We start from the raw sequence: 57,671 nt of genomic DNA on the forward strand, positions 1-57,671 counted from the left end.
GGCCTTAGAATACAGCAGTAGTCTTAAAAGCAGTAAACTTTCCCATAAGGGGTCAGCCATCTACAGGGGATTCCATTAATATTGCTCACAATCTATCATTTTTTCCAAGCTACTGATTTCGCTGTGATGACGAAAATGGGTTTCCAAATCATGTTCCAAGTCTCACCGAAATCAAATTTAATTGAAGAAATGGAGTGGAAATACACCAATGATAAGAATCATCATTCACGGTTGCAATGGAAAAATGGGTCAGGCGGTTGCCTCGGCTGCGGCCGCCGACCCTGACATACAGGTTGTAGCCGGTATAGATAAATTCCCTGACAGCAAACAAAACCCATTCCCCACCTATGGTTCTTTGAGCCAATGCAAAGAAGCGGCCGATGTAATTGTGGATTTTTCAACCCCGGCTGCTCTTCCTGACCTTCTGGCCTTTGCCAGGGAACGAAAAATAGCAGCAGTGATTGCAACCACTGGCTTTTCCCAGGACGATATAAAGCTCATAGAGCAGGTTTCCCAGAGCATTCCGGTTTTTCGTTCGGCCAACATGTCTCTAGGGGTAAACGTTATGCTGGAGCTGGTACAAAAAGCTGCATCAGTGCTGGGCGATGAATTTGACATCGAGATCATCGAAAAACACCACAACCAAAAAGTCGATTCGCCCAGCGGCACGGCGTATGCTCTGGCTGATGCCATAAACGAGACCCTGCTCAATTCAAAGGATTATATTTATGGAAGGCACTCCAAAAACCAAAGGCGTTCCAAGTCAGAAATAGGAATACATGCCGTCAGAGGGGGTACAATACCTGGCCAGCACACAGTGCTGTTTGCAGGCAGCGACGAAGTCCTGGAGATTACCCATATCGCCTATTCAAGGCAAATATTTGCAGTGGGTGCGTTGCGTGCCTGCAAATACATAGTGAATAAAGCTCCCGGCCTGTATGGCATGAAGGATATGCTAAACGAACAGGCTGCCGTCACAAACATCAACTCCGACAATCGGCAGGCTTTAATTACTATAAATAATATACCCGACGACACGACGGTCATTGCTAAAATATTCCAGAGCATCGCTCAGCAAAACATAAATATAGACATAATCAGCCAGACCACACCCCTCAATGGCCAGCTCAGCTTATCTTTTACGCTGCCCCACAAAGACCTGGAAAAGGCCATAGAGGTGGTCAACGACCTACAGGCCTCACTTCCCACCATAAGCCTTAACACGTATGAGGGCATAGTGAAGCTATCGGTTGAAGGGCCGGGGATGGCACAACAACCAGGTATAGCCGCAAAGGTGTTCAGTATCATGGCACAGCAAAACATCAGGATTATGGCCATAACCACCTCCGAAACCAAAATCTCTTACATCATTCATCAATTGGATGAAAAAAAGGCTCTGGAAGCGCTGATGGAGGCATTTGAACTGTAACAACCTAGAGGTATTCAAGTCGTAAGGTACACAGCTTCTTAAGTTAATACCCTGTAAAATTTATTATACCAACGACATCAAAATAATGGACCCTTTAAAGTAAATAAAAAGCGCTCCTCAGATAGAGTGCATAAGGAGCGCTTTTTGCATGCTTTTTGTGGCAGTTTAACTATTTTTACCAAACAGATATATCCCTCTAATAATATACAGACTTAACAAAGTTCTAATACTCTATCCCCTTCCTTGCAGGGACGCCTTTATTCAGATAATGCTTGACGTTGCGCATCTCAGTTATCAAGTCAGCCCTGTCGGCAATCTCACGAGGCACATTGCGCCCGGTCAAGATAAGCTCCATCCCTTTGGGTTTATCGTCTATAAGCCGGCAAATCTGCTCTACGCTCACCAGACCGCCGTGTATGGCAGCCATAATCTCATCCAGTATCAGCACATCGCATGAGCCCTTTTTCATCAATTGCTCAAGCTGTTGCATCTCCTGCTGGGTCTTCTCCTTAAGCTGCTCTTTCTCCTCATCGGTAAGCTGCCAGAAAAACTTCCTGGTCTCGGCAAACCGCATTATTGTAAATTGAGGGTCAAGCCTCTTTACCGCTTCCAGCTCTCCCGATTCAATACCTTTCAAAAACTGCACCATAACCACCTTAAGCCCTCTGCCCACGGCTCTCAGTCCCTGCCCTAAAGCAGCAGTGGTCTTGCCCTTTCCATCACCGGTATAAACCTGGACATAGCCGACTTCCATAACTCATCCTCCATTTTATTGTCCGCTATCTTCTCATCCTAATTTAAAATCAAGCGTAATAAATGGATCTATAATAACGTTCGCTTTTTAATGTATATTTCCCACACTCCATTCAGAACCTCATCTATTTCCACTGAACAGTTAAGTTTTGAAAAATATTCTCGTATGCTTCCCAACGTACAACTATGATCAACCACGACTTTTAGTATATCATTTTCTCCCATTTCTTTATATTTTTCAATAGCCTTTAAAAGAGGCAATGGGCATATCTCTCCAAAAGTTATAAGTTCAAACATCATATTTATCACCTCAACAGAAAAAATTTTTCCCTGAATTTTTAATAAAGTCGATAAAATCAAACTTGATTTTCTTACGAATTTTTTTATTATAGATAAGTGAATAGGTGTAATTAAACTCGATATTGTCTACTTTTACAATAGTGAGAGTTTTAGTATACAATTCTTTTTTAATTGAAATATATGGTAAAACAGATAGCCCATGACCTGCTGCAATCGAAGATTTTATCGATTCTATCGAAGGTGATTCCATTTCAATTTTCATTCTGTTTATGTCAACACCATATTCAAGAAGTGTTTCTTCAATTATTTTCCGGGAGGCACAATTTCTATGAATGATAAAGAAGTTATAATCGAACAATTCGCATTTTGGTAAATTCTTTAAGCCCCAACTACCACTAGCAACAAAGTACATTTTAAATTCTCCCAGAGGAATACAATTTATGTTTTCATCAGAATAACAGCCTTCAATAAATCCTATATCAATGCCTCCTTCCCTTATATGGCAGATGACCTCGCTACTAAAATTATGCTCTACGTGAAGCACGATATTTTTATTTTTTTTCTTAAATTCATGAAGAGTACAAGGTAGGGCATACTGCCCTATAGCAGGACAGGAAGATATTGTAAGCCTATTTACATAACCATTATCAAAACACTGTAGGTCTTTGACCATATTATCATATAAGCTCAGAATTCGTTCTGCATATTGATATACTAATTCTCCTGCCGGCGTTGGAATTACACCTCTATTATTCCTCTTTAAAAGCGTAGTTTTTAAATCTTTTTCAAGCGCTTTTATTTGCTGACTTATAGCAGGTTGAGATAAATACAACTCTTTTGCACAAGATGAAATGCTTTTATAATAAACTGTTTTAAAAAAGGCTCTTAAATTATCTATATTCATAGGTTTCCCCCCTTTACCTGCACTTTTGTCAATATGACCCATTTTCAGAAGTTTCATCCTTACCCCTGGAGTATTCTTGATAAAAACTTATCTAATTATTGTTAAAGACATGACTTAATACAACTTTTGATTTGATTATACTACAAGTTTGCTATAAAGAAAACTAATATTATATAAGATTCTTAAATAACAAAATGACAAAAAACTGTAGTATAATACAATTAAAATGTTAAAATAATAACAAGATAGGAGGGATATGAATGGAGGCGGTGAAAAAAAGTAAAAAGAAAAAGGCAAATCAGTTTCCTTACGGAATCGCACTTTTAGTACTAATTGTCATTATAGGCATAATCTTATCAAAACAATCACCACAGTTAGCAGTTCGTTGGGCCTTTGGAATTGCCTTTGGTTTTGTTCTTCAAAAAGCTAGATTTTGTTTTACCGCATCTTTTAGGGATCCAGTCTTAACGGGGAGCACTTCACTCACACGAGCAGTGATTGTAGCACTTATGATTGCCACAATAGGATTTGCAGCAATTCAATATAGCGCTTATTTAAATGGGGATACAATTCCCGGCAATATCTCACCTGTTGGAATACACACAGCTATAGGTGCCGCAATGTTTGGAATAGGAATGGTAATAGCCGGCGGATGTGCGTCTGGAACTTTGATGAGAGTTGGAGAAGGATATATGATGCAGTGGTTATCATTAATATTCTTTATAATAGGTTCATTATGGGGCGCAAAGGACTTTGAATGGTGGACTGAAACATTCATATCTAAATCTCCTCAAGTATTTTTGCCTGATGTGTTTGGCTGGGGGATTGCATTCTTTGGACAATTAGTCCTGTTGGGTCTGATTTTCATATTTGTAGAATGGTATGAATACAAACGCTTTAATACAAAGAATTTAAGTGTATAAGGAGGAGATTTGTATGGCAGAATACAGACTTGATTGTTTGGGAGAAGCTTGTCCAGTACCACTTTTGAAAACTCAAAAAGAGATGGAAAAATTGAAAGTTGGCGATGTTTTGATTGTAGAGATAGACCACAGCTGTGCTATGAAAAACGTACCAGAATGGGCAAGAAACATGGGATACAATGTAGAAATTGAAGAAGTTGATGACGGCCAATGGGAAGTTTATATCGAAAAGACTAAATAAAAGGGTGGTGATATAAATGAAACTCCAAGAACATCCCTTTTTTAAGAAAATAATAAAAGATGCGTGGAGTTATTGGACAGGAGCTATTTTGCTAGCCGTTTTAAATGTAGCTTTGTTTGCATTTTCTGGGCATCCATGGGGTATTACTACTCCTTTTTCCTACTGGGGTGCGTGGGTTTTTAAAGCGTTAGGAGGGCAACCAGAGAATTGGGTTTATTTTCAAAACCCATCTCATGCAAAAGCACTCGAGCAAAATATTTTTACAAATGCAGGGTCAATTCAAAATATAGGAATTATTTTGGGAGCTCTTTTAGCCACCCTTTTAGCTTCTCAATTTAAAATTAAAAAGATAAAATCTTATAAGCAAGTTATTGCAGCCGTACTAGGCGGTCTTTTAATGGGCTACGGTGCAAGAATAGCTTTTGGATGCAACATTGGTGCGTATTTCAGCGGTATTGCTTCAATGTCTCTCCACGGTTGGGTGTGGGCAGCTTTTGCACTGATTGGAGCGTGGATAGGAAGCAAACTTTTAGTTAAATATTTTATGTAAAAATTTAGGTGGCTACCAGCCACCTAAATTTTAGGAGGGGATACTAATGGAAAAAAGGAAAGAATACTACGATGTAGTAATTATCGGTGGTGGACCTGCTGGAATGACGGCAGCTATATATTGCGGACGTGCGAGGCTTAAAACCCTTTTGATTGAAAAGTCTCTAATTGGCGGCCTTGCCACATATACCAGTGAAATTGAGAATTATCCGGGATTTCCCGAACCAATTGGTGGTACTGAGTTAATGAAATTATTTGAACAACAAGCTAAAAGGTTTGGGGTTCAAATAAAGCTTACCGACGTAAAAGGCTTAAGAATAGAAGAAGACCATAAAGTAGTGTCTACTTTCAGAATTGATTATTACGCTAAAGCTGTTATCATTGCAACAGGAGGCAAGCCGAGGCTTACCGGTGCTAAAGGCGAAGAAAACTTTTTATACGATAAAGGGATCTCATTTTGTGCCACCTGTGACGCTGCTTATTACACTGACAAAAAAGTCATGATAATCGGAAGCGGAGATGCTGCTATTGAAGAGGGAATCTTCTTGACCAAGTTCGCGAAGGAAGTACACGTTTCCGTTATCCACGATGAAGGTATAATGGATGCAAACAAGGTGGCCCAAGAAAAAGCGCTAAAAAATGAAAAAATGACATTTCACTGGAATACAATGGTTGAGGCTTTTGAAGGGAATGAAAGATTGGAAAGGGTTGTCCTCAAAAATTTAAAGACTGGAGAATTAATCCCTGTAGATGTTGATGGTTGTTTTCTGTTTATAGGTTATATTCCTAATACAGAGATATTTAAAGGCCTAATAGATATGACGCCTAAAGGATACATCATAACCAATGAAAACATGGAAACTAATATTGACGGTGTATATGCAGTGGGGGATGTAAGAGATAAGTTTTTGAGACAAGTTGCTACAGCAGTAGGCGACGGTGCAATAGCGGGTGTCATGGCAGAAAAATATATTGAGGAAACGGATTACTTTACGAATGAAATTTTGAAGGCTAAAAACACAGTGTTAGCATATGTTTACAATGCTGTAGAGGCAAAAGATAGAGAATATCTTATGAAAGTTGAAAAATTGCACAAAAAATATGCTGATAAATTTAAAATGTGCAGAATAGATACTTATAAATCTGACAGACTTGCTAAAAGACTTATGTGTGAAAAAGTTCCCTGCATTGCCGTCGTAAAAGAAGGCAAGGTTATAAAGCATATTTATGACTTAGAGGACTTTGAAAGGGAACTGCTTAGCTGTGTATAACTAAGAACGCCCGTTTAGGGCGTTCTTAGTGCTGTAAATTCCAAACTAGGATACAATCTTTAAAAACCATCTAAACTGCTCCTCTACTTCCTCCCTATATCCCTGCGGTAATGCATATTTTCAAAATGTATCTTTTCTACATTCTGATAAACCTTCTGTATGGCAGTATCCAGGTCTTTCGCGATGGCCGTTACGCCGAGCACCCTGCCCCCACTGGTATAGTATTTACCATCTATCCTCTTGGTGCCCGCATGAAATACCATAATATCGGGTTCCTTCAATACCTCCTCAATCCCCGAAATCTCATACCCTGTCTTGTATGACTTTGGATACCCTCCCGAGGCCAGCACCACGCAGACGGCCGCATTGTCCTCCCATTCGATGTTTATTTTATCAAGCCGTTCATCGATCACCGCTTCAAATATATCCACTATATCGGTCTTAAGGCGAGGTAACACCACCTGCGTCTCAGGATCCCCAAACCTGGCATTGTATTCAAGAACCCTTGGCCCATGCTCGGTAAGCATCAAACCAAAATACAGAACCCCTTTGAAGGGCCTTCCCTCTTCAGCCATAGCCTTGATAGTGGGCTTGATTATACGATTCTCTACCTCTCTTGCTATCTCTGGCGTATACACGCGGCTGGGCGAGAAAGCCCCCATACCTCCCGTGTTTGGCCCCCGGTCGCCATCGTATGCCCTCTTGTGGTCCTGCGCGCTGACCATGGGTATGACGGTCCTGCCATCCGTAAAAGCTAGTACCGAAACCTCTGAGCCGATTAGGTGCTCTTCTATGACCACCCGCAGGCCAGCCTGACCAAACACTTTATCCACCATCATAGCTTTTAAGGCTTCCTTGGCTTCGTAAACATCATTGACAATTACAACGCCCTTGCCAAGCGCCAACCCCTCAGCTTTTATAACAGTGGGATACTCTATTTGCTCCACGTATTTGACCGCTTGGCCATAATCATCGAAAACTTTATATTTTGCAGTGGGGATACCGTATTTCTGCATCAGGTTTTTAGCAAACACCTTGCTGCTCTCTATCATGGCAGCATCCTTGGTGGGGCCAAATGCCCTGAGGCCTTCAGCCTGAAGAGCATCTACCATCCCCATTGCCAGGGGGTCATCGGGCGCAACAACAGTCAAGTCTATATGATTTTGCTTTGCAAAGCGCACTACTCCCTCTACATCGGTGGCAGGTATATTGACGCACTCCGCAAGTTCCGATATACCGCCATTGCCTGGTGCGCAGTAAATTTTTGAAACCTTTGAGCTCTGGCTTATTTTCCACACCAGGGCATGCTCACGTCCCCCGCCGCCTACAACCAATATCCTCATCCATTTCACCCCATCTACTGTCAAAATCATGTTTGACTACTTATTGGCCAATTGTAGAATACTATACGAGATATTCCAATCCTCATTAGACATCCCACAATCAATGTTTGAAATGCCTCATGCCGGTAAATATCATGGCAATTCCATACCTATTGCAGGCGTCTATGGACTCCTGATCTCTGATTGAACCGCCCGGCTGAATTATAGCTGAAATGCCGGCCTTTGCGGCAGCCTCCACGCAGTCGGGGAACGGGAAAAACGCATCGGATGCCAGAACCGCACCCTTTACCTTGTCGCCGCTCCTTTCAATAGCCTGTTCCACCGCCCAGATGCGGTTGACCTGACCCGGCCCTATACCCAGCGACTGCTTGTTCTTGGCTATGACGATGCCATTGGACCTGGTGTGCTTTACCACCTTCCAGGCAAATATCAGGTCTTCCATCTCGGCATCTGTGGGCTTTTTCTCTGTTACCACCTTAATCTGGGACATATCGGGCAAAAGCTCTGTATCCATATCCTGTACCAGCAAACCGCCCAGCACCTTTCTAGTATCCCAAATTCCTTTGGGAGGGTTCACCGAAATATCCTCTAGCTGCAGTATGCGAATGTTCTTTTTCCTCTTTAATATTTCCAAAGCCTCATCGGTATATGAAGGTGCCGCCACGATCTCTATGAATATCTTGTTTATCTCGGCTGCGGTTTGGGCGTCTATCTCACGATTGGCCACCACAATTCCTCCGAATATGGATATGGGATCAGCCTCATATGCCTTCATGTAAGCTTCATATATAGTCGGAGCACTGCCCACCCCGCAGGGGTTAGCGTGTTTTACGGCCACCACAGTAGGTTCATCAAATTCCCTTAGTAAGTCTAAAGCCCCGTTGGTATCGTTGATGTTGTTGAAGGAAAGTTCCTTGCCATGGAGCTGCTTAGCGCCCGTTAGGCTGCCCGGTACCGGCAGTACCTCCCTGTAAAACACCGCCTTCTGATGGGGGTTTTCCCCGTAACGCAAATCCTGTACTTTCTCGTAAGTAAGAGTGAGCAACTCAGGGAAACCTAAATCTTTGACCTGCTTTCTCAAATAGTCGGCAATAAGCGCATCGTAATGCGCCGTATGCTCAAACACCTTGACCGCCAGCTTAAATTTAGTCTCCTGTGATACTTCACCATATTTTTTTAATTCGTCCAGCACCATGTCGTAATCAGCAGGGTCCACAATCACTGTGACGTACTGATAATTCTTGGCAGCCGCCCTGAGCAGGGTAGGCCCGCCAATATCTATGTTTTCTATGGCTTCTTCAAGCTTCACATTGTCTTTGAATATAGTCTGTTTAAAAGGATACAGGTTGATGACCACGAAATCGATGGGCTGAATGCCCATAAACTCAAGCTGCTTCATGTGCTGCTCGTTGCTTCTTATAGCAAGCACTCCGGCGTGAATGGCGGGGTGCAGCGTTTTCACCCTTCCATCCAGGCACTCAGGAAAGCCAGTGACATCGCTTACGTTTATTACAGGAATACCAGCCTCGGCCAGCGTCTTAGCCGTTCCTCCGGTGGATACTATCTCCACCCCCATACTGCTTAACGCTCTGGCAAACCCTACAATGCCGGTTTTGTCCGATACGCTGATTATAGCACGCCTTCTCATGTTGCTCATTCACTCCCTCCCAAAATCCTGACCTTGCGTCCCTCCACTACAAGCCTTCCTTCCACAAACAGCCTGACTGCTTCGGGCAGAAGCTGGTGTTCCACCTCCAGTACCCTTGCGGCCAGCGAGTGCACATCATCGTCATCCCTCACTTCAACGGGACGCTGAAGTATTATAGGCCCGGTATCTGTGCCCTCATCCACAAAATGCACCGTTGCACCGGTTACCTTTACCCCGTAATCTAAAACGGCGTGGTGCACCCTCTCTCCATAAAATCCCTTCCCACAAAAGGCGGGAATCAGGGATGGATGTATATTGATGATACGATTAGGGTAAGCCCGTACAACTTCCGGGGATAAAATGCTCAAATACCCAGCCAGCACCACCAAATCCACCCTGTAAAATTTAAGCCGCTCCAAAATTGCCCTGTTAAAAGACCCCTCACTTTCAAAGTCCTCTTTCAATATGCATTCGGCTGGAATGTCATGGGCTTTAGCCCTTTCAAGACCATAAGCCGATTTACGATTGGATATGACCACTACAATTCTCGCATCGGATATGCGGCCAGCCTCAACGGCATCGATTAGCGCCTGAAGGTTTGTACCATTTCCCGAAATCAACACCCCTATACGCGTCACAGGATAAACACCACCCCCCCAGTCCCCTTCACGACCTTTCCAATCACATATGAAGGGTAACCGTCGCTTTTTAGCTGGCCGATGATGCCATCCGCGTCTTCAGGTGTACATACCAGCACCATGCCTATTCCCATATTAAAGGTATTAAACATCTCCTTGTCTTCTATATCGCCCCACCGCTTGATAAGCTCGAAGATGGGCAGTACAGGCCAGCTCCCTACATGAATTTCGGCTACAAGGCCTTCAGGTAAAACTCTGGGTATGTTCTCAATAAACCCTCCTCCCGTTATATTCGCAATCCCCTTTACCCGATATCGCTTGAGCACGTTGAGAATGCCCTTTACGTATATCCGTGTGGGCTTTAAAAGCTCCTCTCCCACCGTACACCCCAACACATCATACCACTCGTCAAGGCGGTTTTTGTCATGGAGTACCAGCCTTCTAACCAGAGAATAACCGTTGCTGTGAACGCCCGAGGAAGCCAAACCAATAATCACATCGCCTTCCCTGATGGTGGAGCCGTCTATTATCTTTGACCAATCCACTATTCCCACAGCAAAACCAGCTATATCATATTCTTCCTCCCTATAAAACCCCGGCATCTCGGCAGTCTCACCACCTATGAGGGCACACCCCGCTTCAATACATCCATCTGCAACACCCTTTACTATATGGGCCACTTTCTCAGGCTTAAGCCTGCCCGTCGCTATATAGTCAAGAAAGAATAAAGGCCTGGCTCCTTGACACACCACATCGTTTACGCACATGGCCACGCAGTCCTGACCGATGGTATCGTGTTTATCCATTATAAAAGCAAGCTGCAACTTGGTACCTACACCATCGGTCCCAGCCACCAGTACAGGCTGCTTCATACCTTCCAAATCCAGGGAATACATGCCGCCGAATCCACCTATATCGCCTATGACGTTTTTATCATACGTCCTTTTCACAAATTCCTTCATAAGGCTGACAGCCCTATATCCGGCCTCAACATCAACACCCGCATCCTTGTAAGTGTAACCCATATACCTTTACCCCTTTCTCTACAGCTGGCTGTTCATGTTTATTTTCGTTCACCATAACAGCATATATCTAATGAACCACCGAACAATTGAAGTCGCAGACTTCCTGCTTCATTGACCAGGCTTGGTATTGGGAAGATATTTATTTCTTCCCAATAGAAGAAACCCAGTCTTCACAGACGTTAATCCGGCTCGTCCCAACTCCACTTAACTATTCCATACGCTCATCAAAAATAGATTCATAATTGATAACCTTGACTATTCACCACATCGTCACATTCTAGAACATTACACACAAGGCAGCGTTTTGATCTATGCACGAAGTAGTCTTTTGACCTATCACCGTCCACAGCCTGACCATCGCCGTCATTACTCATATTTTACTTCTACAGCCATTGGGTATTCTCCAGTGAAGCATCCCAGGCAGAAGTCGCACCCGCTGCCCTCTACCGTCTTGAGCAATCCCTCAATGCTCAGATACCCCAGCGAATCGGCACCTATTATACGGCATATCTCTTCAACGCTGTATTTAGCACCAATAAGGTGCTCTTTTGTGGGCGTATCGATGCCGAAATAACAGGGGAAGCGAACCGGTGGCGAACTGATACGCATATGAACCTCTCTGGCACCGGCAAGCCTGAGCATCTCCACTATCTTCTTGCTGGTGGTACCCCTCACTATGGAATCGTCTATCATGACTATCCGCTTGCCCTTGACTATTTTTCTCAAAGCATTGAGCTTGATCCTTACCCCCTGCTCGCGTACAGCCTGGCTGGGCTTTATAAAGGTTCTGCCTACATACCTGTTTTTGATAAGCCCTTCCCCAAACGGGATGCCTGAGGCCTCGGCATACCCAAGGGCGGCAGTGGTTCCCGAATCGGGCACCCCTATTACCAGGTCAGCGTCAACTGGATGCTCGGCCGCCAGTATCTTACCCGCTTCTTTTCTGGCCGTATACACGCTCACTCCGTCTATGGTGCTGTCAGTCCTGGCAAAATAGATGAATTCAAACACACACAACGCGGATTTTAGCGGCACAGGCGTCTGTATACTCCTCAGCCCATCCTGGGAGATAATGAGTATCTCCCCCGGCTTAACATCCCGTATAAACTCGGCATCCACTGCATCAAAAGCACATGATTCGGACGCCACCACATAGGAATGACCAATCCTGCCCAGAGCCAAAGGCCTCATTCCGTAAGGATCCCTGACTGCAATTAGCTTATCTTCTGTCATCAAGAGCAGGGCATACGCCCCTCTCAGCTTTGACATGGTATTCTGTATAGCAGTCTCCAGCCCTTCGTCAATATGCCTGGCAATGAGGTTTGCTATGACTTCGCTGTCCACCGAAGTTTGAAAAACCGCCCCCGCATCTTCCAGCTCGTTACGAAGCACCTCTGCGTTTACCAGATTCCCATTATGAGCCAAAGCCAGAAATCCCTTTTTGTATTTGATAACCAGAGGCTGGGCGTTGTACAAACTTGTATCACCATAAGTCGGATAGCGCACATGCCCTATGGCAATCCTGCCATCTTTCAGCATTCCTAGCGTTTCCTCGTCGAATACCTCGGGAACCAACCCCATGCCCTTGTGATAGCGTATGGTGTAACCATCGGCCACCGCAATACCGGCGCTTTCCTGCCCCCTGTGCTGCAGGGCGTAAAGCCCGTAATAGGTTATCTCGTGAACAGCCAGCCCATCCTGATCAAATATGCCAAAAACCCCGCACTCCTCGTTTAACTTGTCTACCAATAATAGGTCCCTGGGATGCATTTCTCATCATCCTTCTAAATCTGTAAGTATATAAATAGGCATATAAATCTGTAGGTATAAGTATTACCTCTAATCACCACCATTGCAATGTGATTGAACGCGATCCAGTTAAAAAATTACGCTCACAGTCTATGCCCATTTTGTTTCATTCAGCATCTTTGCCCATAAGTCGATTGAGTATTTCCTGATATGCCTCTTCAACATTGCCCAAATCCCGTCTGAACCTGTCCTTATCGAGCTTCTCACCAGTACGGGTATCCCAAAAGCGGCAGGTATCAGGCGATATCTCATCAGCCAGTATAACTTCACCGCTGAAGCGACCAAACTCCAGCTTAAAATCGATGAGCTCCACATTGACATCTTTTAAATAATCAGAAAGGATTTGATTTACCCGAAGCGACATATCGGCAATCCTGGCCACCTCCTCTTTGGTAGCCAGTTCCATGGCATAGATGTGATACTCGTTCACCATTGGATCTCCCAGCTCATCATTTTTATAGCAGTATTCAAGAACGGTGGCTTTAAGCTTTGTACCCTCAGGAAGGCCCAAGCGCTTTGACAGGCTACCAGCAGCTCTGTTGCGTACAATGACCTCCACAGGGATTATCTGAACCTTTTTCACAAGAGTTTCTCTATCGTTCAGCTCCTGTACATAATGGGTGGGAATTCCGTGCTTTTCAAGAAGCTGAAACAGGTGATTGGACACCTTGTTGTTGACAACGCCTTTGCCGACAATAGTACCCCTCTTCAAGCCATTAAAAGCTGTGGCATCATCCTTGTACTCTATAATGACATAGTTGGGGTCATCTGTGGCATACACCCTTTTGGCCTTGCCTTCATAAAGCTGGTGTAATTTTTCCATGTTTTATATAACCTCCTCCTGGAGCTTTTTATCCTGTTCAAGCACCTGCTGGACCATACGCTGTTTATGCTCCTTTAGCTTATCTGCCAAAAACTTATAGCGCAAAGCCAGCATTTGCACAGCCAACAGAGCAGCGTTTTCGCTCCCGTTGATGGCCACGGTTGCCACGGGCACTCCCGATGGCATCTGCACTATGGACAGCAATGAATCCAATCCATCCATGGTAGAAGATTTAACGGGCAAACCGATAACCGGTAGAGTGGTATAAGCCGCTAAAACCCCCGGCAGGTGCGCTGCTTTGCCGGCGGCGGCAATCAATACTTCTATGCCATTTTTCTCTGCATCCTGAGCATACCGGGCAGCTTCGACGGGCGTGCGGTGAGCCGAAAGCACCCGCATCTCCACTTCCACTCCAAAGCCTTCCAAAACCTTTTTGGCACCCTTTACCACTTCCAGATCGGATATGCTTCCCATTACAATACCAACTTTAGGCATCCCTCATTCCTCCCTCTCGCGTAGCTTTTCAGGCTATTTAAACTCCATTGGCCCTAGCTAACGGATCTCCTTGTCCATTTGCTCCAATGTTTGCTATCAACGTGCGCTTGCTGTTACTGAATACAAACCACCGTCAAAGCTGTACCAAAGGAAGCAGGCAGTTTAAATCTTGAAACTTAAAAGGGTATACATTTATCGCGATGTTTAACGGTATTATTCGGTATTTCTAGTATTATATTAACAGTGATCGACTTTAATGTCAACAAGTGATCGAACGTTTTTAAGAAATAAAAATTAAACGTCCGATTTTGAAACTTTTGGCTTTATATCCAGTTTCGAAAACTCCTGCATGGCTTCATCGTATATTTCTCTCAACGAAACGCCATAGGTCCTGGAGGCAAGCCTGCAATCCTCATACTCGGGAGCCGCCTTGAATACTCCATCCCCGTAGGCCACCTTGATACGGATGTCGCCATACCGGGTACTCACCTTTATCCATTGCCTTTGCAGCGTCTTTCTAAAGGTGCTGTAGCTTCTTACCCCCAGGGTGGTGGTCTCCCTCAACAGTATATCCTCCAGCTTCTCCTGATCCTGCGGATGGCACAACACGCTCACTTTAACACCAGGGCGATTTTTCTTCATGTAGATCGGCGTATACCACACATCAAGGGCATTGTGCTGCAGTAGCAGCTCCATCAAAAAGCCCAGAAATTCGCCGCTCATATCATCGATGTTTGTCTCGATAACCTTCACCTCCTCCCCAGGGGATTCTATTTTTTTAACGCCTCACCCCAGCACACCCTCAGGCAGTTGGGCACCTTATAATCCCTTTTTCCCAACCCATACCCAATTTTCTCTATAACCATGGATGGAAAGTCAACAAACTCACGGCATAAAGCCGAAAGTATGGCGGCACCGGTAGGAGTGACCAGTTCGCCCTGAGCATTTTTGGAATAAACAGGTATGCCTTTAAGCAGTTCCAACGTGGCAGGAGCAGGAACAGGGAATATCCCGTGCTGGCACTTTACAAATCCCCCGCCTACATTTACAGGCGAAGCCATAATGACGTCTGGTTTTAGCATGTCTATACAAATGGCAGTTCCAACGATGTCAACAATGGAATCCACCGCTCCCACTTCGTGAAAGTGAACTTGGTCACAGGGAATACCATGGATCTTGCCTTCAGCCATGGCCAGCTTCTCAAATATCTTCAAGGCGGTATCCTTAACGCTCTGGGACAACGCACTGTTTTCAATCAGCTCTTTTATTTCGCGGAAGTTTCTCTGAACACAACCTCCATTGTAGGAATGGGAATGAACATGGGTGTGACTATGTACGTGGGAATGCTCTTGATGATGGTGGTGATGCTCAGAATACTGGTGAACCTCATCGATTTTCGTCTGTGAAAACTCTTCTGCAGCCTCTTCTTTGTGATGTACGTCATGAATATGCTGATGGTGGTGGTCTACACCATGATCTTCCTGATGGGAATGAAGAATTCTAACCGTTACATCCAATCCCGTAATCCCTTTTTTGATGCCCCTTTTAATTTCGATGTCATACTCCTTAAGTCCCAGTTTATCAAGCTCGTTTAAAAAAGCCTGCTGATCCAATCCCAAATCCAGCAACGCCCCCAATGTCATATCGCCGCTGATACCAGAAAAACAATTAAAATACAGTATTTTCATCGGAATTCCTCCTTTTTGTTAAATTTTTACTCACCTGCTGTCATTCCAATTTACAAATACAAATATCAAATAGCCAGGACATATAATGCAATTAGACAATACAAAAACACCGAGGAACCCCCTCGGTATAACAAAATTTGCTATGATTGCTGTGCCAAGCGATTTATCAAACTTGCCATGTATCCTGCTCCAAAGCCATTATCTATATTAACCACCGCCACCCCGCTAGCACAGCTATTAAGCATGGTCAGCAATGCCGATAGCCCGCCAAAGTTGGCACCGTATCCCACGCTGGTGGGGACAGCGATGACGGGTTTGTCCACCAGGCCTCCCACTACGCTGGCCAGTGCTCCCTCCATGCCAGCCACCGCTATGACCACATTGGCCTCATTGAACGTTTTGGCATTTGCCAGCAGCCTGTGAAGCCCTGCCACGCCAACGTCGTACACCCTTTCCACTTTATTGCCCAGAACTTCTGCCGTAATAGCCGCCTCCTCGGCCACAGGCAAATCCGACGTGCCTGCACTTACAACGGCTATCTTGCCCTTTGAAACAGGCACTTCGCTTCTTTTCACCACAACGATTCTGGCTATCTCATGATACTCGGCATCGTGAGCCACCTCTTTGATGGCCTGGTATACCTCCTGGTTTGCCCGCGTGGCAAGAATGTTTCTGTTGCCTCTGGCCATCATTAGTTCCACAATGGCTTTGACGTGTTCGGGCCTTTTGCCCTGGCAGTATATCACTTCGGGATAGCCGTTTCGGAGCTGGCGGTGGTGATCCACCTTGGCAAAGCCAAGGTCTTCAAACGGCAGATATTTCAAGGCATCAATGGCCTGTTCCACCGTACATCGCCCTGCTTTGACATCCTCCAGTATGGCCTTAAGGCGCTCAACATCCATAATCCCCTTCCCCTTTCAAAGTGTGGCATCACAAATCAGGTACTCAGCCATCCGTACAACAAAGCGATACAATCCTCATACGCCGGTGCTGTAGTTTGGCGCTTCCTTGGTGATATAGATATCATGGGGGTGGCTTTCCCTGAGCCCAGCACTGGTAATCCTGATAAACTTTGCGTTCTTTCTCAGCTCTTCAATGGTACGAGCGCCGCAGTACCCCATTCCGGCTCTCAGACCGCCCATCAGTTGATACACCGTATCGGCCAGCGGCCCTTTGAAGGGTACCCGTCCTTCAACGCCCTCGGGGACGAGCTTTTTAGCGTCTTCCTGGAAATATCGGTCGCTGCTGCCCGCAGCCATAGCGCCAAGGGAACCCATACCACGATAGACCTTAAAGCGCCTACCCTGATAGAGCTCTGTCTCGCCGGGACTTTCCTCGGTACCGGCCAAAAGGTTGCCCACCATTACCACGCTGGCCCCTGCAGCTATTGCTTTAACGATATCCCCGGAATATTTAATTCCTCCATCGGCAATGATGGGGATGCCGTACTTATCAGCTTCCTCCGCACATTCCATTATGGCCGTGATCTGCGGAACCCCCACCCCCGCAACAACGCGGGTGGTGCAAATGGAGCCAGGCCCTATGCCTACTTTGACGCAATCGGCACCCGCCTCTATCAGCTCTCGGGTTGCCTCAGCCGTTGCCACATTGCCGGCAATGACCTGCAGATCAGGGAACTTCTTCTTTATCTGCTTTACCATGTTGATGACTCCCACAGAGTGGCCATGGGCGGTATCCACCGTTATGACGTCCACCTTGGCAGCTACCAAAGCCTCTACTCGCTCCATGGTGTCACGCGCAATGCCGACGGCAGCACCCACCAGAAGGCGCCCGTTTTTGTCCTTGGCGGAATTGGGATACTTAATGGCCTTTTCTATGTCCTTGATAGTTATTAAGCCCTTGAGCATTCCATTTTCGTCCACTATGGGCAGCTTCTCAATCTTGTATTTCCTCAGTATCTCCTTGGCCTGCTCAAGTGTTGTCCCCTCAGGAGCCGTAATCAGGTTTTCAGATGTCATTACCTCACGTATCTTTTTGGAAAAATCGGTCTCGAAGCGGATATCCCTATTGGTGATAATCCCTACCAGTTTGCCGTTTTCAGTGATGGGAACGCCCGAAATGTGATATTTTTCCATGAGAGCCACGGCATCGGAGACCAAATGGTCCGGCGAAAGATAAAAGGGGTCCACTATAACGCCGTGCTCGGAACGCTTGACCTTGTCGACCTGCTCGGCCTGTTCCTCTATGGACATATTCTTATGAATAATTCCTATGCCGCCCTCCCTGGCTATAGCAATGGCCATCCTGGCCTCTGTAACGGTATCCATGGCCGCACTTGCAAGGGGAATATTAAGCGTGATGGTCTTGGTAAGCCTGGTTCTTAAGTCCACATCTTTAGGAAGAACCTCCGACCTTTGAGGAACCAGCAGTACATCGTCAAACGTCAACCCTTCACCAATAATTTTGTTACTAATGGCCAACACTCCCTTCCCTTAAACTTGAGGTTTAAATACAGCCGATCATGTAATTGAAAGATAGTCTATCAAAAATGCCCCCCTCTGTCAACCCGCATTTTCCCTCAAACCTCATGGCTAAATCAAATGGCAGCCAAAAACTCATTTTATCCTTTCAATGATAACCTTGTGGTCCACCAGATGGAGCTCTTTAAGCCTGGCTTTTATGATCTTCTTCTCCCCAAATATGTCTTCCAAAATAAGCCCTTCTTCCTGTGCAAAGATCTTATCCACATTTTCAAAGTACGGCTCTATTTTATCGCCATCTTTCAAATATACCATTGCTTCACACATCTTGCTCACTCTCCATTCGCTTTTTTATCCAATCAATAACTTTTTCCATGGCATGTGGAATGGGCTCGCTGACGACCCCAACAATGTTGACGTTGCTCTTGTGTATAGGCAACAAGATCTTTGGTGCAGGGCTTGATGCTATGGCGGCCGCCATAGCCGGGGTGAGTTCCCCCAACATCGAATTGGCCAGTACGATGGCCAGCGAGCCAACTATCAAATCCACCTTGTCCACGTTGTATATGATGGCATTTTCACCAGTGGCCCCTTCGTTGGCTCCCGCCTTGAGCATCTGGACAGTGGCCATGGCATTGGTACCCAGCGCCAATATTTCAATGCTCTCCCCAAACTCCTTTCTCAACCTTTCAGTTATATACTTTCCCATTCCTCCACCCTGTCCATCCACAACAGCGACCCTCATACAACCTCTCCCGCTTTTACACTCTAATTATTGTAAAGTTTCCCGTACATGTAAACCATCAAACTATTTTGACCATCATCTAAGGTAGAACCCAGATCACGTCATGCATTCGCGGGCGTAGTAGAACAGATACTGCTGCACAAAACCCGCCAGATGGCCAAACTTTCGCCAAACAAACTCTTTCACCTCCCTGTTGGTGCCAGTACTCTTAGGATAAAAACGCTGTATCACCTTTTTGATCCACACATCCACCGGGAAAGCCTCGGTCTTGCCCATAGAAAACAGTAGAACGCAGTCAGCCACTTTAGGCCCAACCCCCGGGCAGACCATAAGAGCTTTGTAAGCCTCTTGATAGGGCAGGCAAGTTATCTGCTCCAGCCGTATCTCACCGCTGCATACCATCTTAGCCGTTCTCTTTATGTAGTCTGCTCTGTAACCACACCCACAGGCCATGAGCTCTTCAACCGATGCGCCGGCCAAATCAACTGGAGCAGGAAAGGTATAGAATTCCCTTCCCCGCCAGCTTACCCTTCTTCCAAACCTGACTGCCAGATTTTCAATGATACGCTTGATCCTTGGTATGTTGTTATTGGCCGATATGATGAACGAGATCAGGGTCTCCCATGGATCCTGATTTAAAATGCGTATCCCCCATCCGTACTCTATTGCCTTCTCAAGCACAGGGTCACAGGATAAAGCGGCTTTCACCTGCCCGTAATCCCTGCCCATGTCAAAATAGCGTCTCCAAAACGAGCGGTAATCCTCAATGGAGGCATTCTCCAGTAAAACATCCCCCTCATGATACGATACCCTTATTACCCTGTCACCTGCGATTCCCACATAACCGGTGCCATCCCAGTTCCATCTGAAAGCCTGTCCGCATTCAAAGATGTGTACAGGATAAAAATCGTCAACATCTTTCAGAAGTACACCTTCGCCTGTCTGTATAATCTCCAACACACTATCACCTTTTAATCGCCTATTTTTTCTCCCAAAAATACAATTTACACTTTATCGCCGCTTTTATCAAGACGGCGATAAAGTGTAAATTGTTACTCTTCCCTGGACAACCTCTCGTGTATGGCCTTGGCAGCCTTTTTACCCGCTCCCATGGCAAGTATAACTGTGGCAGCTCCCGTCACGGCATCGCCACCGGCATATACCCTGTCCTTGCTGGTGGCACATGTCTCCTCATCTACTATAATACCGCCCCACTTTTGAACCGCCAAGCCGGGAGTAGTGGAAGCTATGAGCGGATTGGGGCTCGTTCCTATAGCCATTATCACCGTATCCACATCCATCACGAACTCCGAACCTTCAATGGGTACGGGCCTTCTCCTGCCTGATTCGTCCGGTTGACCCAGCTTCATCCTTATGCACTTCAATCCCTTTACCCAGCCATCCTCGCCCAGCACCTCGATGGGGTTAGTGAGCACATCGAATATTATTCCTTCCTCTTTCGCGTGATGTATCTCTTCCAGCCTAGCAGGCATCTCGGCTTCCGAGCGCCTGTACACGATGTGCACCTCATCGGCACCCAGCCTCAAAGCGCTCCTGGCGGCGTCCATGGCCACGTTTCCTCCACCTACCACCGCCACTTTCTTGCCCCGCTTTATAGGAGTATGGCTGTTGGGAAAATCATAGGCCTTCATCAGATTTATCCGGGTCAAGAATTCGTTGGCAGAGTACACGCCGTTTAAGTTTTCACCCGGGATGCCCATGAACTTGGGCAGGCCGGCACCGCTGCCTATAAACACCGCTTTGTACCCTTCTTCCAGCAGCTCATCTATTGTAATGGATTTACCCACTATGACGTTGGTTAAAATTTTTACTCCCAGCTTTTTAAGCCCTTCTATTTCCCTCTTGACCAGAGACTTGGGAAGCCTGAACTCGGGTATACCGTATATCAACACGCCGCCGGGCTCATGAAAAGCCTCGAATATGGTGACATCATATCCCAGCTTTGCCAAATCGGCAGCAGCCGTCAGGCCAGCAGGCCCTGCCCCCACTATGGCCACTTTTTTGCCGTTGGGCTTTATCTCCACCTCGTCCTCTATGCCCTTTTCCATGCAGTAGTCGGCCACAAACCTCTCAAGCCTGCCTATGGCCACAGGCTGGCCGCGCCTGCCAAGCACGCACCTCTGCTCGCACTGGGTCTCCTGGGGACAAACCCTTCCGCATATGGCAGGCAGGTTATTGGTCTGGCGTATGATTCTAAAGGCCTCCTCGACATTGCTCTCCACCACAGCCGCAATGAACTGGGGAATCCTGACATTTACAGGGCAGCCCTCGACGCACATGGGCTTTTTACACTGCAGACATCTTTTGGCTTCCTGCACAGCTTCTTCCAGAGTATAACCCAGCGCCACTTCATCGAAATTCCTGCGCCTTACCTCGGGGTCCTGTTCCCGCATGGGTACTCTATTCAAATTCACTGCCATGACTTACAGCCCCTCCTTCTCCATCAATTTCTCCATCAACTTGCAGATGTGCTCCTCCTCTTCCCGGTACATACGCTGCCTCCTCATAGCCTCGTCGAAATCCACCAGGTGTCCATCAAAATCCGGACCATCCACGCAGGCATAGCGGACCTCACCGCCCACGGTGACGCGACATCCTCCGCACATACCGGTACCGTCCACCATTATGGGATTCATGCTGACAACGGTCGGTACGCCATACTTCCTTGTAATTTCGGACACCACTTTCATCATGATTAGGGGACCGATTGCAATCACTTTGTCATATTCATTCTTCTGATCAAGCAGTTCCTTCAAAACATCGGATACAAACCCCTTACGCCCGTATGAACCATCATCGGTGGTTATATATAAATTATTGCATATATCCCTTATCTCTTTTTCCAGAATAAGGTATTCTTTGCTCCTGGCACCTACAATCACGTCAACAGAAGTGCCTTTCTCCCATAGATACTTTATCTGCGGGTACAAAGGCGCTACGCCCACCCCGCCGCCTATGCACAGCACGCGCTTTAAGCCGTCTAGCTCAGACGCCCTACCCAGCGGCCCTACAAAGTCCAGGATGCTATCGCCCTCATTCAGCTTGGCCAAAAGGCGGGTGGTCAAACCGACTTCCTGAAAGATGATGGTAACCCATCCCTCCTGCCTGTCGTAATTGGCTATGGTCAATGGGATCCTCTCCCCTCCCTCTTTCACGCGCAGAATTATGAACTGGCCAGGCATCGCCCTTCGGGCTACAAACGGCGCCATGACCTTCATAAGCCATATCCCCGGAGCCAGCTTTTCTTTTTGTAAAATCCTGTACATCCTTCCTTCCCCCTTTTATTGGTTTATTGCTCCTTTAAACGACCAGATTTCGTGCCGTGACGTTTACAGCAATCACGTTTATACCAGTCAATCTATCCACGTCCTTTGCCACTGCTGATTGTACCTCTTCCAGCACCACATGTATTTTATAGCCATACTTCACCGCCAAATCGATGTATATTATCAGCCCGTCATCCCTGCTGGTAAGGCTGGTATTCAAAACTCTTGCTACCCCTTCCACCTTCTGAGCATTATACGCCGCAATGGACTCAATAGCGGTATCGGCAATATAGAACCTGCCCATATAGCTGTAGGTGGGACGCACCACCGTCTTCTCCACCGCTTCCAGCCTCTTGCCCTTGCCGGCGATCCTGAATATCTTCAGGGGGTCAATGAAATAGCCCGAGAAATCCTTGCGTATCTCGAACGTCGGCACCGGGATGACGTGCTTGCCCTGTTCATACCGATATTTTTGCGCCAACCTGATCTCCTGGCTGGTTGAAATGTCCTCGATCCTTATGACCTCGTGAACGGGCGGCAATTCCAAGCGTTTAATTATCCTGTCTATCATCCTCATGGACGTACCAAGAATTAAGATAGAATCAGGCATAACAACTCTAATGGCCTCTTTTACCTGCTTTGCATGCTCTTCATCCATAAAAAGAGCTCTCCTGACAGCCGCTATCCTTGTGGACTCCTTTTTGGCCGAAACGCCGGCAACTATCTTGTTGCGCTTTATAAACAGGCCATCATCGATTATATACTCAATTCCCTTTTCGCTGGCCAGGGTAAGGGCCTTATAGCTCTTACCCGTGCCACTTGGGCCTATCAAGGCGTAAACCTTCAAGGCTTGCCTCCCCTTAATCTTATATTCGCGCCACGCCCGATTCTCTGGCGGCCCGCGCCACAGCCTGGGCTACGGCCTCCCCCACCCGTTTATCAAATGGAGCAGGTATTATATATTCCTCATTGAGCTCATCATCGCTTACTAACGACGCTATGGCATATGCCGCCGCTATCTTCATCTCCTCGTTTATATCCCTTGCCCTCACGTCAAGAGCCCCTCTGAAAATGCCAGGGAAAGCCAGCACATTGTTTATTTGGTTTGCAAAATCCGAGCGCCCTGTTCCCACTACCCTGGCCCCTGCCTCCTTGGCTTCATCCGGCATTATCTCTGGCACCGGATTGGCCATAGCAAAAACTACAGGGTCCCTGGCCATGGATTTAACCATTTCCTTTGTAAGCATGCCAGCAGCCGACAGGCCGATAAAGACGTCAGCCCCTGCGATCACATCCTTCAGGCTTCCCTTTTTCCGTTCAGGGTTTGTGTGCTTTGCCATCTCGGCCTTTTCGGCATTCAAGCCCTCCCGCCCCTCATAAATAGCGCCCATCCTGTCACACAGTATGATGTTTTTAAGCCCTACAGCCATCAACAGCCTGGTAACGGCAATCCCCGCTGCACCGGCCCCGTTTACCACCACCGATATATCCTTCATATTCTTGCCCACTATCTTGAGAGCATTGATCAGAGCAGCAAGGGTCACCACCGCGGTACCGTGCTGGTCATCATGAAACACGGGAATATCGCACTCGGCTTTAAGCCTTCTTTCTATCTCAAAACACCTGGGCGCTGATATGTCTTCAAGGTTTATACCCCCAAAGCTTCCGGATATGAGCTTTATGGTGTTCACAATCTCGTCTACGTCTTTTGACCTTATGCATATGGGAAAGGCATCCACATCGGCAAACAGCTTAAACAGCACGCACTTTCCTTCCATAACCGGCATTCCAGCCTCGGGCCCTATATCGCCCAGTCCCAGTACTGCCGACCCGTCAGTCACCACAGCTACCAGATTCCATCTCCGGGTATATTCGTACGAGAGGTTGACATCCTTTTGTATGGCCAGGCAGGGCTGTGCAACCCCTGGCGTATAAGCCAATGACAGGTCCTTCTTGTCTTTGATGGATACCCTGCTTATGACTTCTATCTTGCCCTTCCACTGCCTGTGGAGCTCCAGGGCTTCCTGCTGTATCACCATACAACTATTCCCCTTTCTTACATGCTTAAAGCACTCAATATGGCCCTCGCTCACCTCTTATGCCTGATTTCACATTACAACAATGCTTATTTTATTAACACAATTCACCCCGTCTGTTCCCTATGACTTTCAAATAAAGTGTTGAAGGCCCAAATTAAAAGGTGTCAACAAAGACCAATTGCTCTGCAAAAATTATTTATCTCTAGCGTTGTAATACTCACAGTATTCGGCCAGAAAGCACTCATGGCATTTGGGCTTTCTAGCGGTGCACACCCTTCTCCCATGGCGTATAAGCCAGTGATGGGCCCTCGACCACTTGTCCTTGGGTATATTCTCCATAAGCTGCATCTCGGTATCCCTTACATTTGCAGCGTGCGCCAGTCCCAGCCTGTTAGTCACACGAAATACATGGGTGTCAACCGCAATGGTATCAATACCAAAGGCATTGCTGGCTACAACATTTGCTGTCTTCCTGCCCACTCCTGGAAGGGTCTGGAGCTCCTCCACATCCCGCGGAACTTGTCCACCATATTTATCGAGGATGATTTGGCTGGCCTTGATTATATTCCTGCTTTTGGTTTTATAGAAGCCACAGCTGTAAATTTCCTTCTCCAGCTCTTCCGGCGACAGGCGCGCAAAATCCTCGGGTCCCGGGTATTTTGCAAAAAGCGTAGATGTAACTTTATTTACCTGTCTATCGGTGCTCTGGGCCGAAAGCATAGTAGCCACCAGAAGCTGAAATGGAGTTTTATATTTGAGCTCTGTAGTGGCTCCTTTATAATGTTTTTCCAGTTCATCCAGGATTTTTTGGTATCTTTCCCTGTCGGCCAACAGAACCCTTTTCTCCTTCCTTCAAACAGATTATCTTTGCATATTATACAATAAACGCTGCAATTTACTCAAGCAGGAGGTATATAAAAATCTATCAGCAAATAGATAGACCGCCCACATCAAGCCTTTACAGGCCATAGGGGCGGCATATCATAAAACTAATTCACTATAACCACCGGTTTTATAAGGTCTCTGGGCTTATCCTTCATCAGCATCAACGCTTTCTCCACCTTGTCCAGGCCATACATTATATGAGTTACAAGCCTTCCTGGATCAACCCTATTATACTTTACAAGCTCAACGAGCATTTCCATCCTCACGCGTCCGCCCGGGCAAAGCCCTCCACGTATATCCTTATGAGCCATTCCACAACCCCACTCAGTTCTGGGTATTGGCAATAAATCGCTATCCCCAAAATAATTTATATTGGCAACAGTACCTCCCGGTCTGACCATCCTTACAGCTTGATCCAAAGTCTCTACGCCACCGCCGGCCACTATGACGCAATCCACACCCTTGTTACCTGTCAGATGCATTACCTGATCTACTATGTCTCCATTTTTGTAGTTAACTATATCTGTTGCACCGTAATGCTTTGCCACTTCAACGCATACAGGTCGGCTTCCCACAGCAATTATACGGCCTGCACCTCTTAGGCTTGCACCTGCTATGGCCATTAAGCCAACCGGGCCAATTCCTATGACAGCCACCGAGGACCCAAACTGCACATTGGCGAGTTCAGCGCCATGAAAACCTGTAGTCATCATATCGCATATCATTACCGCTTTTTCTGGTGGTATATCGTCTGGCAATTTAGCAAGGTTCATATCTGCATCGTTTACATGGAAATATTCTGCAAATACTCCATCTTTGAAGTTAGAAAATTTCCATCCAGAAAGCATTCCGCCTGAGTGCTGATGATAACCCATCTGTACCTCGACAGTACGCCAGTCAGGCGTTATGGCAGGTACCACCACCTTATCACCTGGTTTGAAATCTTTTACCTCGCTTCCCACTTCTACTACCTCGCCTACGGCTTCGTGGCCGAGTATCATGTTGTGCCTCTCACCTATTGCTCCCTCGAAAACAGTGTGTATATCGGATGTGCAAGGGGCCAGCGCAATAGGCCTGACTATGGCGTCATAAGGTCCAGCCACCGGTTTTTCTTTTTCTATCCAACCAACCTCACCTATTTTTAACATAGCAAAACCCTTCATAAGCATAATCCCTCCCCATAATGCTTTTGTTTTTGTATTTTCGACGACAATTATACAGCTTGTTTGTTAAATATCAAACAATATTGTCGTATGATACACTATTTAACAGATGAAATGCATAATTAAAAGGGCAATTTGTAAATGCCTATTATCCAAAAATGCAAAAGGGCATAGAAAACGACAGCCAATTACGCCCATTTTCTATGCCCTTTATAAAATATTCAACCAAACTCGGTAAGTTTTTCTCTGATTCCGTTATAAATCCCCTTATTAGTTATGTCCCTTCTTTACAGGCCTCTACAAAGGCAATGACATTCTCTATAGGGACATCTGGTTCCAGTACATGTGTAGGCTCAAGGATTAAAGCTCCGTCATATCCTAAGGTCCTTTTTCGTTCCCTTACCACTTTTTTTACTTCATCTGGCGTTCCAAAAGGCATGGTGCTCTGAGTTCCAACCGTCCCCTTGAGAACCAAGTGCTTCCCGTATTTTCGCTTTACTTCAATTGGATCCATGCACTCAGGCTGAATAGGATTCAAAATGGTAACCCCGATTTCAATAAGCTCGGGTATTATATCCATAATATTTCCATCGCTGTGATAATCCACCTGTATATCAGGCTTTATATCCTTTGCAGCTTGGATCACCTTGGCCCATCGAGGCTTCATAAACTTTCTCCAGTGTTCAATCGAAAACATAAGCGTCCTTTCATTGGCGACATCGTCACCTATGGTCAGCCAATCTACCCCAGCCCTTGCCGCAGCTTGAGCAACTCTCACGTTTCGCTCACAAATCTTATCCAGTATGAATTCACATATCTCTGGGTTCAAAATCATATCCATGAGAAACTGCTCATATCCCCGGATCTGCCAAGCAACCTCATAGATATGCCCCACCCAGCAAATAACAGGTTGATTGTTCTCATGAGCTATCTTAACCTGTTCTGCCATATGGCAATCCGTCCAACCCTCTACGCTTGGATAAGGAAAATCTTCTATTTCATTAAAGGTTTTAGCATTTCTCAAGGGACTGACATACCTAGTGAAATGATACATACTTCCCGGTATTTCCAGTACACCAATATCGTTGATAAACGCATTAGGTGGGATATCCATATCCTCGTAATACTTAGAAAAATCGGGCTTTTTAAAATCTTCAGGGGGCTTTAAGGCCACCGATACAACACGAGGCATATCAAAATATTCTACAAAGCTGTCCTGCGGCTTTAAGCCCAGATGTTGGCGAAGTCGCCTTTCCAAATCCGGAGTACAATGGAAGAAAAAAAGGTATTCATCATGTGGAATATGCTCCACTGTCGCCTTAAACAATTCCAAACTATTCACAATGCTCCCCTTTCTATATAACCTTTTTCAAATTATTGGGTTTCTAAGCCACAGTTTAATTGTAAGTGAAAACCTTGGCCAAGCAAATTTATCCTTCCAGAGCCACCGATATCATAGCAAAGTACTTTTCATCCGGCACATACTCCGGGATGCTGTTGCCTGTCCCCAGCGCGTAACCACCTCTGTTTTTTGTCTTTTCCAACATAGCTCTACAGCGCTGCTTAATCTCATCGATCGAAGCCCTACACACAAAATCCACATCAATACTACCAAGAATGGCTATTCTCCCACCCCAGCGATCATATGCCTCCTCCACTGGCATGATGGCATCCTCAAAGGAATGCTTTGCATCATATTCCATATCTTCAATACCAAGATAACTTATGGATATAGAGACCTGCCGAAAAGCTTTGCAGCGTACTACCTTTATTCTCACATGAGACTCCTACACTCTCTATCGGCTACCTGACAACACACAGACTCATCAGCTGTTTTCTGCTAAAACTATTTTACCATATTTTATTAGGCAATTCATCTTTATTCTCCACAGAAAAACAAATTGACAGAAGCGATAAAACGCATCAAAATCCTTGCAATAAAATTCTCATAAGACGCATATAAATTTACTGAACTTACCTGTCCTATGTGATTTATTAATGTCAAAAATTAAGGGATGTACAGATAGGAGGTGACAAGGTGAAACTCCATTACCGCAATGATCATATAGTGCGGTTTAAAAACGGTGACTTATGGCACTTTTTCTCTCAAAAAGGAAAGGGTATATACTTCCGCTACATGAAAAAAAGCGGAAATTGGGGAAATGAGACAGAGCTTGTAGCAAACACCCACGAGTACTTTTCCGTGTCGATCGACAGCCATGACCACCTGCACCTGATATACCAGGACCATAACGGAGAAATAGTATACATGGAGTATAACGGGAATACGTGGAACAAACAGTTGCTCCATCAATACGATACTTCATCGTACATAGTGCAATTCCCTACAATTATTGTCCTCAACGAGCAGGTCCACGTGATTTTTGCCGTTGGCACAATCCCCTCCACCGGCGTTTGGAGCCTTTATCACTGTTACAACAACGGCAACGGTTGGATTAAAGGCGAGATAACCAGGTATGAGGACGGAAGGCAAACCAGCCCCTTTTACCTTGACTATGACCAAAAAAGCATTCATATAGTTTACCGCAGCATGTACCGTAACCAGCACAGATTATTTTACTGCTATTTTGATGGCGCCCGTAATCGATGGAGCAGGCCCGAGAGCTTAAGCCGCAACCTGATCGACTGCAATATGCCCAGCATGCTCGTTAAAAACAATAAGCTTCATCTTGCATGGACGTCAATAAAAAATTCCAACCTGCAGGTTATGTACCGAAACTGGCACCTGAATTCATACTTCAAAACTGGCTTGGAAAGAGAGGCGCTTTTGTCCAGTGAAGAATCGAACTGTTCGGATCCGCAGCTCTTCTGGGCAGATAACCAGTTGTGGTGCATGTGGTATCAAAACGACGATATATACTGTTGCTCATCTCCCGACGAGGGCATGACCTGGAACCAGGCAAAATCCCTGGAGTGGTCGCATATCGATAGCTGTTACTGCATAAAATATTCCAGCAACTATCCCGAAGACCAGTTCAACTTTAAAGTGCATCGAATATTTGCAAACCTGGAAAACGGCTTGGAAATTCCCATACTGGGAGAATGCAAGGGCCTTTCCGAAACCATACAGGCTGTAAAGATAGAGGATTTGCCTTCGAAACCAACCATGGACCAACCGCACTTTGAACATCCCGAACCATCACAGCAGGTAAATGCGTCTTCTGCACCTTTAAAACAAAACAGCGCCGCTTCTGACCCACCAGCATCCCAAGATGCACCCTATAGCTTATCAGAAAAAGCTGCACATGAAGATACATCCCCCACACCGCCAACCTCCAACCAGGAAATATATGATTTAAAACCAGCCGACAGCGGGCATGCTTGCGAAAACGTACATTCAACTAACGCAAATTCCTCGACCCATGATGCAGCTTTGCATGCCACAGGCTACGTGGCAGATAAAAAGCAAAGTACACCACAGCCAAACACACAACAGCCGGAGACTGAATTAAAAGAAGCACCCATAAAGTCAGGTAATATAAGGCAAGAACACCATCACCCTTATGAAAAAGCAGGGCAATTACCTGCCGACCAGATCATACCCGACAATGTTGTAAATCACATACTGGCCTTGATACAAGAGATGAACAAAGTCCACGGCCTGAGAGCAAGATTTCAGGCTCTCCTTGACAAAAACCAACCAGAACAGGACAGCACGCACTACCTTTTCCAGCTTGATGCGCTCTTGAATTCCTGGATCAAAAAAGCCGAAGGAATCCAGGCTCAAAACCAGACCATCATGAGGGAAATAGAAGCGTTGCGGAGGCGTTCCATAGAAAATCAGCGCCAGTGGGAAATCCTCCTAGAAGAATTTGAGGAAATAAAAGACCTACTAGAAAAAAACTTGAGAAGGGGTTTTTTAAGGAAAATCATAGGTTAACACAACAATTATCTTAATTCGCGGTAATACGACTTATTAGCCACGTAAACCCAATATTCCTTAGCAAATGTATTTAAAAATTGTTAATATAAAAATATGTAAAATCAGTAAAATATATCCTTATTTTAGCAAATAATGTGCTTCTAAAGGAGGACTTAATAGTGATATACATGGACAACGCAGCCACTTCATGGCCAAAACCTGAATCAGTATACAGGGCCGTTCTAAATTGCATGAAGAGATATGGAGCCAACCCCGGCCGTTCAGGGCATAAGATGGCTATAGAAGCGGGAAAAATACTGCTACATACCCGCGAAATGCTGTGTCAGCTCTTTTCGATAGATAACCCGTTTCAAATGATATTTACCCTGAATGCCACCGAAAGCCTGAATCTGGCCATCAAAGGATGCACAAAGCCGGGCGACCACATCATCACCACCACCATGGAGCACAACTCTGTGGTCCGTCCGCTCAAAGAGCTTGAAAAGTATGATATAAAAACGACCTACGTAAAAGCCGACAGCCAGGGGCGCATTGACCCTGACGACATAAAAAAGGCCATTCGAACCAATACACGGCTTATCGTCACCACCCATGCCTCCAACGTGACAGGAACCCTTGTACCCGTAGACGAAATAGGAAAAATCGCAAGGGAATACGGCATACTCTACCTGATAGATGCAGCGCAGACCGCCGGTATAATCCCTATCGACCTTTCAAAACTGCCAGTGGACATGATGGCCATGCCGGGGCACAAAGGGCTGCTTGGCCCTCAAGGGACCGGCGTGCTTTACATCGCGCCTCATGTAAAGTTAAAGCCGTTAAAGGAAGGAGGTACAGGAAGCCAGTCGGAAAACCTTTATCAACCCGAATTTGCCCCTGACCGGTATGAATCCGGAACACAAAACACTCCCGGAATTGCCGGCCTTGGAGCAGGAATTAGCTACATACTCCAAAAGAGCCAAAAAAAGCTGCTTTCCCACATCATCAGGCTTGAAAAATTCTTTTTAGAGGCTGTATCCCATATCCCCGGCATAAAAATCTATGGCCCTACAAACATGGATGAACGAATTGGTGCTATTTCAATAAATATAAAGGATTTTGACTCGGCGTACATCGCCAACTTATTGGATGAAAGGTACGACATCGCAACCCGGGGTGCTATTCACTGTGCTCCCCTGGCCCATCAAACCATAGGCACCTTAAAACAGGGAACTGTGCGCTTCAGCCCCGGCATTTTCAATACCATGGACGAAGTGGTAGAGTGTATAAGAGCTCTTGAGCAGCTCAGCCGCCTTAAATAACATTAAAGAAAAACCCCTGCAAGTCGACGCTCTGCAAGGGTTTCTCTATCTATTGACCAAGTATGCTTTTGACATCCACCAGCCCTCTGCCCTGGGCATATATATTTTTATCTATGCTTCTTGCGTATTTCATGATCAGCGCTTTTACCTCATCCGGCGTGTACTCGGGATGTGCCTCAAAGATAAGGGCTGCAATGCCGGCCACTATCGGCGCTGCCACCGACGTTCCGGACATGGTAGTGTATGCCTTATCCAATGAATAAAGCTTTGGACCACCAGTATAGTCGCTGTCGGTGTTTAAAGATACCACATTCACTCCGGGCGCCACCACGTCGGGCTTGAGTATGTTACCATATGCAGGTCCCCTGCTTGAAAACTCTGCAACCACATCATCGCTTATATCAACGGTTCGCTTATCATCAACCGCGCCTACCGTTACGATGCTAGGGCTTATACCTGGGGTGGTGATAGTTCCTTTCTTTGGACCGGAGTTGCCCGCCGCAGCCGTCACAAAAACGCCCTGTTTCCATAGCTGGTTGACAGCCACCACAAGAGGATCATTCTTGATAGCTCCAGAAGGTTTGGAGCCGAGCGATAGGCACACCACCCTTACATTATATTCCTTCCGGTGGTCTGCCACCCATTGCATTCCAGCGACTATTCTCGAAGCGTTGCCCTCCCCATCCCTGTTCATAACTTTAACCGCAATTATGTTGGCCTCCGGTGCAACTCCTGCATACTTTCCACCTGATGAATAGCCGTTTCCGGCCGCCACCCCTGCAATAAAGGTACCATGCCCGTTATCGTCGTAAGGATCTTTTTTGTCATTGACAAAATCCTTAAAGGCAATGATCCTATTTTTGGGCCTTATCAAATCAGGGTGAGGATAAACACCGGTATCAAGTATGGCAATTCCAATGCCTTTTCCAGTATATCCCTTTAGGTTGACATCCCTGGCACCTACCTCTTGTGTGGCTATATTTAAAAGAGAATTTATATCTACATCATCAGAAACATATCTTACCGATTCCACCTCTGCAATCTTTTCCAGCATGGACCGGGGAATCTCAACCGCATAAGCATTGATGAGAGGAAACTCATATACTATCGTTATTCCCATCTTCTGTAAGCATTCTCTGCAAATAGCATCATGCTCTTCTTTAAAAAATACAATAGCCGACAGCGTACCGTTTGCATTCAAAGTCTGAACCTTTTTGATAAGCCTGCGATCAATCTTTCCTTCAACTTTGTTTATCTTATCCAAAAAAGGAAACAATAGCATTCCCAACAGGAAATTCAAAGCCTTCTTCCCCCCTTCACTTGCATCTGGTATATCTTATGTATACCTTCCGCAAGTTGTTAAGGGGGACTGATAAGATTTCTCCTGCCTATCGGCTTTGTAGCTCTCTGAGCAGCCTCTCCAGCTTTTTCCTCTGTTGCGGTTCCAGCACAGGCATAACGGCCTTTATCATGCCCATGGCTTTTTCACGGGTAATGCCCCCTTTGCCCGATTTAATCATAGCGGCCACCTCACGTATCAGCTCATCCTCCGATTTTCCCTGTATGCTTTGAACCATCTGCAGCAATTTTCTCATATCTTGGTTTCCCGTGTTCATCAAAACACCACCTCTAAAACATTAATGGTTGTTCTAATACATAAATTATTCAAAATCTCAAATATTGTTACTTAAGGCCAATGCACAATTTATAGAAATCAGCATATTATGAGTAGAGAAAAGTATAAAGGACGGTGAGCAATTTATGCCTCACGAGGTGCTCAAAGGCAGCTTCAAAGGTGCCAATGTGCTATTTTTCTTCATGATACTAACGCTCATATGGGATGTACATTTTGAGATAAATCACCTGTTTTTCTTCTTTATATTTCTGGTACTGACATCTGCGGCATAAAACGGTATAGAGAGCAAGGAGGAATTTTATGGAGAGCAAATACCCTTTAACACCGGTACCCTCAACACAAACGACCCGTAAAATGAGGCAGCCATACCTCAAGTCCTCGCAGGAACATCCATCTACCGAAGTCAAGCCATCACCTCCTGCAGCGATAAATTCAGCTATCAGAGATTTACCGGCTGCATCTAAAAAAATTCACGGTTTCCTGACGTACCCCGTAAATCCACTGCCGCTATTTTTTCTCTTCATCACAATCAAAATACTGGCTTCAGAAATACATAGCGGTAACAAAAGCATGTTCTCCATCAACAACCTGCGGAATTCCATTAGTCAGGCAGTGTACAATCCTGAAACCATAAACATGCTTATGGCCGTAAGCCCTTATCTGGATGTGCCAGAGCAAGAGGGGATATATACCATTATAGGCATACTGGAAGCCATTCAGATACTCAAGGGGCTTCGAGAAGGGAGCTATCAGGCCCAGCGCATGCAGCAAATACCCGTTCTGGGATTGGAAAACGAAAGCAAAGGTTTGGGAATAATCAAAGCGCTGAGAGACTACATGCCTGAGAATAGCCGTCCCACCATTGACAAAGTTATACAGATCCACGAGTCGATCGAAAAGCTCTCAAACAATATAAAAATATACAGAAACAATCTGAAAATAGCAAGCAACCGCAAACCCAACCCTATAGAAGACCTGGGCGAAATCATAAAGGTCATAAAACCCATCATCCCTGATGAGCAGCAAACCAAACTGGAGAGACTTCAAAAGCTCATTCAGGTTGCCCAGATAATGGATTTGGACGAAATGATAAAAAACAGAGGGATAAACGTCAATAAAAAAGAAGATGATTCAGTAAAAGACCAGCGCAAAATAGAAAAAAGCAGCGTTGCAACAGATACAACTGACCAAGATAAGGATAAGGACGAATACCAGGAACAAAAAAATGTAGCCCACAGCGACACCCATCAACCCACATCAAACGATGAGCAAAACCAATCTCTCGAAATGATGCTCAAGCTGATGCAGCTTCTGATGCAGCCTTCCAATGCTAAAACGCAATAGAAAAAAGGGCCTTTGCTTTGAGGCCCTTTTCCTTTTGACATCTTCAGCTACGCTTCAAAGCCCTTTCCAGCACAGGCAGTACCATTAACGCCAGCATACCTCCTACCGAGGCGGTAATCAGCTGAGGCCAGCTAAACTTCAAAGACATCAGCTCTTTGGCCTGCGGCGAGGTGTTGGGCATAAACAGCGGTATTGCCACATGTACCACCGTTATGTACAAAACCAGGAATTTGCACAGGGCTCCCGCAGCCAGAGCCACGTATTTATTCTTTCTATAAATAAGCGCTACCAAAACGACGATGGTGGCATTGCCCAGCGCCACAAACGGCACCATAACAGGATTTAGAAGAACGTTTTGCAAGAAAGCTATAACCGGCGTCAAAATGGCAACTATGAGTCCTCCCTCAATCCCAACAATCACCGCTGCGATAATCAAACAAAGATTTACCAGTGACCCAACTACATACTGATCCACCAGGCTCGGGATGGGCATAAACAGCCTCAAGGACTGAAACAGCAACGCCAAAGCCAGCAGGATTGCCGTCCTCCCAATGAAATTAACCGTTTCATTCATAACAACCACTTCCCGTCAATCATAAAATTTTTTTGATGTTAAAGCGCTTTTAACCGTAACCCCTTTTAGGTTCCCAAGCTTTCCTGTAAACGCCCCAATTTCGTCTGTAGTACCTTCCACTATAAGTGCAATAACAGAGATACCCCTTTCCCGATAAGGAATGCCCATTCTTCCCACGATGATATGCGAATACTCCCTTATATAGTCGTTGACCTGCTCGCCCCACTCTTTATGGTCATCCACCACAATTCCAATTACCCCGATCCTCTTTTCCATAACCTTTACCTCCACCCCTCAATTATTAAAAACTTCACAATTTACCATCTTTCTCCCACCATATCACCTCCCCTCTTACTCAGGGGCATCCCCTCGTAATCAGGAGCCTTTTATTGAAAATTATACATCATCTTTACAGGCTTTTACAACCAGAACGGTGACGTCGTCCAGCATCTTCTTATCCCCCAAAAGCGCGTGGTATGCATCGATGATCTCATCGCATATCTCCTGTGCTGAGGCGTCCTTCAGCCCTTTTACAAATTCTACTAATTTATCCTGTGAGAAGAGCTCGGGCTGTGCAGGGTCAATCTCTATCAGCCCATCGGTATAAAACACAAGGCTATCCCCCGGCTCCAGGTGCACCGTCCTACTCTTGTAAGACGGCTTAAAATAAGGAGCAAACTTGCAAATGGGGAACCCATCAGCCTGCAGGACCTCAACCTGTCCATCCGCTCTGATAACCAGCGGATTGGTGTTCATACCGGCCGAGGCATAGGTAAACTTTCGAGTGACGACATTGTAAATACCATACAGCATCACCACATATGCCTCATCGGGAAACGGCATCTCATTATAGGTATGATAGCAATTCATCAGCACGCCCCTGGGTGTAAACACCTTCTGGCGTCCATCGTCATATTCCTTTTTAAAATTTATGTTTTGATTTATAAACACATTGATCATGGCAGCAGACACGCCGTGTCCCGCCACATCCCCTATGAGAATACCTATCTTCTCATCATCCAGCCTGAAAATGTTGTAGAAATCACCGCCCACGTTTTCGCAGGGCATATACCTGGCCGCAAATTTCACACCTTTTACGCTGGGAAAGGTGTTGGGCAAAAGCGCCAGCAAGATATTTCGGGCATACTCGAGGTTTTTCATCAGGCTCTGATTGGCTGCGGTGATTTCAGCCGTCCTTTGAGCCACCAGCTGCTCCAGGTTGTTTACATAAACGCCCAACTGGCTTTCAGCGGCCCTTAATTCCTGGTACGGCTTTTGCACGTTTTGCACAAACAGGGCCCTGAACAAAAGATAATAGGCTATGATCTTGTAAATGTGTCCCAAAAAGTTATATGTATCGTACACATTGGTATATTGTGTAAAGGCCATTTCACTGAAAACGCTAAACACCAGCCCTTTTACGATGAGGGCGTATCCCTTATCCTCACAATCCCCCTTTATATAAGCCGCCAAAAATAAAACGGCCGTTATGAGCTGGATGAGTATTGTTAAATATTCCAGGTATACCTTAAGCGGCGTTAAACCCTTACCCTCGATAAACAGCGATGGCAAATAATCAATACGGTAGTTCACCACCATGAGCCAAAAAATTGAATACGCTATAGTGGATAAAACCCATAATCCCTCACAGCTTCTCACTTTTTTATCGCAGGGCACCAGATTAGACGCCAGCATACCACATGACATAGTCAGGCGTGCCAGTGTCCAAAATGCAGTGGCCTTCTCCGCCGAAGATTCAGTTAAAAATACCGGCATCCCTTTGTAGGAAAGGGTATGAAACAGGTCAAGCAGCGATACCGCCAGAAAAGTGCAGGCAATTATCATCGACCTTAAACGATTGGATTCCTCAAAAGTGTAAAAAGTAACTGCAAATACGGCAAACGACATCACAATGCTAGATAATTCTAAAAAAATGTGCCAGGTTAAAAAAAAATTCGACGAAAAGATCCTGTACAAAAAATGGTCACACCAGGCAAGCACAACGAACAAAAGCACGGACACCACTATTATGTAGACAACACCGCTGAGCTCTTTTTTTAACTTTAAAGCCAATTCAGCCATAATATTTACAATTGCCCCCAACCCATACTTAAATTTCTATTTAGCCAACTCATTCAAATTTTCGACACCGGACTCTTTACCCCGTCAGCACCCTACAAACATTGCCATTTAAAAAATTATATTTTTATTATACTCATCATTTGGTGCAAAGTCCATACCACCTTCCCGCGTTTTTATAGGCCCTACAAATAAATCTGCTTATCGGTCTTCCCCTCCACCTTGCCTATTCCATACCCCAACGAAAAACTCTGCATCATACTCCCTGCAATGATGAGAACCAACAATTCCATGCTTTCCTTATCCAGGCCCACATCCGCGGTTTTCATAAACTGTCGCGTCTTATCCCTGGCCAGATCCAGAATGGCCTGGCGCGTACCGCTGTATTGCTTATCCAATTTTTTGTTTCCTTCCCTAGTGTATTCCCTCAACATCTCATCAACCTTCATCCCAATCAAAACCCCTTTGCTTTATTATGGTATTTTTCTCTTTCAATGGTTCCCCAATTTTTCGGTTTTATACTTAAAACAGCTCCCGTTTGTCTCCCAGGAAAAACAAAATAAAAAGGCCTGTGAAAAAGCCATATTCCACAGGCCTTGAGAAAGAAACTTACCAAACGGCGCTACTTGGATGCAAACACATAGTTTTGCCCGTTGTTGTTGTCCCAGTGGTCAGCCGAGTCTTTAAAAGCCACATTTAGGTTACCCTTACTGGTTATGGCAACTTGACCCTCAAACTTTTGAGGTCCTACTCTTCTCATCTCAATCAGGGAAACGTCTGACCACCTGTTATTAGGCCCATAACCTATGCAGGCAAAAACCCTGTCAGCCCCGTGCTGAGCCAGTATCCCTTCATATGTTAAATTGACCACTTTCCCTTTTTCGACAACCTCAGGATTACAATAAACACCGTATTGTGCATATTTTCCACCGTTCATTTGCATCATCAACCTCCTTTAAAGCCATCAATAATAGTATGCGGCGAATTTTTAAAAATATATCTGTATATTTTTTCTCTTCTCAAGGGTTTTTATCGAAAAAATTCTCTTCAATAAAATGTATTTTATTGTATAAAATTCCATGCAATCTTAAAATATATTGTATACCGCTTAAAACTAACATTTATTCCAATTTGCTTTTAGAATAGAATTGTTTGATTTTGACGGGAAAAGCATAAGCTTGGTGAGAACAAGAAAAAATGGCAACAAATCTCCCTTGCCTCGCGCAGTAAGCTCTTTAAAACAAAAAACGCCAGGCTCAACTGGCAGTTACTCCTCGAAATTGCTGTTGATCAGCTTGGTGATGCCGCACAAAGCTTCTGCCTCATCCGGCCCTACAACCTGGACCTTGAATTTACAGCCCTTATAAATACCTAGCGCAAGGATGGACAGTAGGCTCTTGCCGTTGCCTATCTTTCCATCTTTTATGACAAAAACATCTGATTTATAGCTGTTTGCAACCTTTGTAAACTTTGCAGCAGGCCGAGCATGAAGGCCGACTTCGTTTTCAACAACAAAATCTTTCTCCAGCATGTTGCCCCCTCTTCCCCATCCTCGTTTAACGTTATCATGAAAAAAATTAAAAAATGTTCACCTTATATGCATACCCAAAAATATTCTTGTCCTATATTGTACTGCAATTTGACATAAAATACAATGCCGATGTTTGCATAAATTTAAAATTTGTATTCCAGCAAATACTCAATGACCTCCTTCAACCTGCTGAGCTGTTCAAAGGCTTGACGGTCAATTCGGCCTTCCTCCAGGAAATACTTGAGCTCATCGCATATATTGCTGTATGCAAAGGTGATGCATTTTTCAAATCCGTCTGTATTGACCTCCAGCACAAGGTCCATATTGGGATACATTTCGATACCAGGGATAAACTCCTTTGGATAACTTGACTGCAAATTCCCTATCCTCAGTTTATTTACAACATGGTTTAGTACCTGCCTGACCTGTCTTTGATTGAGCTGGCCACTTTCTACTTTATTTTCAAAAGGATTTCTCCGGACGCGTATAAACCCGTTGCCATGGAGCTCAAACACCGGTTGATCGCTTACAGTTTCCTTTATACAGATGACCACATTTTCAGGTGATGAATTATAAGAGATCTCTGTCCCAGATGAACACCCTACAAGAACAGCTATCAAAGCCAGCACAACCGCTAAAGCAATAAAAGATACTGATCCTTTCAATGCCCCTCACCTCAACCCTTTTAATCTCTAAATTTTAGACGATGGTAAAAGTTGAAAAGTTTCAATTAAAGCCTCATTTCCGCAAACAGCATAAAAATTACAGCTGTTGCAACTGTATCCATGGTATGATATTATTTTGATAACCGTGAAAATTCGTAGGTTGATTACATAAAAAGCCGGTATAAGCTAAATTCAATTACAAGGAGGTATACACAGCGTGGCAACACAGGATAAGATGGACAAGATAGTAGCCCTATGTAAAAACCGTGGCTTTATCTATCCTGGTTCGGAGATATATGGCGGACTAGCCAATACATGGGATTACGGCCCTCTGGGAGTAGAGCTTAAAAACAATATCAAAAGAGCCTGGTGGAAAAAATTCATCCAGGAAAGCCCATACAATGTCGGCGTGGATACCGCCATCATCATGAATCCCCGTACCTGGTTGGCTTCCGGCCACCTGGAGAGGTTTAACGATCCGTTGATGGACTGCAAAGAGTGCAAAGCCCGTTTTCGCGCTGACAAATTGATTGAAGATTACATGGCAGCTCAAGGCATGCCCAACCCCTCGGTGGCTGGATGGAGCGACGAGCAGATGGAAAACTTCATACAGGAGCACCAAATTCCCTGTCCAGACTGCGGCAAGCACAACTTCACCCCTATACGATACTTCAACCTGATGTTCAAGACCTTCCAGGGTGTCACCGAGGACTCAAAATCAGAGCTGTACCTGAGACCTGAAACAGCACAGGGCATATTCGTCAACTTCAAGAACGTACTCAGGACATCAAGAAAGAAGATCCCCTTTGGAATCGGGCAAATAGGTAAGGCCTTCCGCAACGAAATTACTCCGGGCAACTTCATATTCCGAACCAGGGAATTTGAACAGATGGAGCTGGAATTCTTCTGCAAACCGGGAGAGGACATGGAGTGGTTCCAGTACTGGAAGGATTTCTGTAAGAAATGGCTCATCGACCTGGGGATGAAAGAAGAGGACATTCGCTTCAGGGATCATTCTCCAGAGGAGCTGTCTCATTACAGCACAGCCACTACCGACATAGAATATCGGTTCCCCTTTGGCTGGGGCGAGGTATGGGGCATAGCCAACAGAACGGATTTCGACTTGAAACAGCATGCAAAATACTCGGGTGAAAACTTCAATTACCTGGATCCGACCACCAACGAGCAATACATCCCATATTGTATAGAGCCTTCAGTGGGCGTTGACCGTATAATGCTGGCCTTCCTGTGCAACGCCTACGACGAGGAACAGCTGGAAGACGGAGATGTGAGGACGGTGTTGAGGCTGCACCCGGCGCTAGCTCCCTTTAAAGCAGCAGTATTGCCACTCGTGAAAAAGCTGCGCGAGCCGGCACAACAGTTGTACCTTAACCTGCTCAAGAAGTTCATGGTGGACTACGACGAAACTGGAAGCATTGGCAGGCGTTACAGGCGCCAGGACGAGATCGGAACTCCATTCTGCATAACCGTGGATTTCGATACGCTGGAGGATAACACCGTTACAATTCGAGACAGGGACTCCATGGATCAAATAAGGGTCAAAATAGATGAGATAGAAGATTATCTGGAGGAGAAAACGCGGTTTTAAAAAAGCAGCTGGGTGTACACCCGGCTGCTTTTTTTAACTACTGTTGATAACCTCTACTCTACCACAGACAGAACGCTATAAAACGCAGGCTTTGGCTGCAATTTGCCATCAAATAAGTTTAGTTCGAATATTAAAACCTGATTCCAGTCTCAAAAAGCTACCGTCGGTTATTTCAACAGCTTCATTTACAACATCCCATGCATATATTACGCCCGAGTATTCCTTCTGGGTAAATTCCAGAACCTGTCTAATGTAACTTTCCATTCGCGCTAGCATGGTCTCTTTATCCACAAATTCACCATCGGATTCATATCCCTCACGGAAAAACCAGTCCGGTACTTGATTGTGCCATACAAGAACATGTCCTCGCATTTGAATGCCGTTTTCTTTGCAAAATTCTAAACCAGGGATGACGGTATCAAATTTTACTGCAGGCTCTGAATTTCCATTTTTATAATGTTTTTTATCCAATAATCAATAGTTTGCCGAAGAAACTATTTTCTAGAGCAGTAAAATCGTAATCTTTTAATTATTGAATTTTTATTCATTTTATTGTATAATTATAAGCATCAATTTAAAGGGGGTCAAAAGATGGATACACAGGAAATAATAGCCCTTGATAAGAAATACTACATGAATACTTTCGGGGAACGGCTGCCAGTGGTATTTGAATACGGCAGGCAATCTACCCTATACGATAAAGAAGGAAAAGCATACATCGATTTTGTCGCCGGAATAGCAGTCAACGTGCTGGGCTATGGCCATCCTGCCCTAGTGGGGGCCATCACCTCCCAGGCACAGAAATTGATCCACTGTTCAAACCTGTTTTACATCGAAGCCCAGGCACAGCTGGCAAAGCTTCTGGTAGAAAACAGCTGCGGCGACAAGGTGTTTTTCGCAAACAGCGGAGCTGAGGCCAATGAAGGGGCCATTAAGCTGGCCAGAAAATATTTCCGGGACAAGGGTATGAATAAATATGAAATAATAACGGCCATCAACTCGTTTCACGGCAGAACCCTGGCCACCCTTGCTGCCACAGGCCAGGAGAAATACCAAAAACCCTTTGTCCCCATGCCAGCCGGATTCAAGAGCGTACCCTACAATGATCTGGAAGCTCTAAAGAACGCCATCACCGACACCACATGCGCCGTCATGATAGAGCTCATTCAAGGCGAAGGCGGCGTCATCGAAGCCACCTATGAATACGTAAAAGGGCTGGAACAGCTGTGCAGGGAAAGAGGCATTTTGCTCATACTCGATGAGGTTCAAACCGGCATGGGAAGGACCGGCAAGCTGTTCGCGTACCAGCACTTTGACATACAACCCGATATCATCACCCTGGCAAAGGGATTGGGGGGCGGCGTACCAATAGGTGCCATAATAGCCAAGGAAAGCGTGGCATCGACCTTCGAGCCCGGCAGCCATGGCTCTACCTTTGGAGGAAATCCCCTGGCCTGTTCGGCAGCCATAGCCGTGCTTATCACCCTTTTGAATGATGGGCTGATTGACAGATGTGCCCAGCTGGGAGACTATTTCAAACAAAAGCTCAGCAGCCTTAAAGACAGATATCACTTCATCAAAGAGGTAAGAGGAAAAGGGCTGATGCTGGGCATGGAGCTTGATCCGTCCGTTCCTGGCAAAGAAATAGTAAATGCAGCACTTAATCAAGGATACATCGTAAACTGCGCCGGGCACAACACCCTGAGGTTCGTACCCCCGCTGGTGATCACCCGGCAAGAGATCGACGGCCTGATAGATACTCTGGATAAGATATTTAAAGGTATAATAGAAACCCGAAAATAAAAAATTTTCCCCGGTAAAAATGACAACCCAATCAAATCACGAAAAATGATAGTGCAAACAGTATGCAGTACTGGTTAATAGAAAGATTGCAGAAGGAGTGAAATGATATGGTGGATCTGTATAATTACAAGCCAGAAAAGCCTTTCTCGCAAAAACATCTTATAACTCTGCAGGATTACAGCCAGGATGAAATATACCAGGTGTTGAGCACCGCCTTTGACCTGAAGAAAAAGCTCAAAGCAAACATACCACATCCCTATCTTAAGGGCAAAACTCTGGGCATGATATTCACCAAATCCTCCACCCGTACCAGGGTTTCCTTCGAAGTGGGCATTTATCAGCTGGGAGGATATGGCATTTTTCTAAACGCCAGCGACATCCAGCTGGGCCGCGGAGAGACCATAAGCGATACCGCCAGAGTGTTGTCCCGCTATCTGGATGGGATAATGATAAGGACCTTCAAGCAGCAGGACGTAGAGGAATTGGCCAAATACAGCTCCATTCCCGTTATAAACGGGCTTACTGATCTTTTGCACCCATGCCAGATACTGGCCGACCTTATAACGATATACGAGAAAAAAGGTACTTTAAGCGGTCTTAAACTAGCCTTCATAGGGGATGGAAACAACGTGGCTCATTCCCTGCTTATCGGATGCACCAAAGTAGGGATGCACATATCGATAGCCTCTCCCAGGGGCTATGAACCAAAAGAGGAAATCGTCAAAATGGCAAAGGAAAACGCAAAGGCCACCGGAGCAAGCATATTGATAACCAACGACCCGGTGGAAGCCATAAAGGATGCAGACGTGGTGTATACCGATGTATGGGCTAGCATGGGGCAGGAACACGAGTTTGAAAGCCGTGCAAGGGTATTTGGCCCATACCAGGTCAACAAAGAGCTGTTTTCACACGCCAAAGGCGATGCAATCTTTTTGCACTGCCTGCCGGCCCATCGTGGCGAAGAGGTAACGGATGATATCATAGACAGTCCGCAATCGGTAGTATTTGATGAGGCTGAAAACCGCCTGCACGTTCATAAAGCCATTATGGTGCTCTTGATGGGAGATAGATGATAAGTAGGCTTAAGCTGATAGTGATAGTCTATTTAGCTTGCAATCCAAAGCTCATACAAGAAATGTTAATGCAGTTGTAAAAAAATTTAAATACAACGTCTCTTGTTATAGCAAAACAACATTGAATTTTCATAAAAAGGGGACTGATGAAAATGGATCTGGTGATAAAGAAGGCTTCCGAACAGGACGTGTTTACAATACACGAGATCGTTCAGGAAGCGTTTAAAGAATACGCAAGGGAGCTAGGTTTTCCCGATAAAGTATCGGCACTTAAGGAAACCCCTCACATCATCCTGGAAGAGATGCGAAAAAAGACCATATTCATAGCCTTCCTTGATGGTCAACCGGTGGGCACCATCCGCCTGGAGGTTTTGCCACCCGGGAAAGTGGGCTATATCAGCCGTTTTGGCGTACGACCCCAAGTACAAAACTGCGGCGTAGGAAAAGCCCTCATCAAAGCGGTAGAAGAGGAGGCCAGGAAGCTTGGCCTGCGTGTTCTTACGCTTCACACCGCTTCAAAGATGACATCACTCATACGTTTCTATTACGGCATGGGATTTTATATCCATTCCACATCCACCGATCGTGGCTACATCCGTGCACTGCTGTGCAAAGAGCTGGAGCAATGCGATGCCCTTGATTTGAATGCCGAGCTAAATGCGGCCTATGCTAAATGAGAATAGGGCCTGGTCCTAAAAAATCTTGACATAGATTACCAATATACAATCGAACCCCAGTCCAGCTTGCGGGCTTCTTTAAACCTCTCCTTGTCCTTTCGAGTAATAGTCACATTTACAATGCCTTGAGGGGTACACAGTTTGAGATCGATGTGCCCCTTTCTTATTTGCGGATGTCGCACAACTATACCTTTTATGTCTGATCCCGGGATGCGGGACAAACACACAAAAGAAAACTTCTCGTCTTCATACGAGAGAGTGCCACCTTTGATTTGCCTGTGCAGCCGGGTACGGCTCAACCTCTGTGAAAAATGGCACCAGTCATTCTCCGGAACTGGACAGAAATTGCCATGGGGACACGGTGCTACAATACTGGCACCCTGCGCCAGCAGCCGCTCCCGTATATGCCTTATCAATGAAAATCCAGCAGGCGTCCCCGGCTCTATAAAGATCAAAATTGATCCGGTTCTCTCCCATAGCCTTAACACAAACGATTCTATGCTCTGCGGAGGCAGCTCGTTGAGCACATACGAGGCTATCACCACGTCATGCTGAGGTGCGTTCCATTCGCCCACCACGTCAACCTTCATCCACTCAGCCTGCCGTATAGAGGGTAGGCTGGCATATTTAACTAATTTTTTGCCAATATCTATCATATTCTGCTCTCGCTCAATGAGAGTTATATGCTCCAGCTCCGGCCACACCATAGTAGCAGCCCACATGGCAGTACCCGGCCCAGCTCCCACATCTAAAAGCGTCTTAGGGCTTAAAGCCGGCAGCCGTTCCTTCACCTGGGACAGAGCAAAATAGGCGGCGGCAAATGTGGCGGGCAACCTGAAAGCCACATAAGCCAATGCTTCTTCATAAGTACAAATATAGGGTTCCCTGCCCAAAATCTTGCCACTGCGATAATCCTCAGAAAGCTTAGATGCAAGAGCCGCAAGCTTCTTTACAGGCAAAAACGCAAGCTGCTCCTCTATCGCAGTGCTCAACCCAAATGGCGGTTCCATACACCAGTCCCCTTATCGCTATACTTTTATGGTTTTCCATTTGCCCGAATTAAACCTCAGCAGCACCAGCAACGATCGGAGAAATTGATCAGCCATCAAAGCAATCCACGCACCTATCAGTCCCCATTTTAATACGTGAATGGTAAACATAGCCAATCCTGGACGTACCAACAGAACAGTTATAAATATAATCATCGCAGTGGCCCTTGTATCCCCTGCACCTCTCAAAGCGCCGGCCAAAATAAGCTGAGACGACTGAAAAGGCTGAATAACAGCCACCAGCATGAGTATTTGAGCGCCCTGCTCTATAACCACCTCATCATTGGTATACAGCGCCACTATTTCCTTTCCAAACAGGACAAATATCAGAGCAAGCACTAGAGAAACTATCATCCCCATACGCCTTGTATACCTGCTGTAGGCCTGGGCCATGTCAGGGCGCCTTCTCCCCAAGCTCTGTCCTGTAAGCGAAGTAGCAGATACGCCAAAGGCTTGACCATTCATAAACGACATGGATTGAATATTCATACATACATTGTGGGTTGCAAAAGCCACTGTCCCCAGAGATGCAACGGTTACCGAATAGGCTATCATCCCCGCTCTCATAACCAGCTGTTCAACCATTGCAGGCATACCTATATTAAATATGCTTTTCATTATGTCCCATTTCGGCCTAAAGTCATCTTTGAAGCTGATCTTAAGGTATTGATTCCCTCGCAGTACATAAAACATAGCCAGCACAAAGGCTACGCACTGTCCTATGACGGTTGCTATAGACGCACCGGCCACTTCCATCCTGGGAAAGCCAAGATGTCCATATATCAGCATATAATTGAATATCACATTAACCACGTTGGCGATTAGATTATACATCATTGCCGTCCTTGAATCCCCAATGCCCCGCAGAGCCGCCGTAATGGTACTAGTCAAGGCCAAAATCACAAAACCTACCATTTGAATCTTTAAATAAACTGTACCACCGGCCAACGTCTGCTCATCGGCTGCCCCCATAAAACGCACCATCGGTTCCGAAAATATAAAGCCTATAATTGAAGAAATCGCCGATAACACAAACGTCAGCACCAGCGCCTGACGCAAAACTGTGTTTGCTTTTTGTTGATTGCCCTCACCCTTGTACCGCGCAATTAACGCGGTAGCTCCTACATTCATGGCCATAAACATGGTCATAAGCAAAAACTTGGGCTGATTTGTCAACCCGACAGCAGCAATAGCCCACGGTCCCAGCTGGCCCACCATCATCATGTCAGCCATGGATGCCAGCTGCGTAAGAATAAATTCCATAAATGCCGGCCATGCTATCCTAATAATATCCTGATACAACATCTTTGAAGTTATTCCTGGTGGGAGATGTTTTGTTACACGCTCCGGTTGTTCACAGCTGTCCAAATGACCAGGTTCTACCAATTCAAGGGCTAGTTGCACCGGCCCGCGAGGTTCACGTGTACGATGCTTGAGCGTCAAGTTGCCCAGCTTGACATCCATCTTTCTCTGCACTTCCTTTAAACTATAAAATTACATATATGAAATATCATACAATAAATAAAACGATACGCTTAGCAATGCAAAAAAGCAAAAAACTTTAAATCACATTTGCATCATTTAATACTAGCACTCCAATATTTTCTCAGCTTGTATAGCAAATCTATTTATCACATCGTCTATTTTAAATACTTCTGCACCATTCATATATGTGTATATCGTATTATTAAAAGATTTGTACCAGTGTTCAGGTATCCCCTTTTTTCCAACTATTGCGCCCACTATGCTTCCAGCTGTGGCTGCAGTGCAATCATTATCTAACCCCATAGCCACCGTCTGTGAAAGCACCTTAGTAACATCTGTTCCCCCTATTATTAATCCAAAAATTGTCAAACACGCATTGTTTATAGTATGCACACTGCTCATACCCTTAAACCGTTCATCCACAGCCTGGCGTGCATCATGATAATCCTTTATGTTTTTTGCTTCCTCAAGTGCCCATCTGACTGCTTGTGCTAAAAGGCAGTCGCTAGGAATCTCTGTAAGTCCTATCTTAATGGCGTCCACACAATTGTCAACCTCAAAGGCAGCAGCCTGAGCAGCGCTAAAAAACATCTCGCCGTATATGCCATTACGCCTGTGACTAAGATAAGCATCCCTGTACGCCATTTCAGCAGCTTTTTCAGGATATCCAGGTGCCATATAAGCCCACGGATCTGAACGTATAGAGGCGCCTATCCATTGACAATACGGGTTACTCTTATCAGCAGCTTGATAAGCGCTTATACCAGCCTTTATATTCTTTAAAGCTATATCCTCTGCTGTACATGCCATGGGCAAATATTTTTCCCACGCCTTTGCCACATCCTCGGTCGTAAAATCTTTACCATATTCTTCTACTATTAAAAGTCCTAGTAAGGTATATGTAATATCGTCATCTACCGGCACACCACACATTCCATCACGCGTATAGGTATAATTTGGACTTTTACCATATCGAATGTTTGAAGGATTCTTAGCCTGGGACCAGTAATCAACAGGCGGAAAAGGATCGCCAATAAAATTAGCCCATTCTTGCATACTCTCTATTGACCAACCCTCCACAATAGCCCCGAGGGTACAACCTGCCATACGCGCAAGAAGGGCTCCTTCCAATTTCTCCACATACTTATCTTTTTGAAATTTTTTCCATAACCTTCTAGGCCCATCCAGCCTTAAACTACGAATTTCATTTAAAGAATTTGGCTCTTGTCGAGCCATCTGTTCATCAATTGGCAGTTGATTTATACGAGAAATAGCATCTTCTAAACTTTTCTTGACTTCTTGAAGAATGCTTTCAACGCCCTGCGCACCGTATTCATATTGTAATTTTGCATATTCAACTAGGTGGTCAATGAGAAGATGGTAGTCGGGTATTTGTGGATACTCCATAATAACTTCCTCCTAATATTTTTGAATCCTTCTATACGCCCTACCAAAATGACAACACAACTATTACAGCTTATTATTTGTAATTACACATATCCATTATACCCTTTTACCATATTATATTCAAGAAGAAAAATATACTCCTCTCTACACTTTATCAAAATATACTTCAATATTCCTTGAGTTTCGGCTCTATACTGGCCATTAACGAAAAATTCCTATCATCATGCAAAAGATACAGGTCATTTTCTATAGCAGTCTGAGCTATTAATAGATCAATGGTGCTGCGTATAGTAATTCCATGTTTTCTGCATCTAAAATATAGCTCTGCCGCCATCTCGTAAGATTTTCTTCCATATTTCAAATTAAAGAACCTCTGGCTTCCAAGATATTCCTTCAATAAATTAAATTCTTTTTTAGTCCTTGCTCCTTGAAGCACTTCCTGATATATGAAATCATTTATACCAAAAGGCAAATCATTTTTTATTATCATAACCAGCTTCTCGGTCTGCTTGTTTTTTATCCCTTTTAAAAAGGCTATCATCACCGATGTATCAACTAAAATCATGATTTCCCCTCATTTGTTTATAATCATAATCTTCAACAAAGCTTATCTTACCCTGAATATCCAAAAGATTTTTACGCCTCCGATTTTTTATCAGCTCTTCCAAAGCCAGGTTTACTACATCCTTTTTTGTCTTCAATCCTGTAAGCTTTTTAGCTTCTTCTATCAATTTTTCATCTATATAAATGTTAGTCCTCACATTATACACCTCCTCATGTGTATTTTAATACACATTTTATCCTATGTCAATTCATAACTTTCTGCCCAATTACTAACGCAAACAAGAAAAACAAAACACAATCACTTTCTATCTTTTGCAATAAACAAGTTTTTAACCCCTTCAACAGTGCTTTTTGTTCCCGAATACAATCCAGATGCTGCCAGGCCAAGAGCAAGTCCTACAAGTATTCCTTTTTTAATATCATCGGGCGAGAGGTATACCACTCCAATGGCTATCCCGAGCAATACCGATACAAACGCAGCAAACTTGGATGGAAGCCCGATCTGCTTTAAGAGCTCCACTATGCCCACGATAAGCGGAATAATTGCGATATCATATATGGTCATTGAACCCCTCCCATATTAACAAATCTATCAATATCATCTCTATGCACCAAGAGGAAAAATAATCACAAAAAAATCAGGGATCGTATCCCTGCTTTTTGCCCTTTTATATCTTTTTCAAAAAGTGTAAGACCTGCTGTATATCATACGTGTTTATGACATCCTTGGCCTCAAGCCAGCCCTTTCTGGCAATTCCAATGCCGTATTTTACGTCTTCAAGCCCTTCTACGCTGTGGGCATCGGGACATATGGCAAACTTCACGCCTTTTCCTTTAGCATATTTTATGTACCTCCAGTCAAGGTCCAGCCTGTAGGGACTTGAGTTTATCTCAATTATCTTACCGTAATCCCTAGCAGCTTCAATGACCTCATACACATCGATGTCGTAGCCTTCCCTTGAAAGCAAAAGCCTGCCGGTAAGATGCCCTATAATGTCGATGTGCTTATTCTCAATGGCCTTTATCACTCTCCTGGTCATCTCTTCCCTGCTCATCTTAAAATGGGAATGGATCGATGCTATCACCAAATCGAACTTCTCTAAGACGTCATCACTGTAATCAAGGGAGCCGTCAGGCAGTATGTCCACTTCTATACCTTTCAATATAACTATATCATCATACTTCTTGTTCAAGGCTTCTATCTCTTCCCATTGTGTTAAAAGCCTTTCCTCATCAAGACCACCGGCATAAAAAGCAGATTTGCTGTGGTCGGTGATGGCTATGTACCTATATCCCAGTTCTCGAGCTCTTTGTACAACATCAGCTAGAGAATTTCGCCCATCACTGTACGTCGTATGTACATGGAATATGCCCTTCAAATCCTTCTCTTCCACCAGTGAAGGAATCTGCCTTCTTTCGGCCGCCTCAATTTCCCCGGCATTTTCTCTGAGCTCGGGTGGAATATAGCCTAGATTGAGCTTTTCAAAAATTTCTTCCTCCGAAGCACACCTTATTAAAAAATCGTCCTTGAAAAGGCCGTACTCGTTCATCTTTATGCCCATGGTTTTTGCCCTGTGCCTCATGGCAGTATTGTGTTCTTTGCTCCCCGTAAAGTGATGCAGAGCATAAGGAAACTCCTCATCCCTTACCACCCTTAAATCAACATTTATACCGGAATTCAAAATGATGCTGGTCTTGGTATCCCCTTTGGCAGCTACATCTTTCATACCCTGGTAGTTCACAAAGCAGTCCATCAGTCTATCAGGTTGGGTAGAAGTGGCCAGTATATCTATATCCTTCACGATCTCCTTTTTGCGCCGTATGCTGCCCGCCACCTCACACCTTACTACAAGGCCTGTACTTTCCAAATATTCTTTAAGCTTTACAGCTTCCTCATAGGCTTCAAAATAGAGATGATGCCCGCTGAACTGTTTTATAAACTGTATTCCTTCAAAGATCTTCCTTTGGGTCTTTTCTCCAAAACCCGGAAGACTAACCAGCCTATTCTCAATGCAGGCATACTCCAGTTCTCCTATCGTCGTAATGCCCAGCTTGTCGTACAAAACCTTTACCTTTTTAGGTCCCAGACTGGGAATTTTAAGCATCTCCACAAGGCCAGGAGGCACAGACGCCTTTAACTCTTCGTAGTATTTGAGCCTCCCTGTAGTCACAAGCTCGGTAAGCTTTTTATTGAGGGCCTCCCCGATGCCCTTTACATCCTTGAGCCGCCCTTCGTTGACCAGCGTCTCCAAGTCCTCATCGAGGACCTCGATGATGCGGGCAGCATTGTAGTAAGCTCTTGATTTAAAAGGGTTTTCCCCTTTAAGCTCGAGCAAAAGCCCGATCTCGTTCAATATATCCACCACACTTTTTTTATCCATATTTCACCACTTCGCTGTTGAAAACGTATAAAAACGTCAAGCGTTTTTCGGTTGTACTAAACGCCAACACGTTTTCCTCATGTCGCTCCATTTAACTTCCTACATCTTTTAATATTACTTATAAAGTGCCAAAAATACAATAGCAACCGACAAAAATAGCGTTTGACCATCAGTTTAAACTTGTCATATCGTATATGCCATCATATTATTCGCGCTCAACTAAGAATAGAACAAAAACTCGACCAGTTAAACAAGGTCTTTGAAAAATATCCAAGCATTATTGCTGTGGTAGTGTTTGAATCGTATAACACTCCCTATTACAATCAAAACAGCAATATCGACTTTGGAATCATATATGATGAAGATAAATCCCTTAAAAAGGTATCCCTAACCTTCTAACACCTTCGACCATCTTCTGCCATTCTGCAATCATCCTGCGAAGGTAATCGATGCCAGCCGGAGTAATCCGGTAATATTTTCTAGCAGGCCCGCTAGGGGAATCTTTTGTGTACGTGTGGGTGTACCCTTCAGCATTTAGCCGCCTAAGTATCGCGTATATTGAGCCATCGTATACATCGCTAAACTGTTCCTGAATGGTCTTCATTATCTCATAACCGTATAGCTCTTTATCTTTCAACTGGTAAAGAATACATAACTCCAGTACACCCTTTTTTAGCTGAGTATTCATAGCACTCCTATGTTCCCCCTTAATTCATCCTCTTGTTTTTTCTCTGATATCCTCAACCACGAGGGTTCCCGCCAATTTATCATGAACAGTATTGTTTGTTTTTGAAAAAACCGCCCAGAAAAATGAAATAATATAGGATAAGCTCGAAGTCATAGTTGCAAGTAGAACTTTGCCTATAAACTGACGCACGAACACATCGATAGGTCTTAAAGCAGTTCTATCCCTTTTTACAACCTTTATATTCATAAGCCGCATGCCTATAGTCCTGTCCTTCATTATTATCATACACAGCGTACTGTACAGCCAGAAGAAGACAAAACACGCAAGTGTAAGAACAATGTGTACAGCATTTATGCCGGGCTCAGTATATGAAAGAATAACGCCAGATCCAGCGGATGCAGAATGATTAAGGATAAAAGCACGGGAAATAAGGAATACGAGAACCATTGGATTATACATCATTATAGGTGAGGTAAGCAAAATTACACTTTCGGGTGTTTTCCCGATTAAGAGCAAAACCAATGGAATCAATGACAGTATGTAATCAATGATAAAGGCCACAACCCGTTTACCCAGGGGAGCAATCGGATAACTGCTCTCGGGGCTCGACTTTGATGTGCCATCATTCGGCCACTCATCTAAGATAGTCTTTGCAACCATGGCTGGAGAACCGATCATGTCCGATATCTCATCCTCGGTCTTGTTCTCGGCCTTACCCGATTCAAATATCTCATCATAATCCATAATAATGTTTTCCAGCTCATCATCGCTGATCTTGCCCATCAGGTTATACCTAAGTTCCCTTAAAAATTCGCTTTTTTTCATCGCCATCGCTCCATCACTATTATTTATTAAATATTAGATTGAATAAATTATATCACAGTATTGTTTATAAAACAATAGTTAAGCTCAAAATCAATTTATAATTTGTAGCACAAGGTGTCAAAAGTTTTTTACAACTATCCGTTGTCCGTATGATAAAAATAGTATATAATGATTATGGCAATATCGTAAATGTGACTCCATATGTAACAAAAAGTAAATTCTGATGGCTCACTTTCAATATACATCAACTGTGTAAAAAACTCCTATACAATTAACTTTTTTAAAACGATAAGAGGTGATTAACGCTATGAAAAACAACATACGAATTTTTTTAAGCGCTCGGGATACCGGTGACAGATTGGCTGAAAAGCCGCCTTTAAGCTTTCAGGACGACCCCGAAGGAATAGAATACCCGGTTATCAATGTTTACGACGATGTCGAATATCAGAAAATCATAGGTTTCGGCGGCGCCTTTACCGAGGCTGCTGCCGTTACACTCCACAAGCTCCCCGAGGATAAGCAAAACCAAGTGCTAAAAGCGTATTTCGATGAGCAAAGCGGACACGGATATACTTTTTGCCGCACCCATATGAACTCCTGCGATTTTTCTCTGGGGAATTACGCATGTGTGGAAAAAGAAGGCGATATTAAGCTTGAAAGCTTTAACATTGAAAGGGACAAACAATATATAATTCCTATGATAAAAGCCGCTAAACGGTTTGGAAATTTCCGCTTATTCATATCACCCTGGAGTCCTCCCGGCTGGATGAAGGACACCGGCATGATGAACCATGGAGGAAAACTACTACCCGAGTACCGCGATGCATGGGCACGGCACTTTGCTAAATTCATAAAAGCATACGAGGAAGAAGGCATCTCGGTTTGGGGCGTCACGGTACAAAACGAGCCCAAAGCAGTACAGCGCTGGGACTCCTGTATATTCACCGCCGAAGAAGAAAAAGATTTCGTCAAAGATTATTTGGGCCCAACACTAGAACGTGAAGGCTTTGGACACATAAAGATAATGATATGGGATCACAACAAAGAACGGCTATACGAGCGAGCAAAGGTAGCCTTTGAAGACCCTGAAGCCTCAAAATACATATGGGGAGTTGCTTTCCACTGGTATTCAGGGGATCATTTCGAGGCCCTTGAAGCAGTAAAGCGCAAATGGCCCGATAAGCCGCTGATATTGACCGAGTGTTGTGTAGAACGGCATGTGGATCGCGACGCCTGGACCAATGGTGAGAAATACGGCCACGATATAATAGGCAATCTCAACAACTATATGGAAGCATGGTGCGATTGGAACCTGGTACTTGATGAGATGGGCGGCCCCAATCACGCACAAAACTATTGTGAAGCCCCCATAATGATCGATACCAACAACGGAAATATAGAATTCAAACCATCGTATTTCTTTATAGGTCACTTCAGCAGGTTTATTAAACCGGGAAGCGTACGAATTGGTTTTAGCCGCTTTACCGACAAACTGGAATGCACGGCATTTAAGACGCCATCAGGCCAAAAGATTCTGGTTGTGATGAACAGGACCGATGATAAAATCCCATTCGTCCTTCGCCATAATGGGAAAATTGCAAAGTATGAAAGCCCTGCCCATTCAATCATGACTCTGGTTTTTTAAAGGTTTTTAAATGTATAGACAAAAGAAGGGTGCCTTCCCATAGAATCAGGCACCCATTAGTTATGTGTATTCCTGATTTTCAGTCAAAAAAAACCACGGTCATCTTTCGACATTTTGCACAACGGAGCACATCTACACCAAACTTATTTTTATCGGCGTACCGTTGGATAGGGTGTCGCTCACCGGGCATCTGTCTCCTACGGCATCAAGCCACTTCGACAGCGTTTGGGCATCGGCATCGCTATCGACCTTTATGTTGACCCTGATCTCCTTGTACCCTGCCCTCTCGGCATTGGACTTGCCCATAAACCTTGCAGGATTCAAATCGCCTTCCAGGTCGATCTGCAAGCCCTTAAGCTCGAAGCCCATCTCCTTTGCCACCACATGGCCTACCACATTTATGCATCCGGCAAGAGCGGCCAGCAGATACTCCACCGGGTTGGCCCCTGCATTGGTCCCGCCCAGGCTTTCGGGCTCATCAATGATAATCTTAAATCCCCTTGTCTCTACCACCGTCTTGGTAGGGTTTTCACTGTGTGCTTTTACTCTAAACTTCAAATCCGACATACCATCATCTCCCAAATCAATATATGTCTTTCCTAACGCGGACTACCGCCCATTAAGGAGGCAGTAACCGCCAAAGCCTAATCGCCAACAGTCAAGTAAAAACCTTCCTGACTACCGCTTCAATAGGCTTATAATTTATGTTTACCCGTTTTGGAGGCGATTAAAACATAAAAATATTTTACACAGATTTAACACAAGCTTGTCTTTAACTTTACATTGCCGCTTTACACTGGTTGGTGAAGGCAAAATGATAAATCCATATGAGAAAGGAGTTTAAGTATGAAAAAAACAGTAACCCTGTTCATGTACGCAATATTCATAGTGGCCATTTTGGCAGGATGCGGCGCTCAGGGCAACAATTCCGACAGCGCCAAAAACGGCAACGAATTTGACATCTCAAGGGAGATCCATGTAATCTCTCGTGAAGAGGGATCAGGTACCAGGGGTGCTTTCGTAGAGCTGTTTGGCATCCAGCAGAAAGACAGCAGCGGCAATGAGATCGACTATACGACGGAAGAGGCCCGCATAGTGAACAACACAGCGGTAATGATGACATCTGTCGCAGGAGACAAATACTCCATAGGATATATATCCCTGGGTTCTTTAAATGATACCGTAAAAGCCCTCAAAATCGACGGGGTTGAGCCCACGGTAGGCAACGTAAAAAGCAGAGAGTACAAAATCGCCCGTCCCTTCATCATTGCCACAAAAGGCGAAATAAACAAAGTGGTACAGGACTTTATAGAGTTTATCATGAGCAGCGATGGCCAAAGAGTGGTTGAAGAAAACGGATATATCCCGGTATTGGATAATCCGACTTACAGCGGGGATAAGCCCGCAGGCAAAATCGTAGTCGCGGGTTCGTCATCGGTCTCCCCACTTATGGAAAAGCTCAAGGAGGCCTACCTTGCTATCAATCCCAATGCACAAATTGAAATTCAGACCAGCGACTCAACCACCGGCATCAATTCGGTTATAGACGGGATATGCGATATAGGAATGTCGTCCAGAGAATTGAAAGAGAGCGAACTCAATGCCGGTTTGAACCCCATTACCATTGCAATGGACGGTCTTGTGGTAATCGTCAACAAAGGAAATCCAGCAGACAACTTGACAAGCGAGCAAGTCAGGGCCATTTTCACAGGCGAAATAACGCGGTGGTCAGAGGTGTTAGAGTAAAACTGATCATGAGATAAGCGCAGCAGTGTAAATACATGCTTTAGTTCATATTTAATCATCTTTAATTTTGATTTTAGTATAAAAAGTCTATTTTGCTGCTCAAGACGAAATCTGCAATTTTGAAGCAAAAATGACAGTATGCAAAATTGCAAGTCAAAGCGTTGCTCTATAAATCGAACATGCGGTAAATGAAGTTTCAGCAACAAGACCCATCTATCCATAATTTAAGAAGACGGTGAGACAAAGATGAAAAAATACAAAGAAAAGGTCATGCAAATGGTGTTTTTGATAGCCGCCTGTACCTCAATCCTGGCGGTAGCCTTGATTTGCGTATTCCTGTTTGCCAACGGAATACCAGCCATGGCTGAAATCGGAACACTTGATTTCCTTTTAGGCAAAAAATGGAGGCCATCCAATGACATCTACGGGATTTTGCCGATGATTTTAGGGAGCATCTATGTAACGGCCGGTGCCATAATCATAGGCGTTCCAATCGGTATACTGACGGCAGTGTACATGGCAAAGTTTTGCCCAAAGTATATATACCGTTTTTTAAAGCCCGCCGTTGACCTCCTGGCCGGTATCCCTTCGGTAGTGTACGGTTTTTTCGGGCTGGTGGTACTGGTACCATTGGTGCGCGATACCTTCGGCGGCGACGGCAGCAGCATATTGACGGCTTCCATTTTGCTGGGCATCATGATACTGCCCACCGTCATCAGCGTGAGCGAGTCGGCAATTCGCGCCGTTCCCGAGAGCTACTACCAGGGCGGCCTTGCACTCGGGGCAACCCACGAGCAGAGCGTGTTCTTCATCACCCTGCCTGCTGCCATCTCGGGTATCATGGCGGGCGTGGTGCTGGCTATCGGCCGGGCAATCGGTGAGACCATGGCCGTTATCATGGTGGCTGGAAACCAGGCAAGGATGCCTGCAGGCCCGCTCAAGGGCATCAGGACCCTCACCGCCAATATAGTAATAGAAATGGGGTATGCGGCCGACCTGCACAGGGGTGCACTCATCGCTACCGGAGTGGTGCTGTTCGTATTCATACTCATCATCAACCTCTCATTCTCCCTGCTTACGAGGAGGGCAAATAGATGATACAGATAAATGCACAGAACATACACCAAAAATTGAGAACATACAAAAGGTCTCCCCTTTCCCTTGTACTGCTGTTGCTGGTGGTATCAGCCACGATCATTACCGTAAGCGTTTTGCTGTTTATCATCGGATATATCCTAGTCAAAGGCATCCCAAACATAACCACTGATCTGTTTGCATGGAAATAT

At 45.0% G+C, this 57,671-nt stretch carries 64 protein-coding genes and 1 pseudogene (2 of these 65 only partly in view); 20 read left to right on the forward strand and 45 right to left on the reverse strand.

Features of this window, described 5'->3' with window-relative positions:
- The 3 genes and pseudogenes from dapA to KVG29_RS12565 form a co-directional block, all read left to right on the forward strand.
- Positions 1-21, forward strand: the final stretch of a protein-coding gene (dapA, locus tag KVG29_RS01985) for a 4-hydroxy-tetrahydrodipicolinate synthase (RefSeq protein WP_252226087.1). 867 nt of this gene lie to the left of the window's left edge; the window shows 21 of its 888 coding nt (coding positions 868-888); the start codon falls outside the window, past its left edge; it ends in the stop codon at positions 19-21.
- 187 nt (positions 22-208) lie between these two features.
- Positions 209-964, forward strand: a pseudogene (gene dapB / locus KVG29_RS12560) (4-hydroxy-tetrahydrodipicolinate reductase); the annotation flags it as partial.
- A complete protein-coding gene (locus KVG29_RS12565; RefSeq protein WP_276576347.1) occupies positions 953-1,429 on the forward strand; it encodes an ACT domain-containing protein in 477 nt (158 codons plus the stop codon). The pseudogene dapB and the gene KVG29_RS12565, both read left to right, overlap by 12 nt.
- Positions 1,430-1,652: 223 nt before the next feature.
- Here KVG29_RS12565 and KVG29_RS02000 read toward each other — a convergent pair whose 3' ends face one another.
- The 3 genes from KVG29_RS02000 to KVG29_RS02010 form a co-directional block, all read right to left on the reverse strand.
- Positions 1,653-2,183, reverse strand: coding sequence for a cob(I)yrinic acid a,c-diamide adenosyltransferase (locus KVG29_RS02000; protein WP_252226088.1), 531 nt, complete (start codon positions 2,181-2,183; stop codon positions 1,653-1,655).
- 68 nt (positions 2,184-2,251) lie between these two features.
- Complete coding sequence (locus KVG29_RS02005; protein ID WP_420840510.1) at positions 2,252-2,482, reverse strand: sulfurtransferase TusA family protein; 231 nt, start codon at positions 2,480-2,482, stop codon at positions 2,252-2,254.
- Positions 2,483-2,492: 10 nt separating this feature from the next.
- Positions 2,493-3,386 (reverse strand): LysR substrate-binding domain-containing protein, encoded by an 894-nt coding sequence (locus KVG29_RS02010; RefSeq protein WP_420840515.1) that lies wholly within the window; start codon positions 3,384-3,386, stop codon positions 2,493-2,495.
- A gap of 260 nt (positions 3,387-3,646) precedes the next feature.
- Here KVG29_RS02010 and KVG29_RS02015 point away from each other — a divergent pair, with 260 nt between their 5' ends.
- The 4 genes from KVG29_RS02015 to KVG29_RS02030 are packed head-to-tail and all read left to right on the forward strand — an operon-like array spanning position 3,647 to position 6,370.
- Complete coding sequence (locus KVG29_RS02015) at positions 3,647-4,309, forward strand: YeeE/YedE thiosulfate transporter family protein (protein WP_252226093.1); 663 nt, start codon at positions 3,647-3,649, stop codon at positions 4,307-4,309.
- 13 nt (positions 4,310-4,322) lie between these two features.
- Entirely contained in the window at positions 4,323-4,550 is a 228-nt protein-coding gene (locus tag KVG29_RS02020; protein ID WP_003867363.1) for a sulfurtransferase TusA family protein, read from the forward strand.
- Between the two features lie 16 nt (positions 4,551-4,566).
- Complete coding sequence (locus tag KVG29_RS02025) at positions 4,567-5,100, forward strand: YeeE/YedE thiosulfate transporter family protein (RefSeq protein WP_252226094.1); 534 nt, start codon at positions 4,567-4,569, stop codon at positions 5,098-5,100.
- 46 nt (positions 5,101-5,146) lie between these two features.
- Positions 5,147-6,370 carry an FAD-dependent oxidoreductase gene (locus KVG29_RS02030; protein ID WP_252226095.1) on the forward strand — a complete coding sequence of 408 codons (1,224 nt, stop codon included), beginning with the start codon at positions 5,147-5,149 and terminating at the stop codon, positions 6,368-6,370.
- Positions 6,371-6,453: 83 nt separating this feature from the next.
- Here KVG29_RS02030 and purD read toward each other — a convergent pair whose 3' ends face one another.
- The 22 genes from purD to KVG29_RS02140 form a co-directional block, all read right to left on the reverse strand.
- Positions 6,454-7,713 (reverse strand): phosphoribosylamine--glycine ligase, encoded by a 1,260-nt coding sequence (purD, locus tag KVG29_RS02035; protein ID WP_252226205.1) that lies wholly within the window; start codon positions 7,711-7,713, stop codon positions 6,454-6,456.
- A 100-nt stretch (positions 7,714-7,813) separates the two neighbouring features.
- Positions 7,814-9,361: a bifunctional phosphoribosylaminoimidazolecarboxamide formyltransferase/IMP cyclohydrolase gene (purH, locus tag KVG29_RS02040; protein WP_252226207.1), complete on the reverse strand. Its 1,548-nt coding sequence runs from the start codon at positions 9,359-9,361 to the stop codon at positions 7,814-7,816.
- A gap of 5 nt (positions 9,362-9,366) precedes the next feature.
- Positions 9,367-9,999 (reverse strand): phosphoribosylglycinamide formyltransferase, encoded by a 633-nt coding sequence (gene purN / locus KVG29_RS02045; RefSeq protein WP_252226097.1) that lies wholly within the window; start codon positions 9,997-9,999, stop codon positions 9,367-9,369.
- A complete protein-coding gene (gene purM / locus KVG29_RS02050; RefSeq protein WP_252226098.1) occupies positions 9,996-11,024 on the reverse strand; it encodes a phosphoribosylformylglycinamidine cyclo-ligase in 1,029 nt (342 codons plus the stop codon). Before purM ends, purN begins: the two co-directional genes overlap by 4 nt.
- A 366-nt stretch (positions 11,025-11,390) precedes the next feature.
- Complete coding sequence (purF, locus tag KVG29_RS02055; protein WP_252226100.1) at positions 11,391-12,794, reverse strand: amidophosphoribosyltransferase; 1,404 nt, start codon at positions 12,792-12,794, stop codon at positions 11,391-11,393.
- A gap of 145 nt (positions 12,795-12,939) precedes the next feature.
- Positions 12,940-13,656, reverse strand: a complete 717-nt coding sequence (purC, locus tag KVG29_RS02060) for a phosphoribosylaminoimidazolesuccinocarboxamide synthase (protein ID WP_252226102.1) — start codon at positions 13,654-13,656, stop codon at positions 12,940-12,942.
- Positions 13,657-13,659: 3 nt separating this feature from the next.
- Positions 13,660-14,151, reverse strand: a complete 492-nt coding sequence (gene purE / locus KVG29_RS02065) for a 5-(carboxyamino)imidazole ribonucleotide mutase (RefSeq protein WP_252226103.1) — start codon at positions 14,149-14,151, stop codon at positions 13,660-13,662.
- A 294-nt stretch (positions 14,152-14,445) separates the two neighbouring features.
- Entirely contained in the window at positions 14,446-14,904 is a 459-nt protein-coding gene (gene larC2 / locus KVG29_RS02070; RefSeq protein ID WP_252226105.1) for a nickel pincer cofactor biosynthesis protein LarC2, read from the reverse strand.
- A gap of 17 nt (positions 14,905-14,921) precedes the next feature.
- Entirely contained in the window at positions 14,922-15,839 is a 918-nt protein-coding gene (larC, locus tag KVG29_RS02075) for a nickel pincer cofactor biosynthesis protein LarC (RefSeq protein ID WP_252226107.1), read from the reverse strand.
- Between the two features lie 140 nt (positions 15,840-15,979).
- On the reverse strand, positions 15,980-16,741 hold the full coding sequence (gene larB, locus KVG29_RS02080; protein ID WP_252226108.1) for a nickel pincer cofactor biosynthesis protein LarB: 762 nt from the start codon (positions 16,739-16,741) through the stop codon (positions 15,980-15,982).
- 75 nt (positions 16,742-16,816) lie between these two features.
- A complete protein-coding gene (gene guaB / locus KVG29_RS02085) occupies positions 16,817-18,280 on the reverse strand; it encodes an IMP dehydrogenase (RefSeq protein WP_276576340.1) in 1,464 nt (487 codons plus the stop codon).
- Between the two features lie 135 nt (positions 18,281-18,415).
- Positions 18,416-18,607 carry a CooT family nickel-binding protein gene (locus KVG29_RS02090; RefSeq protein WP_204487494.1) on the reverse strand — a complete coding sequence of 64 codons (192 nt, stop codon included), beginning with the start codon at positions 18,605-18,607 and terminating at the stop codon, positions 18,416-18,418.
- Complete coding sequence (locus KVG29_RS02095) at positions 18,600-19,025, reverse strand: DUF3842 family protein (RefSeq protein ID WP_252226109.1); 426 nt, start codon at positions 19,023-19,025, stop codon at positions 18,600-18,602. Before KVG29_RS02095 ends, KVG29_RS02090 begins: the two co-directional genes overlap by 8 nt.
- A gap of 96 nt (positions 19,026-19,121) precedes the next feature.
- The gene (locus KVG29_RS02100; RefSeq protein ID WP_252226110.1) at positions 19,122-19,985 is read right to left on the reverse strand and encodes a DNA-3-methyladenine glycosylase family protein; all 864 of its coding nucleotides are present in this window, start codon (positions 19,983-19,985) and stop codon (positions 19,122-19,124) included.
- 92 nt (positions 19,986-20,077) lie between these two features.
- Positions 20,078-21,466, reverse strand: a complete 1,389-nt coding sequence (gene gltA / locus KVG29_RS02105) for an NADPH-dependent glutamate synthase (protein WP_252226111.1) — start codon at positions 21,464-21,466, stop codon at positions 20,078-20,080.
- Positions 21,467-21,469: 3 nt separating this feature from the next.
- Positions 21,470-22,312 (reverse strand): sulfide/dihydroorotate dehydrogenase-like FAD/NAD-binding protein, encoded by an 843-nt coding sequence (locus KVG29_RS02110; protein WP_252226112.1) that lies wholly within the window; start codon positions 22,310-22,312, stop codon positions 21,470-21,472.
- Positions 22,313-22,346: 34 nt separating this feature from the next.
- On the reverse strand, positions 22,347-23,159 hold the full coding sequence (locus KVG29_RS02115; protein WP_252226113.1) for an Asp23/Gls24 family envelope stress response protein: 813 nt from the start codon (positions 23,157-23,159) through the stop codon (positions 22,347-22,349).
- A gap of 19 nt (positions 23,160-23,178) precedes the next feature.
- Positions 23,179-24,351: an NAD(P)-dependent malic enzyme gene (locus KVG29_RS02120; RefSeq protein WP_252226114.1), complete on the reverse strand. Its 1,173-nt coding sequence runs from the start codon at positions 24,349-24,351 to the stop codon at positions 23,179-23,181.
- A gap of 192 nt (positions 24,352-24,543) precedes the next feature.
- A complete protein-coding gene (nth, locus tag KVG29_RS02125) occupies positions 24,544-25,182 on the reverse strand; it encodes an endonuclease III (RefSeq protein WP_420840511.1) in 639 nt (212 codons plus the stop codon).
- Positions 25,183-25,340: 158 nt separating this feature from the next.
- Positions 25,341-26,399 carry an NAD(P)-dependent alcohol dehydrogenase gene (locus KVG29_RS02130; protein WP_252226116.1) on the reverse strand — a complete coding sequence of 353 codons (1,059 nt, stop codon included), beginning with the start codon at positions 26,397-26,399 and terminating at the stop codon, positions 25,341-25,343.
- 274 nt (positions 26,400-26,673) lie between these two features.
- Entirely contained in the window at positions 26,674-27,741 is a 1,068-nt protein-coding gene (locus KVG29_RS02135) for a uroporphyrinogen decarboxylase family protein (RefSeq protein WP_252226118.1), read from the reverse strand.
- Between the two features lie 88 nt (positions 27,742-27,829).
- Complete coding sequence (locus KVG29_RS02140; RefSeq protein WP_252226121.1) at positions 27,830-28,177, reverse strand: uroporphyrinogen decarboxylase family protein; 348 nt, start codon at positions 28,175-28,177, stop codon at positions 27,830-27,832.
- A 260-nt stretch (positions 28,178-28,437) separates the two neighbouring features.
- Between KVG29_RS02140 and KVG29_RS02145 the strand changes: the two genes are divergently transcribed.
- Together KVG29_RS02145 and KVG29_RS02150 are read left to right on the forward strand one after the other, a co-directional pair.
- Positions 28,438-30,300: a hypothetical protein gene (locus KVG29_RS02145; protein WP_252226123.1), complete on the forward strand. Its 1,863-nt coding sequence runs from the start codon at positions 28,438-28,440 to the stop codon at positions 30,298-30,300.
- A 161-nt stretch (positions 30,301-30,461) separates the two neighbouring features.
- A complete protein-coding gene (locus KVG29_RS02150) occupies positions 30,462-31,604 on the forward strand; it encodes an aminotransferase class V-fold PLP-dependent enzyme (RefSeq protein ID WP_252226125.1) in 1,143 nt (380 codons plus the stop codon).
- Positions 31,605-31,653: 49 nt separating this feature from the next.
- Here the strand turns inward: KVG29_RS02150 and KVG29_RS02155 are convergent, their stop codons facing one another.
- Together KVG29_RS02155 and KVG29_RS02160 are read right to left on the reverse strand one after the other, a co-directional pair.
- Entirely contained in the window at positions 31,654-32,886 is a 1,233-nt protein-coding gene (locus tag KVG29_RS02155) for a S8 family peptidase (RefSeq protein WP_252226211.1), read from the reverse strand.
- Between the two features lie 106 nt (positions 32,887-32,992).
- Positions 32,993-33,220: a hypothetical protein gene (locus KVG29_RS02160; protein WP_252226127.1), complete on the reverse strand. Its 228-nt coding sequence runs from the start codon at positions 33,218-33,220 to the stop codon at positions 32,993-32,995.
- Between the two features lie 145 nt (positions 33,221-33,365).
- On the opposite strand from KVG29_RS02160, the gene KVG29_RS02165 reads away from it, so the two are divergent.
- Together KVG29_RS02165 and KVG29_RS02170 are read left to right on the forward strand one after the other, a co-directional pair.
- Complete coding sequence (locus KVG29_RS02165; RefSeq protein WP_252226129.1) at positions 33,366-33,512, forward strand: hypothetical protein; 147 nt, start codon at positions 33,366-33,368, stop codon at positions 33,510-33,512.
- Between the two features lie 28 nt (positions 33,513-33,540).
- A complete protein-coding gene (locus KVG29_RS02170) occupies positions 33,541-34,584 on the forward strand; it encodes a hypothetical protein (protein ID WP_252226130.1) in 1,044 nt (347 codons plus the stop codon).
- A 43-nt stretch (positions 34,585-34,627) separates the two neighbouring features.
- Here KVG29_RS02170 and KVG29_RS02175 read toward each other — a convergent pair whose 3' ends face one another.
- The 7 genes from KVG29_RS02175 to KVG29_RS02205 form a co-directional block, all read right to left on the reverse strand.
- Positions 34,628-35,158, reverse strand: coding sequence for an ECF transporter S component (locus KVG29_RS02175; RefSeq protein ID WP_252226132.1), 531 nt, complete (start codon positions 35,156-35,158; stop codon positions 34,628-34,630).
- A 15-nt stretch (positions 35,159-35,173) separates the two neighbouring features.
- Positions 35,174-35,434 carry a TM1266 family iron-only hydrogenase system putative regulator gene (locus KVG29_RS02180; protein ID WP_252226134.1) on the reverse strand — a complete coding sequence of 87 codons (261 nt, stop codon included), beginning with the start codon at positions 35,432-35,434 and terminating at the stop codon, positions 35,174-35,176.
- Positions 35,435-35,554: 120 nt separating this feature from the next.
- Positions 35,555-37,240 (reverse strand): MASE3 domain-containing protein, encoded by a 1,686-nt coding sequence (locus KVG29_RS02185; RefSeq protein WP_252226135.1) that lies wholly within the window; start codon positions 37,238-37,240, stop codon positions 35,555-35,557.
- 182 nt (positions 37,241-37,422) lie between these two features.
- Complete coding sequence (locus KVG29_RS02190) at positions 37,423-37,686, reverse strand: hypothetical protein (protein ID WP_252226136.1); 264 nt, start codon at positions 37,684-37,686, stop codon at positions 37,423-37,425.
- A gap of 173 nt (positions 37,687-37,859) precedes the next feature.
- Entirely contained in the window at positions 37,860-38,174 is a 315-nt protein-coding gene (locus KVG29_RS02195) for a carbohydrate-binding protein (protein ID WP_252226137.1), read from the reverse strand.
- A 330-nt stretch (positions 38,175-38,504) separates the two neighbouring features.
- On the reverse strand, positions 38,505-38,768 hold the full coding sequence (locus KVG29_RS02200; RefSeq protein WP_252226139.1) for an HPr family phosphocarrier protein: 264 nt from the start codon (positions 38,766-38,768) through the stop codon (positions 38,505-38,507).
- A 143-nt stretch (positions 38,769-38,911) separates the two neighbouring features.
- A complete protein-coding gene (locus KVG29_RS02205) occupies positions 38,912-39,433 on the reverse strand; it encodes a hypothetical protein (protein ID WP_252226141.1) in 522 nt (173 codons plus the stop codon).
- A gap of 235 nt (positions 39,434-39,668) precedes the next feature.
- On the opposite strand from KVG29_RS02205, the gene KVG29_RS02210 reads away from it, so the two are divergent.
- Entirely contained in the window at positions 39,669-41,042 is a 1,374-nt protein-coding gene (locus KVG29_RS02210; protein ID WP_252226212.1) for a glycine--tRNA ligase, read from the forward strand.
- Between the two features lie 108 nt (positions 41,043-41,150).
- Here KVG29_RS02210 and KVG29_RS02215 read toward each other — a convergent pair whose 3' ends face one another.
- Positions 41,151-41,513: an endo-1,4-beta-xylanase gene (locus KVG29_RS02215; protein WP_252226142.1), complete on the reverse strand. Its 363-nt coding sequence runs from the start codon at positions 41,511-41,513 to the stop codon at positions 41,151-41,153.
- 120 nt (positions 41,514-41,633) lie between these two features.
- Here KVG29_RS02215 and KVG29_RS02220 point away from each other — a divergent pair, with 120 nt between their 5' ends.
- The 3 genes from KVG29_RS02220 to KVG29_RS02230 all read left to right on the forward strand — a co-directional run bounded on the left by KVG29_RS02220 (position 41,634) and on the right by KVG29_RS02230 (position 44,595).
- Positions 41,634-42,845 carry an acetylornithine transaminase gene (locus tag KVG29_RS02220; protein WP_252226143.1) on the forward strand — a complete coding sequence of 404 codons (1,212 nt, stop codon included), beginning with the start codon at positions 41,634-41,636 and terminating at the stop codon, positions 42,843-42,845.
- Between the two features lie 107 nt (positions 42,846-42,952).
- Positions 42,953-43,918, forward strand: coding sequence for an ornithine carbamoyltransferase (argF, locus tag KVG29_RS02225; RefSeq protein ID WP_252226144.1), 966 nt, complete (start codon positions 42,953-42,955; stop codon positions 43,916-43,918).
- A gap of 152 nt (positions 43,919-44,070) precedes the next feature.
- Entirely contained in the window at positions 44,071-44,595 is a 525-nt protein-coding gene (locus KVG29_RS02230; protein WP_252226145.1) for a GNAT family N-acetyltransferase, read from the forward strand.
- A 35-nt stretch (positions 44,596-44,630) separates the two neighbouring features.
- Here KVG29_RS02230 and KVG29_RS02235 read toward each other — a convergent pair whose 3' ends face one another.
- The 7 genes from KVG29_RS02235 to polX all read right to left on the reverse strand — a co-directional run bounded on the left by KVG29_RS02235 (position 44,631) and on the right by polX (position 51,481).
- The gene (locus KVG29_RS02235) at positions 44,631-45,605 is read right to left on the reverse strand and encodes a small ribosomal subunit Rsm22 family protein (protein ID WP_252226147.1); all 975 of its coding nucleotides are present in this window, start codon (positions 45,603-45,605) and stop codon (positions 44,631-44,633) included.
- 18 nt (positions 45,606-45,623) lie between these two features.
- Positions 45,624-47,108: an MATE family efflux transporter gene (locus KVG29_RS02240; RefSeq protein ID WP_252226148.1), complete on the reverse strand. Its 1,485-nt coding sequence runs from the start codon at positions 47,106-47,108 to the stop codon at positions 45,624-45,626.
- Positions 47,109-47,231: 123 nt separating this feature from the next.
- Positions 47,232-48,536: an ADP-ribosylglycohydrolase family protein gene (locus KVG29_RS02245; protein WP_252226150.1), complete on the reverse strand. Its 1,305-nt coding sequence runs from the start codon at positions 48,534-48,536 to the stop codon at positions 47,232-47,234.
- 166 nt (positions 48,537-48,702) lie between these two features.
- Positions 48,703-49,101 (reverse strand): type II toxin-antitoxin system VapC family toxin, encoded by a 399-nt coding sequence (gene vapC / locus KVG29_RS02250; RefSeq protein WP_252226152.1) that lies wholly within the window; start codon positions 49,099-49,101, stop codon positions 48,703-48,705.
- A complete protein-coding gene (locus KVG29_RS02255; RefSeq protein ID WP_204487540.1) occupies positions 49,088-49,297 on the reverse strand; it encodes a type II toxin-antitoxin system VapB family antitoxin in 210 nt (69 codons plus the stop codon). Before KVG29_RS02255 ends, vapC begins: the two co-directional genes overlap by 14 nt.
- A gap of 101 nt (positions 49,298-49,398) precedes the next feature.
- Positions 49,399-49,665: a hypothetical protein gene (locus KVG29_RS02260; RefSeq protein ID WP_252226154.1), complete on the reverse strand. Its 267-nt coding sequence runs from the start codon at positions 49,663-49,665 to the stop codon at positions 49,399-49,401.
- A 103-nt stretch (positions 49,666-49,768) separates the two neighbouring features.
- A complete protein-coding gene (polX, locus tag KVG29_RS02265) occupies positions 49,769-51,481 on the reverse strand; it encodes a DNA polymerase/3'-5' exonuclease PolX (RefSeq protein ID WP_252226155.1) in 1,713 nt (570 codons plus the stop codon).
- A 291-nt stretch (positions 51,482-51,772) separates the two neighbouring features.
- Here polX and KVG29_RS12570 point away from each other — a divergent pair, with 291 nt between their 5' ends.
- The gene (locus KVG29_RS12570) at positions 51,773-51,880 is read left to right on the forward strand and encodes a hypothetical protein (RefSeq protein ID WP_420840516.1); all 108 of its coding nucleotides are present in this window, start codon (positions 51,773-51,775) and stop codon (positions 51,878-51,880) included.
- On the opposite strand, the gene KVG29_RS02270 is transcribed toward KVG29_RS12570, so the two are convergent.
- Both KVG29_RS02270 and KVG29_RS02275 read right to left on the reverse strand, forming a co-directional pair.
- Positions 51,855-52,169 (reverse strand): PadR family transcriptional regulator, encoded by a 315-nt coding sequence (locus tag KVG29_RS02270; protein WP_252226157.1) that lies wholly within the window; start codon positions 52,167-52,169, stop codon positions 51,855-51,857. The genes KVG29_RS12570 and KVG29_RS02270 overlap by 26 nt on opposite strands.
- A gap of 24 nt (positions 52,170-52,193) precedes the next feature.
- Entirely contained in the window at positions 52,194-52,994 is an 801-nt protein-coding gene (locus KVG29_RS02275) for an RDD family protein (RefSeq protein WP_252226159.1), read from the reverse strand.
- A gap of 307 nt (positions 52,995-53,301) precedes the next feature.
- Here KVG29_RS02275 and KVG29_RS02280 point away from each other — a divergent pair, with 307 nt between their 5' ends.
- Positions 53,302-54,639 (forward strand): glycoside hydrolase family 30 protein, encoded by a 1,338-nt coding sequence (locus KVG29_RS02280; RefSeq protein WP_252226161.1) that lies wholly within the window; start codon positions 53,302-53,304, stop codon positions 54,637-54,639.
- 132 nt (positions 54,640-54,771) lie between these two features.
- Here KVG29_RS02280 and KVG29_RS02285 read toward each other — a convergent pair whose 3' ends face one another.
- Positions 54,772-55,206: an OsmC family protein gene (locus tag KVG29_RS02285; protein ID WP_252226163.1), complete on the reverse strand. Its 435-nt coding sequence runs from the start codon at positions 55,204-55,206 to the stop codon at positions 54,772-54,774.
- A 279-nt stretch (positions 55,207-55,485) separates the two neighbouring features.
- Between KVG29_RS02285 and KVG29_RS02290 the strand changes: the two genes are divergently transcribed.
- The 3 genes from KVG29_RS02290 to pstA form a co-directional block, all read left to right on the forward strand.
- Positions 55,486-56,385: a substrate-binding domain-containing protein gene (locus KVG29_RS02290; RefSeq protein ID WP_252226165.1), complete on the forward strand. Its 900-nt coding sequence runs from the start codon at positions 55,486-55,488 to the stop codon at positions 56,383-56,385.
- Positions 56,386-56,631: 246 nt separating this feature from the next.
- Positions 56,632-57,483 carry a phosphate ABC transporter permease subunit PstC gene (gene pstC, locus KVG29_RS02295; RefSeq protein ID WP_252226167.1) on the forward strand — a complete coding sequence of 284 codons (852 nt, stop codon included), beginning with the start codon at positions 56,632-56,634 and terminating at the stop codon, positions 57,481-57,483.
- On the forward strand, positions 57,480-57,671 hold the 5' end (the start) of the coding sequence (gene pstA, locus KVG29_RS02300; protein WP_252226169.1) for a phosphate ABC transporter permease PstA. Its footprint extends 675 nt past the window's final position; the window shows 192 of its 867 coding nt (coding positions 1-192); its start codon is at positions 57,480-57,482; its stop codon lies beyond the right edge, outside the window. The genes pstC and pstA overlap by 4 nt, the downstream gene beginning before the upstream one ends.

The sequence above is a fragment of the Caldicoprobacter algeriensis genome (assembly GCF_023838525.1).
GTDB lineage: Bacteria > Bacillota > Clostridia > Caldicoprobacterales > Caldicoprobacteraceae > Caldicoprobacter > Caldicoprobacter algeriensis.

Bases quoted from the DNA above. Each gene is read 5' to 3' on its own strand.
- argF (WP_252226144.1), top strand. From the start codon at position 42,953: ATGGTGGATCTGTATAATTACAAGCCAGAAAAGCCTTTCTCGCAAAAA.
- polX (WP_252226155.1), bottom strand. From the start codon at position 51,481: ATGGATAAAAAAAGTGTGGTGGATATATTGAACGAGATCGGGCTTTTG.
- purF (WP_252226100.1), bottom strand. From the start codon at position 12,794: ATGCATCCCAGGGACCTATTATTGGTAGACAAGTTAAACGAGGAGTGC.
- KVG29_RS02200 (WP_252226139.1), bottom strand. From the start codon at position 38,768: ATGCTGGAGAAAGATTTTGTTGTTGAAAACGAAGTCGGCCTTCATGCT.
- KVG29_RS02030 (WP_252226095.1), top strand. From the start codon at position 5,147: ATGGAAAAAAGGAAAGAATACTACGATGTAGTAATTATCGGTGGTGGA.
- KVG29_RS12565 (WP_276576347.1), top strand. From the start codon at position 953: ATGCTAAACGAACAGGCTGCCGTCACAAACATCAACTCCGACAATCGG.
- purE (WP_252226103.1), bottom strand. From the start codon at position 14,151: ATGCCTAAAGTTGGTATTGTAATGGGAAGCATATCCGATCTGGAAGTG.
- KVG29_RS02155 (WP_252226211.1), bottom strand. From the start codon at position 32,886: ATGCTATTGTTTCCTTTTTTGGATAAGATAAACAAAGTTGAAGGAAAG.
- KVG29_RS02280 (WP_252226161.1), top strand. From the start codon at position 53,302: ATGAAAAACAACATACGAATTTTTTTAAGCGCTCGGGATACCGGTGAC.
- purC (WP_252226102.1), bottom strand. From the start codon at position 13,656: ATGGAAAAATTACACCAGCTTTATGAAGGCAAGGCCAAAAGGGTGTAT.
- KVG29_RS02220 (WP_252226143.1), top strand. From the start codon at position 41,634: ATGGATACACAGGAAATAATAGCCCTTGATAAGAAATACTACATGAAT.
- KVG29_RS02190 (WP_252226136.1), bottom strand. From the start codon at position 37,686: ATGAAGGTTGATGAGATGTTGAGGGAATACACTAGGGAAGGAAACAAA.
- KVG29_RS02110 (WP_252226112.1), bottom strand. From the start codon at position 22,312: ATGTACAGGATTTTACAAAAAGAAAAGCTGGCTCCGGGGATATGGCTT.
- larB (WP_252226108.1), bottom strand. From the start codon at position 16,741: ATGGATGTTGAGCGCCTTAAGGCCATACTGGAGGATGTCAAAGCAGGG.
- purD (WP_252226205.1), bottom strand. From the start codon at position 7,713: ATGAGGATATTGGTTGTAGGCGGCGGGGGACGTGAGCATGCCCTGGTG.
- gltA (WP_252226111.1), bottom strand. From the start codon at position 21,466: ATGGCAGTGAATTTGAATAGAGTACCCATGCGGGAACAGGACCCCGAG.
- KVG29_RS02175 (WP_252226132.1), bottom strand. From the start codon at position 35,158: ATGAATGAAACGGTTAATTTCATTGGGAGGACGGCAATCCTGCTGGCT.
- KVG29_RS02010 (WP_420840515.1), bottom strand. From the start codon at position 3,386: ATGAATATAGATAATTTAAGAGCCTTTTTTAAAACAGTTTATTATAAA.
- purH (WP_252226207.1), bottom strand. From the start codon at position 9,361: ATGAGAAGGCGTGCTATAATCAGCGTATCGGACAAAACCGGCATTGTA.
- KVG29_RS02260 (WP_252226154.1), bottom strand. From the start codon at position 49,665: ATGACCATATATGATATCGCAATTATTCCGCTTATCGTGGGCATAGTG.
- KVG29_RS02245 (WP_252226150.1), bottom strand. From the start codon at position 48,536: ATGGAGTATCCACAAATACCCGACTACCATCTTCTCATTGACCACCTA.
- KVG29_RS02025 (WP_252226094.1), top strand. From the start codon at position 4,567: ATGAAACTCCAAGAACATCCCTTTTTTAAGAAAATAATAAAAGATGCG.
- KVG29_RS02170 (WP_252226130.1), top strand. From the start codon at position 33,541: ATGGAGAGCAAATACCCTTTAACACCGGTACCCTCAACACAAACGACC.
- KVG29_RS02180 (WP_252226134.1), bottom strand. From the start codon at position 35,434: ATGGAAAAGAGGATCGGGGTAATTGGAATTGTGGTGGATGACCATAAA.
- KVG29_RS02120 (WP_252226114.1), bottom strand. From the start codon at position 24,351: ATGGTGATACAGCAGGAAGCCCTGGAGCTCCACAGGCAGTGGAAGGGC.
- KVG29_RS02020 (WP_003867363.1), top strand. From the start codon at position 4,323: ATGGCAGAATACAGACTTGATTGTTTGGGAGAAGCTTGTCCAGTACCA.
- KVG29_RS02160 (WP_252226127.1), bottom strand. From the start codon at position 33,220: ATGAACACGGGAAACCAAGATATGAGAAAATTGCTGCAGATGGTTCAA.
- KVG29_RS02235 (WP_252226147.1), bottom strand. From the start codon at position 45,605: ATGGAACCGCCATTTGGGTTGAGCACTGCGATAGAGGAGCAGCTTGCG.
- KVG29_RS02165 (WP_252226129.1), top strand. From the start codon at position 33,366: ATGCCTCACGAGGTGCTCAAAGGCAGCTTCAAAGGTGCCAATGTGCTA.
- larC (WP_252226107.1), bottom strand. From the start codon at position 15,839: ATGAAAATACTGTATTTTAATTGTTTTTCTGGTATCAGCGGCGATATG.
- KVG29_RS02230 (WP_252226145.1), top strand. From the start codon at position 44,071: ATGGATCTGGTGATAAAGAAGGCTTCCGAACAGGACGTGTTTACAATA.
- purM (WP_252226098.1), bottom strand. From the start codon at position 11,024: ATGGGTTACACTTACAAGGATGCGGGTGTTGATGTTGAGGCCGGATAT.
- KVG29_RS02000 (WP_252226088.1), bottom strand. From the start codon at position 2,183: ATGGAAGTCGGCTATGTCCAGGTTTATACCGGTGATGGAAAGGGCAAG.
- KVG29_RS02195 (WP_252226137.1), bottom strand. From the start codon at position 38,174: ATGAACGGTGGAAAATATGCACAATACGGTGTTTATTGTAATCCTGAG.
- KVG29_RS02015 (WP_252226093.1), top strand. From the start codon at position 3,647: ATGGAGGCGGTGAAAAAAAGTAAAAAGAAAAAGGCAAATCAGTTTCCT.
- KVG29_RS02210 (WP_252226212.1), top strand. From the start codon at position 39,669: ATGGACAAGATAGTAGCCCTATGTAAAAACCGTGGCTTTATCTATCCT.
- KVG29_RS02090 (WP_204487494.1), bottom strand. From the start codon at position 18,607: ATGTGTGAAGCAATGGTATATTTGAAAGATGGCGATAAAATAGAGCCG.
- KVG29_RS02240 (WP_252226148.1), bottom strand. From the start codon at position 47,108: ATGGATGTCAAGCTGGGCAACTTGACGCTCAAGCATCGTACACGTGAA.
- KVG29_RS02130 (WP_252226116.1), bottom strand. From the start codon at position 26,399: ATGAAGGGTTTTGCTATGTTAAAAATAGGTGAGGTTGGTTGGATAGAA.
- KVG29_RS02285 (WP_252226163.1), bottom strand. From the start codon at position 55,206: ATGTCGGATTTGAAGTTTAGAGTAAAAGCACACAGTGAAAACCCTACC.
- KVG29_RS02005 (WP_420840510.1), bottom strand. From the start codon at position 2,482: ATGATGTTTGAACTTATAACTTTTGGAGAGATATGCCCATTGCCTCTT.
- KVG29_RS02095 (WP_252226109.1), bottom strand. From the start codon at position 19,025: ATGAGGGTCGCTGTTGTGGATGGACAGGGTGGAGGAATGGGAAAGTAT.
- pstC (WP_252226167.1), top strand. From the start codon at position 56,632: ATGAAAAAATACAAAGAAAAGGTCATGCAAATGGTGTTTTTGATAGCC.
- vapC (WP_252226152.1), bottom strand. From the start codon at position 49,101: ATGATTTTAGTTGATACATCGGTGATGATAGCCTTTTTAAAAGGGATA.
- KVG29_RS02270 (WP_252226157.1), bottom strand. From the start codon at position 52,169: ATGAATACTCAGCTAAAAAAGGGTGTACTGGAGTTATGTATTCTTTAC.
- KVG29_RS02185 (WP_252226135.1), bottom strand. From the start codon at position 37,240: ATGGCTGAATTGGCTTTAAAGTTAAAAAAAGAGCTCAGCGGTGTTGTC.
- KVG29_RS02290 (WP_252226165.1), top strand. From the start codon at position 55,486: ATGAAAAAAACAGTAACCCTGTTCATGTACGCAATATTCATAGTGGCC.
- KVG29_RS02275 (WP_252226159.1), bottom strand. From the start codon at position 52,994: ATGAAAAAAAGCGAATTTTTAAGGGAACTTAGGTATAACCTGATGGGC.